The sequence below is a fragment of the Thioalkalivibrio sp. ALJ12 genome, assembly GCF_000378305.1.
GTDB lineage: Bacteria > Pseudomonadota > Gammaproteobacteria > Ectothiorhodospirales > Ectothiorhodospiraceae > Thioalkalivibrio.
The window spans coordinates 61611-117886 of record NZ_KB899540.1 but is presented as its reverse complement, the minus strand read 5'-3'; the positions used below and the strand labels follow the sequence as shown (position 1 = coordinate 117886).

General features: G+C 67.0%; 52 protein-coding genes, 1 pseudogene and 2 riboswitches (1 of these 55 only partly in view). Of the genes and pseudogenes, 34 read left to right on the top strand and 19 right to left on the bottom strand.

What is annotated here, in order from left to right; translation table 11 throughout:
• The first annotated feature begins 36 nt into the window (after positions 1-36).
• The 4 genes from F467_RS0110740 (at position 37) to F467_RS0110725 (ending at position 3765) form a co-directional block, all read left to right on the top strand.
• Positions 37-426 (top strand): hypothetical protein, encoded by a 390-nt coding sequence (locus F467_RS0110740; protein WP_017925307.1) that lies wholly within the window; start codon positions 37-39, stop codon positions 424-426.
• 129 nt (positions 427-555) lie between these two features.
• Complete coding sequence (locus F467_RS0110735) at positions 556-1458, top strand: LysR family transcriptional regulator (RefSeq protein ID WP_255349323.1); 903 nt, start codon at positions 556-558, stop codon at positions 1456-1458.
• Positions 1459-1547: 89 nt separating this feature from the next.
• A complete protein-coding gene (locus F467_RS0110730; RefSeq protein WP_018138417.1) occupies positions 1548-3332 on the top strand; it encodes an N-acetylglutaminylglutamine amidotransferase in 1785 nt (594 codons plus the stop codon).
• Positions 3333-3339: 7 nt separating this feature from the next.
• Positions 3340-3765, top strand: a complete 426-nt coding sequence (locus tag F467_RS0110725) for a DUF488 domain-containing protein (RefSeq protein WP_018138418.1) — start codon at positions 3340-3342, stop codon at positions 3763-3765.
• Between the two features lie 4 nt (positions 3766-3769).
• Here F467_RS0110725 and moaB read toward each other — a convergent pair whose 3' ends face one another.
• Positions 3770-4306, bottom strand: coding sequence for a molybdenum cofactor biosynthesis protein B (gene moaB, locus F467_RS0110720; RefSeq protein WP_018138419.1), 537 nt, complete (start codon positions 4304-4306; stop codon positions 3770-3772).
• A gap of 98 nt (positions 4307-4404) precedes the next feature.
• On the opposite strand from moaB, the gene rluB reads away from it, so the two are divergent.
• From rluB to F467_RS0110705, 3 genes are read left to right on the top strand one after another with little or no spacing between them, the layout of a single operon-like run.
• Positions 4405-5361, top strand: a complete 957-nt coding sequence (rluB, locus tag F467_RS0110715) for a 23S rRNA pseudouridine(2605) synthase RluB (protein ID WP_018138420.1) — start codon at positions 4405-4407, stop codon at positions 5359-5361.
• The gene (locus F467_RS0110710; RefSeq protein WP_018138421.1) at positions 5361-6011 is read left to right on the top strand and encodes an endonuclease III domain-containing protein; all 651 of its coding nucleotides are present in this window, start codon (positions 5361-5363) and stop codon (positions 6009-6011) included. Before rluB ends, F467_RS0110710 begins: the two co-directional genes overlap by 1 nt.
• 5 nt (positions 6012-6016) lie before the next feature.
• On the top strand, positions 6017-7222 hold the full coding sequence (locus tag F467_RS0110705; RefSeq protein ID WP_018138422.1) for an MFS transporter: 1206 nt from the start codon (positions 6017-6019) through the stop codon (positions 7220-7222).
• A gap of 24 nt (positions 7223-7246) precedes the next feature.
• Here F467_RS0110705 and F467_RS0110700 read toward each other — a convergent pair whose 3' ends face one another.
• The 4 genes and pseudogenes from F467_RS0110700 to F467_RS0110685 form a co-directional block, all read right to left on the bottom strand.
• Complete coding sequence (locus F467_RS0110700; protein ID WP_018138423.1) at positions 7247-9901, bottom strand: diguanylate cyclase; 2655 nt, start codon at positions 9899-9901, stop codon at positions 7247-7249.
• A 154-nt stretch (positions 9902-10055) separates the two neighbouring features.
• A pseudogene (locus F467_RS0110695) lies at positions 10056-10646 on the bottom strand (hemerythrin domain-containing protein); the annotation flags it as partial.
• A 255-nt stretch (positions 10647-10901) separates the two neighbouring features.
• Positions 10902-11042: a DUF2249 domain-containing protein gene (locus F467_RS13690; protein ID WP_018137746.1), complete on the bottom strand. Its 141-nt coding sequence runs from the start codon at positions 11040-11042 to the stop codon at positions 10902-10904.
• Positions 11035-11592: a hemerythrin domain-containing protein gene (locus F467_RS0110685; RefSeq protein ID WP_018137747.1), complete on the bottom strand. Its 558-nt coding sequence runs from the start codon at positions 11590-11592 to the stop codon at positions 11035-11037. The genes F467_RS13690 and F467_RS0110685 overlap by 8 nt, the downstream gene beginning before the upstream one ends.
• A 167-nt stretch (positions 11593-11759) precedes the next feature.
• Here F467_RS0110685 and F467_RS0110680 point away from each other — a divergent pair, with 167 nt between their 5' ends.
• The 5 genes from F467_RS0110680 to rnk all read left to right on the top strand — a co-directional run bounded on the left by F467_RS0110680 (position 11760) and on the right by rnk (position 14255).
• Positions 11760-12158 carry a hypothetical protein gene (locus F467_RS0110680; RefSeq protein WP_018137748.1) on the top strand — a complete coding sequence of 133 codons (399 nt, stop codon included), beginning with the start codon at positions 11760-11762 and terminating at the stop codon, positions 12156-12158.
• Positions 12158-12610, top strand: a complete 453-nt coding sequence (locus F467_RS0110675; protein ID WP_012983113.1) for a glycine cleavage system protein H — start codon at positions 12158-12160, stop codon at positions 12608-12610. Before F467_RS0110680 ends, F467_RS0110675 begins: the two co-directional genes overlap by 1 nt.
• A gap of 12 nt (positions 12611-12622) precedes the next feature.
• A complete protein-coding gene (locus F467_RS0110670; protein ID WP_018137749.1) occupies positions 12623-13291 on the top strand; it encodes a thioredoxin family protein in 669 nt (222 codons plus the stop codon).
• A 62-nt stretch (positions 13292-13353) separates the two neighbouring features.
• On the top strand, positions 13354-13698 hold the full coding sequence (locus tag F467_RS0110665) for a rhodanese-like domain-containing protein (RefSeq protein ID WP_018137750.1): 345 nt from the start codon (positions 13354-13356) through the stop codon (positions 13696-13698).
• Between the two features lie 146 nt (positions 13699-13844).
• Positions 13845-14255: a nucleoside diphosphate kinase regulator gene (gene rnk / locus F467_RS0110660; protein WP_018137751.1), complete on the top strand. Its 411-nt coding sequence runs from the start codon at positions 13845-13847 to the stop codon at positions 14253-14255.
• Positions 14256-14285: 30 nt separating this feature from the next.
• Here rnk and F467_RS0110655 read toward each other — a convergent pair whose 3' ends face one another.
• On the bottom strand, positions 14286-14741 hold the full coding sequence (locus F467_RS0110655) for a rhodanese-like domain-containing protein (protein ID WP_018137752.1): 456 nt from the start codon (positions 14739-14741) through the stop codon (positions 14286-14288).
• Positions 14742-14809: 68 nt separating this feature from the next.
• Entirely contained in the window at positions 14810-15316 is a 507-nt protein-coding gene (locus tag F467_RS0110650) for a heme-binding protein (protein ID WP_018137753.1), read from the bottom strand.
• Between the two features lie 124 nt (positions 15317-15440).
• Here F467_RS0110650 and aroC point away from each other — a divergent pair, with 124 nt between their 5' ends.
• Positions 15441-16547: a chorismate synthase gene (gene aroC, locus F467_RS0110645; RefSeq protein ID WP_018137754.1), complete on the top strand. Its 1107-nt coding sequence runs from the start codon at positions 15441-15443 to the stop codon at positions 16545-16547.
• 45 nt (positions 16548-16592) lie between these two features.
• On the top strand, positions 16593-17750 hold the full coding sequence (locus tag F467_RS0110640; RefSeq protein WP_018137755.1) for an MFS transporter: 1158 nt from the start codon (positions 16593-16595) through the stop codon (positions 17748-17750).
• Positions 17751-17768: 18 nt separating this feature from the next.
• On the opposite strand, the gene F467_RS0110635 is transcribed toward F467_RS0110640, so the two are convergent.
• Positions 17769-18203: an SRPBCC family protein gene (locus F467_RS0110635; RefSeq protein ID WP_018137756.1), complete on the bottom strand. Its 435-nt coding sequence runs from the start codon at positions 18201-18203 to the stop codon at positions 17769-17771.
• A gap of 122 nt (positions 18204-18325) precedes the next feature.
• Here F467_RS0110635 and F467_RS0110630 point away from each other — a divergent pair, with 122 nt between their 5' ends.
• Genes F467_RS0110630 through F467_RS0110620 form a run of 3 tightly spaced genes read left to right on the top strand, consistent with a single transcriptional unit; the run spans position 18326 to position 23073 of the window.
• Complete coding sequence (locus F467_RS0110630) at positions 18326-18778, top strand: hypothetical protein (RefSeq protein WP_018137757.1); 453 nt, start codon at positions 18326-18328, stop codon at positions 18776-18778.
• Positions 18779-18808: 30 nt separating this feature from the next.
• Entirely contained in the window at positions 18809-19936 is a 1128-nt protein-coding gene (locus F467_RS0110625; protein ID WP_018137758.1) for an efflux RND transporter periplasmic adaptor subunit, read from the top strand.
• Positions 19933-23073, top strand: a complete 3141-nt coding sequence (locus F467_RS0110620) for an efflux RND transporter permease subunit (RefSeq protein ID WP_018137759.1) — start codon at positions 19933-19935, stop codon at positions 23071-23073. The genes F467_RS0110625 and F467_RS0110620 overlap by 4 nt, the downstream gene beginning before the upstream one ends.
• 1 nt (position 23074) lies before the next feature.
• Here the strand turns inward: F467_RS0110620 and F467_RS0110615 are convergent, their stop codons facing one another.
• The 5 genes from F467_RS0110615 to F467_RS0110595 all read right to left on the bottom strand — a co-directional run bounded on the left by F467_RS0110615 (position 23075) and on the right by F467_RS0110595 (position 29279).
• On the bottom strand, positions 23075-23500 hold the full coding sequence (locus F467_RS0110615; RefSeq protein WP_018137760.1) for a DUF1841 family protein: 426 nt from the start codon (positions 23498-23500) through the stop codon (positions 23075-23077).
• Between the two features lie 28 nt (positions 23501-23528).
• A complete protein-coding gene (gene nth / locus F467_RS0110610; RefSeq protein WP_012983102.1) occupies positions 23529-24176 on the bottom strand; it encodes an endonuclease III in 648 nt (215 codons plus the stop codon).
• Between the two features lie 67 nt (positions 24177-24243).
• Entirely contained in the window at positions 24244-24681 is a 438-nt protein-coding gene (locus tag F467_RS0110605) for a hypothetical protein (protein WP_012983101.1), read from the bottom strand.
• Positions 24682-24772: 91 nt separating this feature from the next.
• Complete coding sequence (locus tag F467_RS0110600; RefSeq protein WP_018137761.1) at positions 24773-27967, bottom strand: efflux RND transporter permease subunit; 3195 nt, start codon at positions 27965-27967, stop codon at positions 24773-24775.
• The gene (locus tag F467_RS0110595; RefSeq protein ID WP_018137762.1) at positions 27960-29279 is read right to left on the bottom strand and encodes an efflux RND transporter periplasmic adaptor subunit; all 1320 of its coding nucleotides are present in this window, start codon (positions 29277-29279) and stop codon (positions 27960-27962) included. Before F467_RS0110595 ends, F467_RS0110600 begins: the two co-directional genes overlap by 8 nt.
• A 167-nt stretch (positions 29280-29446) precedes the next feature.
• Here F467_RS0110595 and F467_RS0110590 point away from each other — a divergent pair, with 167 nt between their 5' ends.
• The gene (locus F467_RS0110590; protein WP_012983098.1) at positions 29447-29995 is read left to right on the top strand and encodes a copper chaperone PCu(A)C; all 549 of its coding nucleotides are present in this window, start codon (positions 29447-29449) and stop codon (positions 29993-29995) included.
• A gap of 23 nt (positions 29996-30018) precedes the next feature.
• On the opposite strand, the gene F467_RS0110585 is transcribed toward F467_RS0110590, so the two are convergent.
• Together F467_RS0110585 and F467_RS0110580 are read right to left on the bottom strand one after the other, a co-directional pair.
• Positions 30019-30888: a peptidylprolyl isomerase gene (locus tag F467_RS0110585; protein WP_012983097.1), complete on the bottom strand. Its 870-nt coding sequence runs from the start codon at positions 30886-30888 to the stop codon at positions 30019-30021.
• Between the two features lie 2 nt (positions 30889-30890).
• Entirely contained in the window at positions 30891-31187 is a 297-nt protein-coding gene (locus F467_RS0110580; RefSeq protein ID WP_012983096.1) for a YciI family protein, read from the bottom strand.
• Between the two features lie 111 nt (positions 31188-31298).
• On the opposite strand from F467_RS0110580, the gene F467_RS0110575 reads away from it, so the two are divergent.
• Genes F467_RS0110575 through scpB form a run of 5 tightly spaced genes read left to right on the top strand, consistent with a single transcriptional unit; the run spans position 31299 to position 36143 of the window.
• The gene (locus tag F467_RS0110575) at positions 31299-31913 is read left to right on the top strand and encodes an L-threonylcarbamoyladenylate synthase (RefSeq protein ID WP_012983095.1); all 615 of its coding nucleotides are present in this window, start codon (positions 31299-31301) and stop codon (positions 31911-31913) included.
• A 30-nt stretch (positions 31914-31943) separates the two neighbouring features.
• Entirely contained in the window at positions 31944-33305 is a 1362-nt protein-coding gene (locus tag F467_RS0110570; RefSeq protein WP_018137764.1) for a DUF945 family protein, read from the top strand.
• A gap of 44 nt (positions 33306-33349) precedes the next feature.
• On the top strand, positions 33350-34570 hold the full coding sequence (locus tag F467_RS0110565; protein ID WP_018137765.1) for a tryptophan--tRNA ligase: 1221 nt from the start codon (positions 33350-33352) through the stop codon (positions 34568-34570).
• 32 nt (positions 34571-34602) lie between these two features.
• Positions 34603-35460 (top strand): ScpA family protein, encoded by an 858-nt coding sequence (locus F467_RS0110560; protein WP_018137766.1) that lies wholly within the window; start codon positions 34603-34605, stop codon positions 35458-35460.
• Positions 35457-36143, top strand: a complete 687-nt coding sequence (scpB, locus tag F467_RS0110555; RefSeq protein ID WP_018137767.1) for an SMC-Scp complex subunit ScpB — start codon at positions 35457-35459, stop codon at positions 36141-36143. The genes F467_RS0110560 and scpB overlap by 4 nt, the downstream gene beginning before the upstream one ends.
• Before the next feature lie 982 nt (positions 36144-37125).
• Here scpB and nadC read toward each other — a convergent pair.
• Together nadC and F467_RS0110545 are read right to left on the bottom strand one after the other, a co-directional pair.
• The gene (gene nadC, locus F467_RS0110550) at positions 37126-38034 is read right to left on the bottom strand and encodes a carboxylating nicotinate-nucleotide diphosphorylase (protein ID WP_018137945.1); all 909 of its coding nucleotides are present in this window, start codon (positions 38032-38034) and stop codon (positions 37126-37128) included.
• A complete protein-coding gene (locus tag F467_RS0110545; protein WP_018137944.1) occupies positions 38024-39415 on the bottom strand; it encodes a sodium:alanine symporter family protein in 1392 nt (463 codons plus the stop codon). Before F467_RS0110545 ends, nadC begins: the two co-directional genes overlap by 11 nt.
• A 167-nt stretch (positions 39416-39582) precedes the next feature.
• Here F467_RS0110545 and F467_RS0110540 point away from each other — a divergent pair, with 167 nt between their 5' ends.
• From F467_RS0110540 to F467_RS0110505, 8 genes are all read left to right on the top strand, one after another.
• Positions 39583-40512, top strand: coding sequence for a ZIP family metal transporter (locus F467_RS0110540; protein WP_018137943.1), 930 nt, complete (start codon positions 39583-39585; stop codon positions 40510-40512).
• A gap of 172 nt (positions 40513-40684) precedes the next feature.
• Positions 40685-40786, top strand: a riboswitch (glycine riboswitch).
• A gap of 1 nt (position 40787) precedes the next feature.
• Positions 40788-40897, top strand: a riboswitch (glycine riboswitch).
• Between the two features lie 110 nt (positions 40898-41007).
• On the top strand, positions 41008-42105 hold the full coding sequence (gene gcvT, locus F467_RS0110535) for a glycine cleavage system aminomethyltransferase GcvT (protein WP_018137942.1): 1098 nt from the start codon (positions 41008-41010) through the stop codon (positions 42103-42105).
• A gap of 74 nt (positions 42106-42179) precedes the next feature.
• The gene (gcvH, locus tag F467_RS0110530) at positions 42180-42572 is read left to right on the top strand and encodes a glycine cleavage system protein GcvH (protein ID WP_018137941.1); all 393 of its coding nucleotides are present in this window, start codon (positions 42180-42182) and stop codon (positions 42570-42572) included.
• Between the two features lie 118 nt (positions 42573-42690).
• The gene (gene gcvPA / locus F467_RS0110525) at positions 42691-44049 is read left to right on the top strand and encodes an aminomethyl-transferring glycine dehydrogenase subunit GcvPA (RefSeq protein ID WP_026182177.1); all 1359 of its coding nucleotides are present in this window, start codon (positions 42691-42693) and stop codon (positions 44047-44049) included.
• Positions 44050-44099: 50 nt separating this feature from the next.
• Positions 44100-44627, top strand: coding sequence for a thiol peroxidase (gene tpx, locus F467_RS0110520; RefSeq protein WP_018137939.1), 528 nt, complete (start codon positions 44100-44102; stop codon positions 44625-44627).
• A 71-nt stretch (positions 44628-44698) separates the two neighbouring features.
• Positions 44699-46210 (top strand): aminomethyl-transferring glycine dehydrogenase subunit GcvPB, encoded by a 1512-nt coding sequence (gene gcvPB / locus F467_RS0110515; protein WP_018137938.1) that lies wholly within the window; start codon positions 44699-44701, stop codon positions 46208-46210.
• A gap of 216 nt (positions 46211-46426) precedes the next feature.
• On the top strand, positions 46427-48802 hold the full coding sequence (locus tag F467_RS0110510; protein ID WP_018137937.1) for a PAS domain S-box protein: 2376 nt from the start codon (positions 46427-46429) through the stop codon (positions 48800-48802).
• A 40-nt stretch (positions 48803-48842) separates the two neighbouring features.
• Positions 48843-52388 carry a PAS domain S-box protein gene (locus tag F467_RS0110505; protein ID WP_018137936.1) on the top strand — a complete coding sequence of 1182 codons (3546 nt, stop codon included), beginning with the start codon at positions 48843-48845 and terminating at the stop codon, positions 52386-52388.
• Positions 52389-52461: 73 nt separating this feature from the next.
• Here F467_RS0110505 and F467_RS0110500 read toward each other — a convergent pair whose 3' ends face one another.
• Positions 52462-53571, bottom strand: a complete 1110-nt coding sequence (locus F467_RS0110500; protein WP_018137935.1) for a zinc ABC transporter substrate-binding protein ZnuA — start codon at positions 53569-53571, stop codon at positions 52462-52464.
• A 78-nt stretch (positions 53572-53649) separates the two neighbouring features.
• On the opposite strand from F467_RS0110500, the gene znuC reads away from it, so the two are divergent.
• A complete protein-coding gene (gene znuC / locus F467_RS0110495; protein WP_012983079.1) occupies positions 53650-54480 on the top strand; it encodes a zinc ABC transporter ATP-binding protein ZnuC in 831 nt (276 codons plus the stop codon).
• Positions 54477-55298 (top strand): zinc ABC transporter permease subunit ZnuB, encoded by an 822-nt coding sequence (znuB, locus tag F467_RS0110490; RefSeq protein ID WP_012983078.1) that lies wholly within the window; start codon positions 54477-54479, stop codon positions 55296-55298. Before znuC ends, znuB begins: the two co-directional genes overlap by 4 nt.
• Before the next feature lie 52 nt (positions 55299-55350).
• Here the strand turns inward: znuB and F467_RS0110485 are convergent, their stop codons facing one another.
• The gene (locus F467_RS0110485; protein WP_018137934.1) at positions 55351-55842 is read right to left on the bottom strand and encodes an Lrp/AsnC family transcriptional regulator; all 492 of its coding nucleotides are present in this window, start codon (positions 55840-55842) and stop codon (positions 55351-55353) included.
• A gap of 162 nt (positions 55843-56004) precedes the next feature.
• On the opposite strand from F467_RS0110485, the gene F467_RS0110480 reads away from it, so the two are divergent.
• Positions 56005-56276 carry the beginning of a 2-isopropylmalate synthase gene (locus F467_RS0110480; RefSeq protein ID WP_018137933.1) on the top strand. 1414 nt of this gene lie beyond the right edge of the window, so the window shows 272 of its 1686 coding nt (coding positions 1-272); it begins with the start codon at positions 56005-56007; its stop codon lies beyond the right edge, outside the window.

Genomic DNA, 56276 nt, shown 5'->3' with positions numbered 1-56276 from the left:
TCCGTCGGCCGGCTTTCGGCATGCCATAATGCCAGCATGAGGATCGAAAGCGACGAAGACCCCCGTAGTGCAGGACTGTTTCCCGGGCGTGAGGGTTCCGCCAGCGCGACCCCGCCGGAACCGATTATTCATGCGGGGTACGCCACCCTGAGCCTGCGTCAGATCGACGAATGGAACGGAGTGCCCAAGGGCACGGCCTTTCGCCTGTTCAAGGCGCAAAAGGACCAGCTGCGCGAGGGACAGGACTTTTTCTACATTCCCGAGGGCAAGGACCCGGAGCTGACCGAGACCCTGCGCATGGATGGCCGGATCTACCCCTCCACGGTCCATCTGCTGCTGATGACCACGACCGCCTGCGCGCGGATGCGCGAGGAATGGCATCGGCGTATCCACAAGACCGGCTGCGGGTGCCCCGAGGAACACTAAGATGAATCGGGCGGCGTTTGGTTCGATGCTGTGTGCTGAGAAGCCGCGGCAGTGGCGGTGCAGCCTGTCACCAGAACGGGGCCGCCGCGTCCTGGCGTGGACTCCTGGATGCCGACGTAGGCGGGTCCATTGATCCGCGTCTCCCTGGAGCAATGGCGCATGTTGCAGGCGGTGGTGGCCGCCGGCGGTTTTGCTCGTGCCGCGGAACAAGTTCACAAGAGCCCCTCCAGTGTGAATCATGCGGTGCAGAAGCTGGAAGAGCGCCTGGGCGTCGAGGTCTTCGAAGTCCAGGGCCGCAAGGCGGTGCTGACCCCGGCGGGCGAGGCGCTGCTGCGCCGTGCCGAGCACCTGCTGGAGGAGGCCGCCGAGATCGAGGCCCTGGCCGGTGCGCTCGCCGCCGGTGTGGAGTCCGAGGTGCGGCTGGCGGTGGACCAGATCTTGCCGCGGGGCCCGGTGATCCAGGCGCTGGAGCGCTTTTCCCGTGCCTATCCGGCCACGCGTGTCCAGCTGGAGGAGGTCGTCCTGAGCGGCGGCCCGGAACTCCTGCGCGAAGGCCGGGTGGATATCCTGATCGCGCCGGAGCTGCCGGGCGGTTATCTGGGTGTCTGGCTGGCGGATCAGGTCATGGTCTGCGTGGCACACCCGGGACATCCGCTGGCCGACGGCCAGCGGCTGACACGGCGGGACCTGCAGGCGCAGCGCCAGATCGTGGTTCGTGATTCCGGCGAGCAGCAGGCCGGGGAGGGTGGCTGGCTCGAGGCCGACCAGCGCTGGACGGTCTCGCACATGAGTACCGCGCGCGCGATCCTGCGCTCCGGGATCGGCTTCGCCTGGCTGCCGCTGGATCGTATCGCGGAGGATCTTGAGCAGGGGTGTCTGGTCGAATTGAACCTGGAGGCAGGCACGCGCCACGAGGTGCCGTTCTACATGGCGCACGCGGATCGCGACCGCGCCGGGGCCGCCAGCCAGGCCCTGATGGAGGCCCTGGAGGCCGCCTTCGGCGGAAGCTCGTCAGAGCCCCCTGAACGGTAGGAGCCTGCCTGCAGGCGAAGCCCTGCCTGCGCCGGAGAGGAACAAGCCGGCTCCAAAACCAAGCCACCCAACCAGCAAGGAAAGAATCGATGTGCGGGATCGCGGGAGAATTCGTCTGGGGTGAACGGCGCGCCAGTGGCGAGGCCGTGGCGCGCATGCTGCCCTGCCTGGAACGGCGCGGGCCGGATGCCGACGGGCTGTGGGCCTCCGGGCGGGTGGCCCTGGGGCACCGGCGCCTGTCGATCCTGGACCTGTCGCAGCGCGCGCACCAGCCGATGTTCGACCCGGAGACCGGGCTCGCGCTGGTGTTCAACGGCGCGATCTACAACTTCCGTGCCCTGCGCAGCGAGCTGGAGGGCCGCGGCCATCGCTTCTTCTCCACCGGCGATACCGAGGTCATCCTGCGCGGCTATGCCGAGTGGGGCGAGGGCATCGTCGCCCGGCTGCACGGCATGTTTGCCTTTGCGCTGTATGACGGCCACGCCCAGCGCTTGCTGCTGGCGCGCGACCGCATGGGCATCAAGCCGCTGTATCTGGCGCGCGGTGGCGACGGCATCCGCTTCGCCTCCAACACCCAGGCGCTGCTGGCGGCGGGCGACGTGGACACCGAGCTGGATGCCGAGGCGTTGCACATGCTGTTCTCGCTGCACGCGGTGGTGCCCGCGCCGCGTACCGTGCTGCGCGGTATCCGCAAGCTGGAGCCGGGGCATTACCTCAGTATCGATGCGCGTGGGCAGGAGCGACTGCAACGTTACTGGACGCTGTATGCCCACCGCCCGGCCGAGGCCGTGTCCGACGCCGAATGGCAGGAGCGTATCGAGCACAGTCTGCGCAGCGCCGTGCGCAAGCGCCTGGAGGTGGCCGACGTGCCGGTGGGCGTGTTGCTCTCCGGAGGACTGGATTCCTCTCTGCTGGTCGCGCTGGCGATGGAGGAGGGGGCGCAGGACCTGCGTACCTTCACCGTCGGCTTCGAGGACCAGCCGGAGGAGAAGGGATCGGAGTTCGAGTACTCCGATCCGGTCGCCGAGCGCTACGCCACCGACCATCAGGCCACGCTGATCCCCAACGACCAGGTGCTGGCCCGCCTGCCGGAGGCGGTGGGGGCGATGGCCGAGCCGATGTTCGGCCAGGATGCGGTGGCCTTCTACCTGCTCTCGGAACAGGTCTCGCAGCATGTGAAAGTGGTGCAGTCCGGCCAGGGCGCGGACGAGGTCTTCGGCGGCTACTTCTGGTACCCGCAGATGGCCGAGGACCGCCACGGCGACTGGGTGGAACGCTTCCGCCGCCACTACTTCGACCGCGACCACCCCGAGATGGCCGAGATGCTGCGCCACCCGCCGGCGAACGACGTGACCGGCGACTGGCTGCGCGAGCAGTTCGCCGAACTCGAGACCGACCGCGCGGATTCCTTCATCGACGCGGTGCTGGCGCTGGATGTGACCACGCTGATCGTGGACGACCCGGTCAAGCGCGTGGACAACATGACCATGGCCTTCGGCCTGGAGGCGCGGGTCCCGTTCCTGGATCACGAGCTGGTGGAGACCGCCGCCGCGATGCCGCCGCACCTGAAGCTGGGCGACGGCGGCAAGGACGTGCTGCGCCGCATCGCCCGCGGGCGCCTGCCGGACGCGGTGCTGGACCGGCCCAAGGGCTACTTCCCGGTGCCGGCACTCAAATACGTGCGCGGCGACTTCCTCGAGTTCATGCGCGACATCCTGACCTCGCGCGCCTCGCGCGAGCGCGGGCTGTACCAGCCGGCCTACATCGACAAGCTGCTGGACGCCCCGGATCAGTACTTCACCCGCATCCAGGGTTCCAAGCTGTGGCATGCGGCCCTGCTCGAATACTGGCTGCAGACCCACGTGGATCGGTAAGCGCCGCATGGAACGGGTGCGGATCCGGCGCGTCTACGATCCGGTCGGGCCCGACGACGGGTGTCGTGTGCTGGTTGATCGCCTCTGGCCGCGGGGGATAAAGAAATCCACACTCGCACTGGATGCCTGGGAAAAGGCCATCGCGCCGTCCCTGGAGCTGCGCCGCTGGTTCGGTCATGACCCGGGGCGCTGGCGCGATTTCTGCCGCCGTTACCAAGCGGAACTGGGGGCGGCCCCCGAGGCCTGGGGCCGGCTACTGGGGTACGCCGGCCGTGGCCGCCTGACCCTGCTGACGGCCACGCGGGACGTGGAGCACAGCCACGCGGCGGTGTTGCGAGATCTCCTCAATGCCGAGAGGGCCGAGGAGGAGCACACCGGCGAACGTGTTTCGCCGGTGTGCTTCGCGCCTGACGAGCCCGGGACGGGGGGGTAATCGCTCAGGACTCCTTCAGGCGCGGCATCAGCATGGTCAGGTTGCAGGGCATGGTGCGGTCGTCCAGCTGGGCCTGGATGATGCGGTCCCAGGCGGTGCGGCAGGCGCCGGTGGAGCCCGGCAGCACGAAGACGTAGGTGCCGTTGGCCACGCCCGACAGCGCGCGGGATTGCAGGCTGGAGGTGCCGATCTCCTCAAAGGAGAGCATGCGGAACAGCTCGCCGAAGCCCTCGATGGTCTTGTCCAGTAGCACCGAGGCGGCCTCCGGGGTGCCGTCGCGGCCCGTGATGCCGGTGCCGCCGGTGGTTAGCACCGCGTCGATCTCCGGATCCGCAATCCAGCGCGAGAGTTCGGCACGGATCGCATAGATGTCGTCCCGGACCACGCGGCGCTCGGCCAGCCGGTGCCCTGCGCCCTCCAGCCGCTCCACCAGGGCATCGCCGGAGCGGTCCTCGGCCAGGGTTCGGCTGTCGGATACCGTGAGGACGGCGATGTTCAGCGGGGTCTGGACGGGGGTGGTTTCCGGGGTCTTCGCGCTCATGGGCAACGTCCTGTTGGTGTATCGTGAGCGCCCATCATAATGAATGCGGGTCCGGTCGCGGCAATGCGGCCGGATCGAGACGTCTGGAGTCAGCAGGAATGTCGGAGCGGGTACAAAAGGTCCTGGCGGCGCGCGGCCTCGGTTCGCGGCGCGAGATCGAGGGCTGGATCGAGCGCGGCGAGGTGAAGGTCAACCAGCGCACGGCGAAGCTGGGCGATCAGGTCGGGCCGAATGACGTGATCCGCGTGCGCGGCCGCGTGATCCACATGGCGGAGCATGCGCATCGCTGGCTCGTGTATCACAAGCCGGTCGGCGAGATCTGCAGTCGCAGCGACCCCGAGGGCCGCAAGCCGGTGTTCGCCAGCCTGCCGCGCCTGAAGGGGCAGCGCTGGGTCGCGGTCGGGCGTCTCGACCTGAATACCTCGGGACTGCTGCTGTTCACCACCGATGGCGAACTGGCGAACCGCCTGATGCACCCCAGTCATTCGCTGGAGCGCGAGTATGCGGTGCGGGTGCTGGGCGAGGTCCCCGACGATACGCGGCGCATGCTGCTGGAAGGGGTCGAGCTGGAGGATGGTCCCGCGCGCTTCGATGTCCTGGAAGAGCGTGGCGGCGACGGCGCCAACCACTGGTTTCATGTCGTGGTCAGCGAGGGCCGCAACCGTCTGGTGCGCCGCCTGTGGGACGCCGTAGGTGTGACCGTGAGCCGGCTGATCCGGGTGCGCTACGGACCGGTGGTGCTCGGGCGCGGTCTGAAGACGGGCGCTTCGCGCGATCTGGAGGTGCGCGAGGTCGAGGCCCTGTACGAGGCAGTCGAGCTGCCCGTGCCGGAGTCCATTCGCGAGCGGGGTCGGCGCCGCGGGCCGGGCCGCAACACCCGGCCCGCGCGCGGCAAGCGGGGCAAGTCGGGCGGGCGCGTACGCGAAGCGGATCGCTGGAGCTCCACCAAGCCGGGGAGCGGCCCCGGCAAGGGCGGCAAGACCGGGCGTTCGGGGCCAGGAGGTTCCGGGCGCAAGGGTGGGCCGCGCAAGCCGGGTGGTCGGGCGCGTTCCTGATGTCGTTGCGGGTGGCCGAAGTGCGGCAGCGCCTGCAGGGCGCCTACGGCGACCTGCAGTGGTGGCCGGCGGAGTCGGCGTTCGAGGTCATGGTGGGCGCGGTGCTCACGCAGAACACCAGCTGGACCAATGTCGAACGCGCAATCGCGAATCTGCGCGAGGCCGATGTGCTGGACCCGGAAGCCCTGCTGGAGCTCCCGCACGAGACCCTGGCCGAACACATCCGCCCGAGCGGCTACTTCAACGTGAAGGCCGACCGTCTGCGGCACCTGCTGCGCTTTCTGGAACAGCACGGCGGGGTGGAAGCCCTGGCCCGCATGGAGACCGAGGCCCTGCGCTCGGCCCTTCTGGGCGTCAAGGGCGTGGGGCCGGAGACGGCGGACGACATCGTGCTGTACGCCTTCGAACGGCCGGTGTTCGTGGTCGATGCCTACACCCGGCGACTGTTCGAACGGCTGGACCTGCCGCATGCGCGCGGCGCCTACGACGACCTGCGGGCCTGGGTGGAGTCGGAGCTGGGGCCGGATGCGCAGGCCTTCAATGATCTGCATGCCTTGATTGTGGAACACGGCAAGCAGCGCTGCCGTCCGAAACCGCTTTGTCAGGGATGCCCCCTGAGCGACGCCTGTCCCGGCCGCGTGGTGGATTAGAACTCGTGCAGGCAGGCCGCTTCGCGGGGCTGCTGCACCGCCATCCCCTGGCGGTGATCGTGATCGCTCAGCTCTTTGCGACCTCGCTGTGGTTCAGCGTGAACGGGGTCGGGCTGTCCCTGCAGCAGGAACTGGGCTGGACGGCGACCGAGATCGGCTGGCTGACGATGGCGACGCAGCTGGGGTTCATCATCGGCACCCTGGTGGCGGCCGCGACCGGCCTGGCCGACCGGGTGCGTGCCAGTCGCCTGTTCATGGTGTCCGCGCTATTGGGGGCGCTGGTCAATGCCGGGTTTATCCTGTTGGCCGGCGTCTGGGAGATGGCGCTGGTGGTGCGCTTTGTCGTCGGGCTGTGTCTGGCCGGGGTGTATCCGCTGGGCATGAAGCTGGTGATCAGCTGGACGCCGCAGCACAAGGGCTGGGCCCTGTCCTGGCTGCTCGGGATGCTCACGCTGGGAACGGCGCTTCCTCATCTCCTGCGGGGCGTGACCCTCGATCTGGTCTGGCCGGTGCCGATGATGCTGGCCTCCGTGCTGGCGGTGGCGGCCGCCTGGATGATCGCGCGCCTGGGCGACGGCCCGCATCTGCCGCCGCCGGGGCGCACACCGGGGCTGGGCAAGGGCTTTCGTGCATTGGGCGGGCGTGATTTTCGTGCGGTGGCCGGCGGTTACTTCGGCCATTGCTGGGAGCTGTATGCCTTCTGGACCCTGGTCCCTCTGCTGGTGGCGCATGAGCTGACCCGTCTGGATGCCCCCGCCGGGCTGGTACCCTGGCTGGCCTTCGCGGTGATCGGGCTGGGCGCGGTGGGCTGTGTCTGGGGTGGCCGGCTGAGCCGCCGACTGGGGAGCCTGCGTGTCGCGCGGGTGGCGCTCGCCACATCCGGGCTGGTGTGCCTGTTGTATCCGTTGCTGGCGGGGCTGGCGCCGTGGCTGCTTCTGGGTCTGTTGGCCCTCTGGGGGCTGACGGTGATCGCGGATTCGCCCCAGTTCTCCGCGCTGGCCGCGGAGAGTGCGCCACAGGATGCGGTGGGTTCCGCCCTGAGCGTGATGAATGCCATCGGCTTTGCGCTCACCCTGCCTTCGATCCTGGTGACCGCCTGGCTGTGGGATGACCTGGGGCTGTGGGTGGTGTGGCTGTTGTTGCCCGGCCCCGCGCTCGGCTTGTGGGCGCTCAGCCGGCTGTCGGGCCCACGGGGCGCCGGGAGAGGCTGACGCTTTCAGCCCCGCCCGGATGGGTTATGTGTCCCCGGCCACAAGCCGGTCGCGCCCCTGGGCCTTCGCGCGATACAGGCGATCATCGGCCCGATCGATCAGGGCTTCGGGCGTGAGGTGCTCCGGGGCACACTCGTCGGACCAGGCCAGGCCGGCGCTGACCGTGAAGGCCAGCGATTCGCCCTCGAACCGTGTGTCGAGTTCGCGGGTGGCCTGCAGCAGGCGCTCGATCGCGGTAATGGCGGCCTCGTGATCGACATGGCTGAGCACCACGATGAATTCCTCGCCGCCAAAACGAGCGACAATGTCGAAGACCCGGTGCTGGCGCCGCAGCAGATCACCGAAGTTGCGCAGCACCTCGTCGCCGGCCAGGTGCCCATGGGTGTCATTGAGGGCCTTGAAATGGTCCAGATCCAGGATCGCCAGGGCAAAGTGTTCGCCGTGGCGGCGCCAGGCCTCGATCTGTTCGCGCAGGCGCTCCATCAGGTAGCGGCGGTTGTACAGGCCGGTCAACGGGTCGGTGATCCCCAGATCGCGTAGCTGGATCTCCAGGTGGTTGCGCTGCAGTGCCTCCGAGATCAGGTTGCCGAGCACCAGCAGCAGTTCATCCTGATCCTTGCGCCAGGTGCGTGGGCGCAGCATGTCCATCCCGACGAAGCCGGTGACCTGCTGCCCAGTCAGGATGGGTACGCAGATCAGGGTCTTGACCCCTTGTTGCCGGAACAGCCCGCGCTCGGTGGCCGCTTCCTTCGGGAGGTCGTCCACAGAGGGGATGACCACGGGTGTGCGCTGTTCGAGCATCTCCAGCATGCGTGCACGCCACCAGGGCAGTTCCTTGAGGTCTACATCCCGCAGCTGATCCATTACGGAGAACACGCCGGGGGCACACCATTCGTGGGTGTTGTCCATATTCTCGCCATCCGCCGACAACTCGAACAGATAACAGCGGTCGCCCGCGAAAAAGCGCCCGATATCGGCCAGCGCGGCATCCAGGCGCTCGTCCATCAAGTCGGCGCTGGCGGTTACAAAGTCCGAGGACAGGTGTGCCAGCATCGCATTGAAACGCGCCTGATACTGAAGCTCGTCGTGCATGCGGCGGCGATCGGTAATGTCTCGGGCGACACCCACATAGCCCGTGATCTCGCCCGTCGCGCTGCGGATCGGGGCGCCGCTCGAGACGTGCCAGCGCCATTCCCCTTCTTGATGCCGGATGCGGTACTCGATTTCCTGCTCGTTTTTCTCGGAGCGGATGGTGCGCTGGAGGAAGCGGCCGAATTCCTCGCGGTCGTCCCGATGGACGTAGTCGGTGATGGGGGTTCCGGTCGCCTCTTCGGCGGCATAACCCAGCACTCGTGTCCATTGCGGCGAGACATAGGTGATGACGCCGGCCGGCGTGAGGGTGTAGATGATGTCGCCGATGTTCTCGACCAGCTGGCGGTACTGGGCCTCGCTGGTGCGCAGTTGATCCTCCAGCAGTCGCCGTTCGGTGATGTCGTATATCGTGCCAATGCTGGCCGGGCCGCTTTGCAGCTCCACGCGGCCGGCGGTCAGGTCGACCCAGCGGGTCTCGCCCTCGCCGGTGATGACCTTCATCTCGTAGTGATCCGGCACCTTTTTGCCCGCGATCCGGTCGCGGGCCCGCTGGGTCACGGCCTCGCGCTGTTCCGGGTGGATGATCTCGTAGAAGGGCTGGTTCAGCAGCCAGGATTCGGGGCGCTGAAGGATACGGGAAAGGGCCGGATTGACGGTCTGGAAATGGTCGTCCTGGAGGATGAATACCCCGGCCGCGGCGTGTTCGGTCAGGGTACGGAACAGCTCGCGCTCGTCCTCGAGTTCGGCAGTGCGCTGGCGAACGCGTGTCTCGAGCGCGCGCCGCTGGCGAAGCAGTAATGCGGCATACAGCAACACCGCCAGCAGGCCCAGGCCAATGACGGTTGGGAGCAGCCAGGTGGGGATCACCTCGACCGTATCCGAGTGGATCCAGCGCTGCGTGATCTGGCGCAGCAGTTCGTCATCCAGCTGGGCGATGGCCGTGTTGATTTCGTCCAGCAGTTCCTCGTTACCGTGAGTCACCGCTGCGCGCAGGGGCTGCTCGTAGAGCAGCTCCAGGGGGTGAAACATGCCCGGCTCGCCATGACGGTCCAGCAGATACATCGCGACCGGGTAGTCGCCCACGAAGACATCGATCGTGCCTTCCACCGCGGCGCGCACCATTTGCTCGTTGTTGTCGAAGACCTGCAGCGGGTGTTCGGGGCGTTCGCGCCGCATGAACTCGAGTTCGAAGCTGCCCGACACCACGCCCGCCGGCTTGTGCGCGAGTTCGTCCAGTCGGGCCACGGGCGCGCCGGTGCGGACAAAGGCGAAGGTGCGCAGGGGGAACAGCACGTCGCTGAAGGCCAGTGTTTCTTCGCGTTCGGGAGACCGGATGAGCCCGCCGTGGACATTGGCCTCGCCGTCGCGGACAAGATCCAGGGTGCGCGGCCAGTCGACCAGCCGGAACTCCACCGGGCGGTCGAGCTCGTTTGCGAGTTCCTGCCACAGATCGACCAGCAAACCCCGTGGCTCGCCGCCGTTGTCCGCGAAGGCGAAGGGTGGCCAGGCATGGTCCTGGGAGACGATCAGCGGTTGTGTCGGTTCGTCGGCCTGAACGCTGGCGCCGCAAAGGAGCAGGAGGCCCATTGCCAGAACACTGGCGGGCGATGCGACGAGCCGGCGGCACTCGCGAAGCCATTGGAAAAGGCGGGGGAAGCCGGTAGCGGGGTGGAGTGGTGTCACGTCGTTTCGGGCCGTGTCGATGAGCTATCGTGACACAGTCCTTGCGTATTGCCGACCCCTATCGATTGGGCGTCATGGCGTCATCCCCCAGGTGCTGACGGGCCTTCTCCAGGAGTTCGGCCGCCAGGTCGGGTTCGTGGCGCAGGCGGCGTCCCCAGTTCGGGAAGACGTTTTGCTCCTCGCGACTTTCGTGCTTGGCGAGGGCCCCGGAGATCAGGGCGAAGAAGGGGGCTACCATCCAGGCCTCCTCGACGCCTTCCTGGAACTCGTGTTCCAGCAGCGCGGTTTGTTCCAGGATCTCGTCATGTTCGCGCAGCATGATCGTGACCGGGTCCTGGCTGCCGGCCCCGCGCGAAATTTCCAGTGTCGGGACGATCAGTTCGTTCTCCACATGAACGTGCCGGCGCAGGCCTCCCACGTAGGCCTGGAAGTCGGGTGCTGCACCCTCGAGATCGCCGGCATTGACCTTGTGCAGGGCGCTGGCGAACAGCCGGTCGATGCGCAGGTGGTCGCGCTGCAGCAGATCGACAAGGTCCACGGGCGCGACGTCCTCGCGCCGCTGGACGCGCAGCTTCCACAGGGGCGGGCCGTTCTCCTGCACCTGCCAGTGGATGGCGTGGCGCAACTGCAGGCTGACCGCATCCATTAAGGAAACACTGATCAATGTACACGCTCGCGCTCGAGTCGCTTTTGCGTGCGAACAAGGCGCGGTGACTGCCGTGCAGTCATTCTGCACAAGGGAGCCGCAACGCCGTGCGCGCGCAAAAGCGGCCGAGCCCCTTCGGGGTTGGCACCCCAGGTTCCCCGATCCTGCGTTGCGCCGCTTGCGGGTAGAACCACTACCCGCTGCCCGACGCGCCTTGTCTCGGAAAACCTGGGGTACCAACGCGAGTGTGTACATTGATCAGTGTTTCCTTAACAACTGTGGCTCCTGATCCAGCCAGACGTTGAAGACCTGACCCGGTTGCAGTTCGCGCAGCGTGTAGTAGGCGCGGGTGTGCGCGTGGTCGGCCAGCCCCCGCAGGTCCAGCAGGAAGTCACTCATCGGCGGGTTCCGTGTACGCATCCGGGATGCCGCGCCGGTGCGCCATGGAGCGTCCGATACGGGCGCGTTCCTCGGCGTTGAGCAGGTGTTCAGCCAGCGGCAGTACGGCTTGTTCCTCCAGCTCGAGGTGGGCCCGGTAGCGCTGGATCCAGTCAGTCGCGCCTTCCAGCGGATCTGCGTGCCCGGCCGCAATGTTTTGCAGCGCAGGCTCCAGGGCGTCCCAGCCAGCCTCTAGCTGGGGGTGCTCCGCGCTCAGGCGATCCATCCACTCACCCAGTTGTGGATGGGCCTCGGGGTGGTCGCGGTACGCCTGCAGGATCGGGAACAGATCCTGGTCCTCGTCGGCGTGATGTTGCGGGGCGGCCTGCTCGAAATAGGCCAGCACACGGCGAGCCGCGGATTGGGCCTCCGCGTCGGCCCCGTGCTGCTCGATGTGTCCCGACAGCCGCTCCATTGTGTCGAGGCAGTTCGTGATCCGCCGATGACAGGCTCGCAGGAGCTCGATCGGGCGGTGGAAGCCGGGCGCGGGTTCTTGGAGGTGCAGTTTCATCAATAGGCTCGGATGGCGGGGCAATCGGCGTGTGCTCAGCGCACATGTGGGGCGTACTGTCACTGAATGCGCAAGCGTCCGTGTTGATCTCGATCAATGCATTTACGATGTATCTTATCGTAGTCTAGCCTCGCTGCAGAACAAACAAAAAAGGGAGCAAACGCGACATGCATCCACGCAACCGGATGTTCATCCTGGCCGCGCTGGCCTATGCGCTGCTGGGTGGACTCATCGGCATCGTCTGGCTGGCCCATCCGGGGCTGATCCCCGGCAATGTGCCACGCATCCATGGTCACCTGATGCTGCTCGGCTTTGTCACCATGATGATCTACGGCGTAGGGCTCCACGTACTACCGCGCTTCTCCGGGCGTTCGCTGTTCTCGGAACGGCTGGGGCATGCGCAGTTCGTGCTGGCCAATCTCGGTCTCTGGGTGATGATCGCCGGCTGGATGATGTTCCATAACCCGACTGTTGCGGTCGGCGGGGCGATGGCCTGGGGGGCGATGATCCTGTTCGCGCTGAATATCGCACTCACCGTGCGCCACTACGGCCCGAAGGGGGCGTGATGAGCCATACCGAATACAACGGCTGCGAGTTGCCGGACGACCTGTTCTACGACCTCGACTATGTCTGGGTCCGCCCGGAGGACGACGGGACCTTCACCCTGGGGATCACCGATCCCGCCCAGACCATGGCGGGCCGCGTACAGTACTTCCGCTTTCGCAAGCCCGGTTCGCATCGGGCCGCGGGCAAGCCGGTCGCGCGGCTGGAGTCCGGCAAGTGGGCGGGGGGCATCCCCACGCCCTTCGACGGCACCATTGAGCGCATCAACCCGGCCGTGGAGGCCGACCCCGGGCTGGTGAATGTGGCCCCCTATACCGATGCCTGGGTGGTGGTGATGCGCCCGGACGACCCGCAAAAGGCGCTGGAGCGGCTGCATACAGGGCCCGAAGCCGTCGACGGGCTCAAGCAGTGGATCGACCGCTACGACATCCACTGCATGCGCTGCGCGGACTGAGGGGACGGACTCATGAAGGTGGAACTGCTGGTGTCCGAATGGTGTGCCTCCTGTCACGATGCCGAGCGCATCTGGCGCGAGGTGGCCCAGAAGAAACAGATCGATTTCGCAGTCGTCGACATGGGGCAGCCGGAGGGGCGTCAACTGGCGACCCGGTTGCGCATACGTTCCATCCCGGCCGTGGTCGTGGACGGCGAACTCAAGCACATCGGGCTGCTGGACCGCACGGCCGCGACCGCGCTGGTCGCCGAGGCGCCGGAGCGCACGCAGAAGACTGCACGTCATGTCGGGCTGGGGCTTTCGGCCTCCAGCCGTGCCTCGGTACTGGGCGCCATGATCTGGCTGCTGATCGCGGGTGCCGCCTTGCCGCTGGGCGGCTTCTTCCTGGATGGCGCCGCGCGCCCGGCCGCGCTGCATGGCTTTACGCTCGGGTTCCTTCTGCTCCTGATCATGGGCCTCGGCGAGCACATGCTGCCGCGCTTTACTGGGCACCCGATCGCGGGTGGCTGGCTGTGGGCCTGGACGCCGCAGGTGCTCGTGCATGTCTCGGTGCTGGGCATGGGCTTCGGCTGGCTGCTGGGCGTGCCGATGCTGACCGCCGTCGGTGCGGTGGCCGCGTTTGTCGGGCTTGCGCTGTTTACGCTGCGCATCGCGCCGCTCCTGCTGCGCGCGTCCCTGTGAGGGTCCTGCTTCTGCCGAGGCGGTAGAATGTTGCGCATGGGCCTTCAACGGAGCCGCTGACAGTGAGTCTTTTCGACAAACGCATCGCGGAGCTGGAAGAAAAGCTGCCGCATCTGGACCCCGCGGAACTGGTCGACTGGCGCCAAACTGGGCGGTCCTTTCTGCTGGTGGATGTGCGCCAGCCGGAGGAGGCGGCCGAAGGCAGTATTGAAGGCGCGGTGAATATCCCCCGGCCCAAGCTGGAGGCCAGCATCGAATCCCACATGCAGGACCCCCAGCAGCCCGTCGTGGTGTTTTGCGGGGGCCGTGGCCGGTCCCAGCTGGTGGCGGACAGTCTGCGCGCGATGGGAATGGATGCCCGGGTCCTGCGTGGTGGCTACTCGGCGTGGCGTGACACGCAGACTTGATCGCAGGAATGCCAGTCGCGGCTGATATGGCTTTTTGGCCGGGGCTTGGCTACTCTCGGGTCTGATTCTCCGATTTGGGATTTGTCCCCGTTTTATTCAGCGCGCCTCCGGTGGGGGCGCGTTCTGCTTTATTGGAGTGTGTAAAGGTGAGTAATCCGAAGATCGTCGTCTCCAACACGGACATGGAGCGCCTGGACAAGCTGCTGGAATCGCTGCCGGACGACAGCTTTCCCGGCAAGGCCGACCTGGAGGCCGAGTTGGACCGCGCGGATGTCGTCGATTCGCGCGAGATCCCGGGTTCGGTGGTCACGATGAATTCCAGGGTCCGTTTCCGGGTGATCGAGTCCGGCGAGGAGTTCTCGCTGACGCTGGTCTATCCGCGTGACGTGGACGAGAGCGGCGGCACGTTGTCGATTCTGGCGCCGGTGGGCAGTGCGCTGCTGGGGCTGTCCGAGGGGGACGAGATCGAATGGCCGCGCCCGGGTGGCGGGAAGATGCATGTGCGCATCGAGGCCGTCGAGTACCAGCCGGAGCGCGCCGGCGAGTATCACCGCTAGCGAGTTCAGTTGCGTCAGGCGCTGACTCGCTCAGCACTGTTCCCAGGGCAGCCCGTGGTAGCGCCAGCCGCCGCGGGTGGAACGCTGGTGGTGTTCGTCCAGCGGTCCTTCAAAACCTTCTTCCACCGAGTACACGTTCTCGATACCGGCATCGACCAGGGCCTGGCCAGCGGCCAGCGTGCGCTTGCCGCTGCGGCAGATCAGGTAGAGCGCGGGGGCATCCTCGCTGTGATCCTCGGCCCCGCCCAGCAGCAGCTTGCGTACCTGGGGCACGAAGTGAGGATTCACGGTCCAGTCCGGTTCGTCGATCCACGGGATATGGATGGCGCCCTGCGGGTGCCCGACGAACAGGAATTCCATCGTGGAGCGGATGTCGATCAGCAGGTCGCGCGGGCGCTCCTGCAGCCGCTGATGCGCCTCCTGCGGGCGGATCCGGCGTACGCCGGGCGCGGGAACCGTCTTCTGATTGGCGAGAGGGTCTTCCATTCAAGCTCCGGACGCGGGTGGGCGGCCATCCCTGGCCGCGCGCCCCGATCCCTGGGGTTGCAATGGCATTACATCGCGAAGTCGAGTCGTTCCTGGACCGAGTCTAGCGCGGCCTGGGCACATTCTTCATCCAGATCACCACCGGGAGCACCGGACACGCCCACCGCGCCGATCATGCTGCCGGCCACCTCGATCGGCAGCCCGCCGGCCAGCATGATGATGCCGTCTACGTGGTTCATCTCCATGCGGATTTCTTCGCGGTTGTCGCGGAAGCTGCCGGAACTGGTGCCGGACATGACTGTGGCGCGGGCCTTGTCGCCGGCAATCTGGATAGTCTGCACGGCCGCCAGATTGTCGCGCATTACGGAGCGATCGTTCCCGGCGCGGTCAACGACCACGGCGCTGGTCTGGTGTCCCTTCTCGCGGCAGGCCAGCACCGCCGCCTCGGCGATGTCGTTGGCCAGTTCCATGCTCATCATGCGCTGGTTGAACACGTCGGCCTGGGCCACGCTGGCCAGTCCCAGACAGGCCGCGGCGGCGGTACCGGCGGCCAGACGCTTGATCGAACGCGACATATCCATCTCCTGTCTTTTGTTATGGGTGCTGCGCTGCCGATCATGGCAGAAACATCTTGGTTTTGCTGCTCGGTCGGGCTCGCGACAGGCGACAGCACCGCGCGGCGCGGATACACTATCGCGCATGTCGGGAAACAGCTTTGGGCGACTGTTCGTCGTCAGTACCTTTGGTGAGAGTCACGGGCCGGCCCTGGGCGCGGTGGTGGACGGCTGTCCGCCTGGTCTGGAGCTTTGCGAGGCGGACCTGCAGTTTGATCTGGATCGCCGCCGGCCGGGACAGTCGCGCCACACCACCCAGCGCCGCGAGCCGGACCAGGTGCGCATTCTGTCCGGGGTGTTCGAGGGCCGAACGACCGGCACCCCGATCGGCCTGCTGATCGAGAACGTCGATCAGCGCTCCAAGGACTACAGCGAGATCATGGATCGCTTCCGCCCGGGGCATGCGGACTACACCTATCACCGCAAATACGGCTCGCGCGATTACCGCGGCGGCGGGCGCAGCTCCGCGCGCGAGACCGCGCTGCGTGTCGCGGCGGGTGGCATCGCGCGGCGCTACCTCCAGCAGCGCTACGGGATCGAGATCCGTGGCTGGCTGTCACAGCTGGGCCCGATCGAGCTGGAGGCGAAGCAGCCGGAGATCGTCAACGACAATCCGTTCTTCTGCCCCGACCCGGACAAGGTCGCGGAGCTGGAGGAATACATGGATGCCCTGCGCAAGTCCGGCGATTCGATTGGCGCGCGGGTGACCGTCGAGGCTGTCGGTGTGCCGGCAGGCTGGGGCGAGCCGGTGTTCGATCGCCTGGATGCGGAACTGGCGCATGCGCTGATGAGCATCAATGCGGTCAAGGGTGTGGAGATCGGGGCCGGCTTCGAGTCGGTGACCCAGCGGGGTACCGAGCACCGTGACGAAATCACCCCCGACGGCTTCCTGTCGAACCACGCCGGCGGCGTGCTGGGCGGGATCAGCACCGGCCAGGCCGTGCGTGCGAGCATCGCGCTCAAGCCGACCTCGAGCATCCGTCTGCCCGGACGCAGCATCAACACCGCCGGCGAACCGGTGGAGGTGGTCACCAAGGGCCGCCATGACCCCTGCGTAGGCATCCGCGCGACCCCGATCGCGGAGGCAATGATGGCACTCGTGCTGATGGACCATGCCCTGCGCCATCGCGGACAAAACGCCGACGTCGGTGACACCGGTCTGCCGGAACTGCGCGACCTGCCGCACGACTGATATGGGCGCGCTCCGTCGTGCCCGCATCGCCGGGGGTCCGCTCCGGTGATCCCCAGCGCACGCCTGTCCACGGTCTACTTCTTCTATTTCGCGAGCCTCGGCGCGTTCATGCCGTTCTGGGGCCCGTATCTGTCCGAGGCCGGCTTTAGCGGATCGCAGATCGGCGAGTTGATGGCGATCGTGCTCGCCACCAAGATCATTGCACCCAACGTCTGGGGCTGGCTCGCGGATCGCGCCGGCGCGCACATGCCGATCACCCGCTGGGGGGCCTTTGGCGGTGTGGTCGCCTTTGCCGGGGTGCTGCTGTACACCGGCTACTGGTGGCTGGCCGTGGTAATGGCCGCCTTCAGTTTTTTCTGGAATGCGATCCTCCCGCAGTTCGAGGCGACCACCATGCGTACGCTGGGTCGCGATGCCCATCGCTACGCGCTGGTCCGGTTGTGGGGGTCGGTCGGGTTTATCGTGGCGGTCGCGCTGCTGGGCTGGGCGTTCGACCAGATCGACATCGCCTGGCTGCCCTGGATCGTCCTCGGGATCTTCGCCACCCTCTGGCTGACGACCCTCTGGGTGCGCGAGCCGGTGCGCGACCTGGATCAGGACAACAACGTCCCGGCGCTGGTGGCAGTACTCAAGCGGCCCGAGGTGATCGCGCTGTTTGTGGCCTGTTTTTTCATGCAGGCGAGCCACGGCCCGTACTACGCGTTCTTCACGCTGTATCTGGAGGAGGCCGGGTTTTCGCGCGCGGTGGCCGGGCAGCTGTGGGCCCTTGGGGTCGCGGCGGAGGTGGTCCTGTTCCTGCTGATGCCGAGGCTGATCCTGCGCTTTGGCGCCTGGTTCCTGGTGTCGGCGGCACTGGTGCTGACCACCCTGCGGTGGGGGCTTCTGGCCGCCATACCCGACTCGCTGCCCATGCTGCTGTTTATCCAGGCCCTGCATGCGGCGAGCTACGGCGTCTATCACGCGGCCGCCATCTCGCTGATCCATTATTTCTTCCCCGGGCGGCTACAAGGGCGCGGGCAGGCCCTGTACTCCTCCCTGGCATTCGGGATGGGCGGTGCCAGCGGAAGTCTGGTCGCGGGCTACCTCTGGGATGGCATCAGCCCCGCCTCGGTCTATGTGTTCGCGGCGTTTCTGGCGGCGGCTGGCGTGCTGGCCTCGGTATACGGGGAGTGGCGACACAAGACGCCAGTACGCACGCCATAGGCCGCGCCGCTTGAAGCGTCAGGCGCGCCCGTTCTCGGCATCGAGCCGGCGTTGCACACGGGTCATCAACTGACCGGAGACGCGTTCGACCAGCGAGTTCGCGGCACGGCGCACCGCGGCCTCCAGCAGCGGGCTGCCCAGGCGGTATTGCAGCTCGAACTCCACCTGCGTGTGGCCGGGTTCGCCCGGACTCAGCCGGTAGCTGCCCCGATTCTGGATACCGCGGATCGAGCGCCAGGCAAAATACTCCGGGCGCGCCGCCTCGCAGACCTCCACATCGAAGTGCAGCTTCATCCCCGCCGCGCGGATGGTCCAGCGGTAGCGCGCGCCCCCCAGCGGCTCGATATGCTCGACGTTGTCGCACAGATCGACAAAGTTGGGCACATGGCTCAACAGGTCGAAGACCTGCTCCGGTTCCGCGTGGAGAGAGGTGTTGTGGGTGAGCTGACGCATCGTCCGGCTGCCGGGAAGGTTGAGCGGTACTTGCTGATCAGAGGCTCGCGCAGGCCGTGGGTTCCATGCAAGCGAGTCTGCGGCGGGCTACGATGACGGTTCACCCCCCACCGGTTACCGCGATGTCCGCCCCGTCCGCCGAACCCGAGTTTCTCAAGCGCTTCCAGGCGGGCAGCACCGGCGTGCTGCACTGGACTGACCTGGAAGCCTTGTGGGCGCGGCTGCGCGAACGGGCGGACGACCACTGGTTTATCTATGCCGTGGGCGATGCAGTGCCCCAGGCGCCAGTGCCGGCGGATGATTTCCGGCGCTTCCTGGAGGAGGTCGATCACTTGCTGCGGCAGGACCACGACGAAGATTACTGCGGCATCGTCTATGTCGACGATCGTGATGCCCCAAGCTTCGTGAAGATCTTCGACCCGAACCACTTGGGGGCCAGTTGCGGGTCCTCGGGGCTGAGGATACTGCCCGGCTGGGTACTCTCGCGGGTCCCGCCCGTGGATCTGCAGGCAGCGATGCCGCCGACCGGCAGCCGCCGGCGCTGGTGGCAGCGCCTGTTCGGTGGGGCCAAATGAGTACAGCCGGCACACAGGGGAGACGGGGCGATGGCTGATTCCTGGTGGCAGCGCCTGCGCGGGCAGGCGCGCGTGCTGTTCGCGCTGGGCATCCTGCTGCTGGTGATCGTCTGGATCGCCTCCGGGATGTTCGGGCGCGAGGCCGACGAGGCGCCACGGGCGGCCGAGCCGCAGCCGATGGCGGTGGCCGTGACCACGCTGGAGGCGGAGCCGGTGGAGCGCCTGCTGGTGCTGCAGGGGCGAGTGGAGCCGGATTTGCGCGTGATGGTGCGCGCCGAGACCGCCGGCCAGGTGGCCGAGTGGGAGGTGGCCCGCGGGGCACGCGTGGCCGCCGACGTACCCCTGGCGCGACTGCGCATGGACGACCGCGAGGCGCGCCGGCGCCAGGCGATCGCGCGGCTGCGCGGGGCCGAGAGCGAATACGAGGCCGCCCAGCGGCTGCACGATCAGGGCCATGTGTCGCGCACCCAGCTGGAGGCCCGCGAGGCCGAGCGCGAGGCCGCCCGGGCGGAGCTGGAGGCGATCGAGCTGGATATCCGTAACACGCGCATTATCGCCCCGGTGGACGGGGTGGTGAATCAGCGCCTGGCGGAGCGGGGCGACTTCGTGGCACGTGGCGACCCGGTGGCGGAGATCGTGGACAACGACCCGCTGCTGGCGGTGGTGCATGTGCCGCAGCACCAGATCGGGCGCGTGGAGCCGGGCCAGGCGGCGCGCATCCGCTTCCTGGACGGGCGCCGCGCCGAGGGCGAGGTCCGGTTCGTCTCGCGGGTGGCCGAGGTCGGCACCCAGACCTTCCGCGTGGAGGTCGAGGTCCCGAATGCCGACGAGGCGCTGCCCTCCGGGATCAGCGCCGGGGTCGAGATCCCGACCGAGACGGTCGCGGCGCACAAGCTCTCGCCGGCCTGGATGGGACTGGACGACAACGGCCGGGTCGGGGTGAAGACAGTGGATGACGACGACCGGGTGGTCTTCCACGCAGTCGAGGTGATCCGCGCCGCCACCGATGGCGTCTGGGTCACCGGGTTGCCGGAGCGCGCACGGGTGATCACCATCGGCCATGGCTTCGTGACCCCGGGCGAGACCGTCCGGCCCCGGTCCACCGAGGCATCGACGGGCGCGGCCGGGCCGGAACCGGTGGGCGGGGCCCTGCGGTGAAGGCCCTGATCGCCTGGGCGGTAGAACACGCCCGGACGGTGCTGCTGTTCCTGCTGCTGATCCTGGTACTGGGCGCGACCGCCTACCAGGTGGTGCCCAAGGAGGCGGCCCCCGAGATCGACATCCCCATCTTCTTCGTGTCCGTGCCGTATCCGGGGGTCAGTCCGGAGGATGCCGAGCGCCTGATGCTGCGCCCGCTGGAGCGCGAACTGCAGACCCTGCCCGGGGTGGACGAGATGCAGTCCTGGGCCGGCGAGGGCTTTGCCCTGGTGCGGCTGGACTTCGAGCCCGGCTGGGACAACCGCCGGGCCCTGTCGGACCTGCGCGAGGAGGTCGACCAGGTGCGCCCGGAACTGCCCGCCGGGGCCGAGGACCCGAGCGTCTCCGAGGTCGACCTGTCGCTGTTCCCGGTGCTCACGCTGAACCTGTCCGGGCCGCTGGACGAACGCACGCTGGTGCGTCTGGCGCGCGACCTGCGCGACCGCGTGGAGGCGATCCCCGGGGTGCTGGAGGCGGATGTCGGCGGCGATCGCGAGGAGCAGATGGAGGTGCTGGTCGATCCGCTGGTGCTGGAGACCTTCGAGCTGTCGTTCGACGAGCTGACCCGGGCGATCGAACGCAATAACCGTCTGGTCGCGGCTGGGGCGCTGGACACCGGGGCCGGGCGCATCCCGCTGCGGGTGCCGGGCACCATCGACGATGTCGACGACGTGCTGGATACTGCGATCCGGGTGGAGGGCGACGCGGTGGTGCGGGTGCGCGATGTCGCCGAGGTCCGCCAGAGCTATCTGGACCCGGAAGGCTTCACCCGCATCGACGGCCAGCCCTCGGTGTCGCTGGAGATCCGCAAGGCCTCGGAGGCCAACATCCTGGAGGTGGTGGCGGCTGCGCGCGCGACCATCGAGGCGGCGCGTGCCGACTGGCCGGAGACGGTCGAGGTCACCTACCTGCAGGACATGGCGCGCGATGTCGACGACTTGCTGGGCGATCTCGAGAACAGCGTGATCGCTGCGGTGCTGATCGTGGCGCTGGTGATCCTGGCGATGATGGGCGCGCGCGCGGCGCTGCTGGTGGGGGTGGCGATCCCCGGGGCCTTCCTCGGTGGCATCCTGGCGATCTATCTGATGGGCTTCACGCTCAATGTGGTGGTGCTGTTCGGGCTGATCCTGGTGGTCGGCATGCTGGTGGACGGTGCGGTCGTGGTGGTGGAGCTGGCTGACCGCTATGTGGCCGAAGGCATGCCGCGGCGGGAGGCCTTCCGCGCCGCGGCGCAGCGCATGTCCTGGCCGATCACCACCGCGATCGGGACTACGCTGGCGGTGTTCGCGCCGATGCTGCTGTGGCCCGGCATGGTCGGCGAGTTCATCGTCTACCTGCCAGCCACGGTGATCGTGACCCTGATCGCCTCGCTGGCGATGGCGCTGGTGTTTATCCCGGCGCTGGGGGCCGTGATCGGCCAGAGCCGGCCGATCAACGCGGCCCAGACGCGCTACGTGCGCGCGGCCGAGGACGGCCGCTATGACGAACTGCAGGGCCTGACCCGCGCCTACATCCGCCTGCTGCAGCCGCTGGTGCGCCGCCCCGTCTGGACGCTCGCGGCCACGCTGGCGCTGGTGGCCGCCACCTATGCGCTGTACGCCCAGCAGGGGCGCGGGGTGGAGTTCTTCCCGCAGGTGGAACCGGACTTCGTGCAGGTGCAGGTACAGGCGCGCGGCGACCTGTCGGTGTGGGAGGCGGACGCCCTGGTGCGGAAGGTGGAGGGGCGCCTGCAGGGGGTGCCGCAGATCCAGCATGTCTATGCGCGGACCATCGGTACCCAGCTCGGGCGGCTGCAGGGCGACTACCCGGAAGACCTGGTCGGGCTGATCCAGCTGGAATTGATCTCCTGGCGCGAGCGCCCGCCGGCGGCCGCGATCATCGAGGAGCTGCGCCAGCGTACCGCCGACCTGCCGGGCATCCGCCTGCAGTTTCGTGCCCAGGAACGAGGGCCGCGAGAGGGTCGGCCGATCGTGGTCGAGGCCTCCAGTCGCCACGCCGATCGCATTGCGCCGGTGATCCGCGAGATCCGCAGTGCGATGGACGAGCTGGGCGGCTTCGAGGACGTGACCGACGACCTGCCGCTGCCCGGGGTGGAACTGGAGGTGCGCTTCGATCGCACGCAGGCGGCGCGCTTCGGCGTGGACGTGCCGTTGCTGGGCGAGGGCGTGCAGTTGCTGACCCGCGGCATCCAGCTCGGCAGCTACCGCCCGGACTACAGCGACGAGGAGGTCGATATCCGCCTGCGCCTGCCGGCGGAGCAGCGCCACCTGCAACAGCTGGCCACCCTGAACCTTCCCGGCGCGACCGGGCTGGTGCCGCTGGCGCATTTCGCGGAACTGGTGCCGGTTCCGGCCACCGGCCTGATCAAGCGGCGCGATGGCGATCGCGCCTACACCCTGGAGGCGGATGCGGCCAGCGGCTACCTGGTAGACGAGCGCCAGCGCGCGCTGGAGGCGCGCATCGCCGGCATGGACCTGGACCCGGAGGTGCAGCTGCGGTTTCGCGGCCAGGCGGAAGAACAGGCAGAGGCGGCGCGCTTCCTGCTCGCGGCCTTCGCGCTGTCGCTGTTCCTGATGCTCGCGATGATGGTCACCCAGTTCAACCGTTTCTCGCAGGCGCTGCTGGTGATGTCGGCGATCGTGTTCTCCACCGCCGGGGTGTTGCTGGCCCTGCTGCTGCGCGACGAGCCATTCGGCATCGTGATGAGCGGGATCGGGGTGCTGGCGCTGGCCGGGATCGTGGTGAACAACAACATCGTGCTGATCGACACCTACAACGAGCAGCGTCGACGCGGGCTGGATGCCCTGGAGGCGGCCCTGCGCGCGGCGGCCCAGCGCATGCGGCCGGTGCTGCTGACCGCGATCACCACCATCCTCGGCCTGATGCCGATGGTGCTGGCCTGGACCGTGGATTTCGCCGGCAGGGATTTCTACGTCGGGGCGCCGGTGACCGGCTTCTGGGTGCAGCTCGCGACCGCGATCGCCGGTGGCCTGTTTGTCGCCACGCCGCTGACGTTGCTGTTCACGCCTGCGATGCTGGTGCTGCTGGATCGGCTGGGACTGGATCGCCAGCCCGCGCCGGAACCGCAGCGCGCCTGAGTCAGCGCCCGGCGAGCTGGCGCAGGCACTCCATGTAGGCGTTCTGGTCTGGCGCCGCGTTGTTGCGCTGCGCCTCCCACAGGGCCTGGCCCAGGCACTCCATCATCCGGTGCTCGGCGTCCATCACCCCGAAGCGGGCGCACAGGCCCTGGTGCAGGGCGTGGATACCCTCTGGGCGGTCGGTGCGGGCCTGGTCGCGCAGGCTCAGGTGCATCGCCATGTGCAGGAACGGGTTGGAGGTGCCCAGCTCCGGCGGGAATTCGCCAGTCAGCGCGGTCTCGCGGTCCTTGATGAATTCGTGGTACTCGGGGTGTTCCGAGATCACGTCCACCAGCTGCTGTTCCAGGTCGGTCAGCGTCTCGCCGGCCTGCGCCTTGTGCCAGGCGTCGACGAACTGGGTGCGGATCTGGTCGCGGTTGCCGTACATGGGGTGTTCCTCGAAGGTATGGGGGTGGTCAGGCGCCGATGGGTGGCGGCGTCTTCGCCTTGTATTCGCACAGGTCCTCGATCGGACAGCGCCAGCATTCGGGCTTGCGCGCCTTGCAGACATAGCGTCCGTGCAGGATCAGCCAGTGGTGGGCGTCCTGCAAATAGGGCTTTGGCGTCAGCCGCATCAGCCGCTTCTCGACCTCCAGCACGTTCTTGCCGGGCGCCAGTCCGGTGCGGTTGGCGACCCGGAAGATGTGGGTGTCCACCGCGATGGTGGGTACGCCGAAGGCGGTATTCAGGACGACGTTCGCGGTCTTGCGGCCCACCCCCGGCAGGGCCTCCAGCGACTTGCGGTCGCGCGGAACCTCGCCGCCGTGCTGGTCGACCAGGATGCGGCAGGTCTTGATCACGTTCTCGGCCTTGGCGTTGTACAGGCCGATGGTCTTGATGTGTTCCTTTAACCCGTCCAGCCCCAGCGCGAGGATCGCCTCGGGCGTGTTGGCGGCGGGGTAGAGGCGGCGGGTGGCCTTGTTCACGCCGACATCCGTGGCCTGGGCCGACAGGATGACTGCGATCAAAAGTTCGAAGGGCGTGTTGTATTCGAGCTCGGTGGTCGGCTCGGGGTTCGCCGCCTTCAGGCGTTCGAAGATGGCTTCACGCTTCGCGGCGTTCATTAATCAGTGTTTCCCTAAACAAACCGGCCCCGCAGGGCGGGGCCGGATGCTGCGGCAAGACTGCCGATCAGACGTGGCGGAACAGACCGACGTCCGGGGCCGCTTCGCGCGGGTTGGACTCGGCTTCCTTCTCCAGGTCCTTGATCATTTTGGCGTGCTTCTCTTCGAGATCGTGCATCGCCTTTTCGTCCATCTTCGGGAAGATGACGTCGCGAATGAACGAGCCCAGCTCGTCCAGGCAGCTCGGCCAGTACTTGCCGTTCAGATGGAACGAGTGGTGGGCATGGGTGCCCATCGGATAGCTGTCGAACTTGGTGATCATGGTGTAGGAGAGATCGGCGTCCTTCTCGACGAAGTCCTTGGCCCAGTCGTACCACCACTTGTAGTACTTCTCCTGCAGGTCCTCGTTGAACCCGTGGTTTTCGAAAAAGGCGGCGATGGTGCCGCGCGGGGCGAGGCCGTAGCGCGTGCCGCGCTTACCAGCAAACGGGAAATGTCCAGCCATGCCTATCTCCTGGGACGTTTGGATTGCCGGGGCCAGGCCCCGGTGAAACGGAATTCGTGGCGCCGGAAGTTTACTCGCTGGCGAGCGAGAATCAAGAAACGCGTGCCTCGGTGGCCTCCGCGCGTCCGAAGCGCCCCTCGTACAGGCGCAGCAGGGCGGGGATCACGAACAGCACCAGCAGGGTCGCGAAGGCCAGTCCGAACACGATCGAGATCGCCATCGGGATCAGGAACTGGGCCTGCACCGAGCGCTCGAACAGCAGGGGTGTAAGCCCGGCGATGGTGGTGACCGAGGTCAGGATGACCGCACGCAGGCGCTGACAGGCGGCCTCTACGATCGCCTCGCGCAGAGCGAGTCCGGTCTCCCGCAGCCCCTGGTAGAAGCTGACCAGGATGATCGAGTTGTTGACCACGATCCCGGTCAGTCCGAACAGGCCGAACAGTGACAGGATGGTGAGCTCCACACCCATCACCCAGTGCCCGAACAGTGCGCCGAGAATCCCGAACGGGATGATTGCCATCACGATCAGCGGCCAGCCCCAGGAGGCGAACACCCAGGCCAGCACGATGTACATCAGCCCCAGCGCCAGCAGCAGGCCCATCCGCATGTCGGCAAAGGTCTCTTCCTGGTCGGCCGCGCGCCCTTCGAAGGAGTACTCGACGCCATAGCGGACAGCCAGCTCGTCCAGCGGCCCGTCCTCGAGGGCCGCCCGGATACGGGCGGCGTTGTTCACCGCCCGATCCACCTCGGTCGAGACCTGAATGGCCAGCCGCGTATCGGCGTGGCGCAGGGTCTCGAACCCCTGGCGTGAACGCAGTTCCACGACGTCGTCCAGTGGCACGAAGGCCCCGTCCGGCAGGCGCAGGTTCAGCCGCTCCAGACTCTCGCTGCGGTGGCGCTCGCCATCCGGCAGTCGTACGCGCACCTCCACTTCCTCCAGCCCGTCCTGATAGAGCTGGGCGAGGTAGCCATCAAAGGCGTTGCGCAGCTGCAACCCGACCGATTCGGTCGTCAGCCCGACCGCGCGGCCCTCGGGCTTCAGCTGAAATACGAACTGCTCGCGCCCGAACGGGGTGTCGTCGCTGGTGGCGAAGGTCCCGGGGAAGTCGTCCAGCATGTCGGCCAGTTCCAGCGCCGCCTCCTTCAGTACATGCGGGTCGTCCCCGGTCAGGCGGATATCGAGGTCACGCCCGGGCGGACCGGTCTGGCGCTCGTCGATGGAGAAGTTCTCGATTCCAGGGGCCTGGCGGATGCGGTCCTCCCATTCGCGGATGAACTCGCGATTGCGCACGGTCCGTTCTTCCGGCGAGACCAGTTCCACCTGGATGTTGCCGAACTGCTCCCCCTTGGGCGCATTGCCATCGCCCGGGTCGATCCCCTTGCCGAGGCGGGTCACGGAGGTGCGCACGAGGTTGCCGCCCAATGCCTCCTCGGTCTCCTCAAGAGCGCGCTCGGCGTGGATCAGGAACGACTCCACCCGCTCCGGCGGGGTGCCGGCGACGAAGTTCACCCCGGCGTTGACGATGGTGCCCTCGGGCGAGGGGAAGAAGGTGAAGCCGATGCGGCCACTGGCGGCCAGACCAATGGCCAGGATCAGCGCGCCCACGGCCAGTGCCAGGGTGACGCCCGCGTGGTCCACCGAGTGCGTAACAGCGCGGCGGAACGGGCCATTTCTCAGCCGTTCGAAGCCGGCGTCGAAGCGCGCCCGCAGGCTGTTCGGGGCGGGCTCCTTGAGCCGATGCATCACACCCTTCAGGTGGGCCGGCAGGATCAGGAACGCAATCAGCAGGGTCGCCACGATCACGCAGATCACCACCAGCGGGATGTCGAACAGGATGTTTCCGATCACCCCGCCGATCAGCATCAGCGGCATGAAGGCGGCGACCGTGGTCAGCGAGGCTGCGATCACCGGACCGACCATGCGCCGGGCGCCGTCGCGCGCGGCCCGGCCCGCGTCCAGCCCGCGCTGGTGCAGGCTGTAGGCATGCTCCGAGACCACGATCGCGTTGTCGACGATGATCCCCAGCGACATGATGAAGCCGAACAGCGAGATCATGTTGATCGAGCCGCCCACCAGCCACAGCACGACAAACGCGGCGGTGAACGCGATGGGGATGCCCAGCGCCACGCGTAGCGCGACATGCCGGTTGAGGAACAAAAACAGAATCCCCAGCACCAGCATCAGGCCGCCGAGGCCGTTTTTCAGCAGCAGGTTGATGCGCTCGGCCAGCAGTTCCCAGAAGGCATCCATCACCTGGAGATCCACGCCCGGGGGCAGGGCGGGTTTGGTCTCCTCCAGCCAGTCTTCGAGGACGCGCGCGGCCTCCAGCGAGTCACCCGTCTCCGAGCGTAGCAGCTGCATCTCGATAGCGGGCTTGCCGTTGGCACGGGTGCGTACCTCGCCATCGCGCGGGCGCAGTTCGATGTCGGCGATATCGCCCAGCCTGATCCGCCCCAGATCGGTGTCGCCGCGCAGGATCAGCCGCTCGAAGCCGACAACATCGCGGGCCTGCTCCAGGCTGCGAATCTGGCGCGCGGTATCGTCGCGCCCGACCGAGCCGGCGGGGAAGTCCTGCGCCATCTCGCGGATCTGCGCACCGATCTGGTCCAGCGTCATGTCCAGTCGATAGAGCTCGCGCGCCGGCACCTGGATGGCCATCTCGTCTTCAGTCAGCCCGGTGAACTCGATCTGGGCGATCCCGGCATCCAGCAGTTCACGTTCGAACTGCCGGGCCAGCCGGCGCAGCTGCTGCGGGTCTTCCGGGCCGGTGATCAGCAGCCGCGCCACGGGCTCGTAGCGGATGATCCGTTTGACCACCGGGGTTTCCGCGTCTTCCGGCAGATTGCGCTGCTGGTCGACGCGGTCGTTGACCTGCTCGGCGGCCCGCGTCATGTCGGTGCCCGCCTCGAACTCCAGCGTGACCACGCCAACGCCCAGCGCAGAGGTCGAGGTCATGTTGCGCAGGCCGTCCACGGTGCGCAGGTCCTGCTCCAGGGGATCGATGATCGCCTGTTCCACGTCCTCCGCGCTGGCGCCGCTCCAGACCACTTCCACGACCATGAAGTCCAGTTCGAAGTTCGGGAAGAACTGGGTGTTCAGCTTGGTCAGTGCGAACGCCCCGGCCAGCAGCATCAGCGCAATCAGCAGATTCGCGGCCAGGCGGTGTTCCAGGAACAGCTGAATCGGACCACGCGGTGGCTGGCCGTTGTCGCGCGATCCCCCGCCGGGCATCGGGCGCTCGTTCGGGCCGTCGCCGGCGCGCTGGCCGGGATCGGCGTCAGTCATCGTTCGGGTCCTGTTCCCCGTTGCTGTCGGAGGCGCGCGGGATCGCGGCATCGCGGTCCGGGCGTTCGCCGGGCTCCTCGACCTCGACCTTCAGCCCGTCCACGGCATTTGGCAGGCGGGTGGCGACCAGGATGTCGCCCGTCTCCAGATCCGGGTGACGGATTAGCGCCCGGACGTCCCCGGCGTCGGTCACGAACTCGCCGAGGCGCTCGATCCGCAACGACTGCATGCGGCCATCGACGACGCGGAAGACCTGGTCTCGGCCATACAGGGCCTCGTAGGGCACGGCCACGCTGTCGGCCTCGGCCGGTAGCCGCAGCGTCAGCTCGACGAAGCGGTTTAGGTTCAGCGCCGAATGACCCTCGCGTACCTCGAAGACGCCGCGCGTCCCGGCTTCGCCCGCGCGCGTCTCGCCTTCCAGGCGTGCCAGTTCCGTGCGCACCGTGCGCCCGCCCACCCGGGCATGGGCAGTCAGCTCCTCGCCCGCGTCCAGCAGTTCCTCGATGCGCGGCAGGATGTAGGCCGGGATGCTGGCGCGAATCTCCAGGTCGTCGAGCGCGAACAGGCGCACCAGCGGGTCGCCCGGGCGTGCACGCTCGCCGACGGCCACCTCGACTTCGACTATCCGGGCATCGAAGGGTGCGGTGATCGTGGTGCGCTCGAGATCGATGCGCGCCTGATCCTCGGCAGCCCGCGCGCGCTCCAGGCGGGCCTCTGCCTGGGCCATGCGCATCGGGGCATCGGCCATCGCCTGCTCGCGGTTGTCCAACGTCAGGCTGGCCTGTTCCAGGGCCTCCCGGGCTGTGTCCACGTCGGTCTCGGAGCCGAGATCGCGTTCGCGCAGGTTCTGCGCCCGGCGCAGCCCACGCTCGGCGATCTCCAGGAGTTCGCGTTCGCGCACCAGGGCCTCGCGATCGAAGCGGGCGCGGATCTCCTCGCTCTCTTTTGCGCCCTCGAGCTCACGGCGTTCGGCCGTGCGCTGGACGAGCAGCAGTTCCGCCTCGCGCGGGTCGATGCGCAACAGGGTTTCGCCAGCCTCCATGCGCGCCCCGATCCGGGCTGGGACGGCTTCGATCTCGCCCTCCACGGCTGCGCGCAGGGTGGCCGTCTGGGCCGACGCGCTGCGCCCGTTCAGCAGGATGCCTGGGTGGTGTTCGCCCAACTCGGCCACCAGCCCCTGCACCGGCCAGGTCCGCTCGGTGGCCTCCGGCGCAGGCGCCTCGGGGCCCGTCGCACGCAATACGAGGAAGCCCACGATCGCAGCGGCGAGGATCAGCAAGGGGGGCAGGGCACGTCGAAGAAGGCGCGGCATGGTGTTCTCGGTCGGATGGGGCAGGGCCGGTCGGTTGGAGGCACTAAAGGGTCGGAGGGTTCCTTCCCGGCGCGTTATTCTAAGCGAATTGTCTGTGTGCGCGACCCCGCCTCCTCGATGATCCTCGCTGGGTTAGTATGCGGCCAGCCACAAATCTGGAGAGCGCGATGATGAAACTCGGCGTATTACGAAATCTCGGGGCCGTCGCCCTGGTCCTTGGCCTCGGTGTGGGCGGTGGTACCACGATGGCCGAGGAGGCCCCGGAGGCGTGCGAATGCCTGGAAGGGCTGGAGATGGAAGGCACGCCATGGGTGCGCCTGGTACCGGGGGATACCACCGCCGGCTACCTGGAGCTGCGCAATACCGGCGGGTCCGATCGCCGCATCGTGGCCGCCGAGTCGCCGATCGCCGAGACTACCGAATTGCACGAGCACACCCACGAGGATGGCGTGATGCGCATGCGCGAGGTCGAACACCTGGATCTGCCCGCGGGCGAGGCCCTGGTGCTGGAGCCGGGCGGCCTGCACCTGATGTTCATCGGTCTGCACGAGCCGCTGACGGCCGGTGACTGGGTCGCCGTACGTGTGACCTTCGAGGACGGCGAGACCATGGATCTGCACATGCAGGTCCGCCGCGGCGAGGCCGAGGAGGGTGCCGGGCACGATCACATGGAACACGATGACGCGGGTCACGGGCACGGCGGTCACGGGCACTGACGCGCCCGCCCGAACGGGCCGAATCAGTTCTCCGGCCGGTTCGGGATCTCGATCGTCGCCTCGGCGCGCAGGGCCTCCAGCTTTTCCTGAATGGCGCGGCTTTCCAGGATCTCGATGATCTCGGCGCGCACCTCGTCCAGCGGCGGGACTTCCACCTCGCGGGTGTCGTCCAGACGGATCAGGTGCCAGCCGAACTGTGACTGCACGGGCGCGTCGGTGGTCTCGCCGGGTTCCAGGGCCTCGGTGGCGGCGGCGAATTCCGGCACCATGCCATCGGGCGTGAACCAGCCCAGGTCCCCGCCCCGGGCGGCGGATCCCGGGTCGATGGAGTGCTCCTCGGCCAGCTCCGCAAAATCGGCCCCGTCGTCCAGTTGTGCCAGCAGCTCGCGCGCGCTGTCTTCGTCCTCGACCAGGATGTGACGCGCGCGGTACTCCGTGCCGCGCAGGTATTCGACCTGGCGCTCGTATTCCGCTTCCACGTCCTCTTCGCTGATCTCGAGCTCCTCGGCGATGCGCTCCATCAGCATCGAAGCCAGCAGATTGGTCTCGACCATCTTCAGGATGCGCTGGATCTCGGGGTCGTCGCCCAGCCCGCGCTTCAACGCCTCCTGGCGTAGCAGCTCCAGGCTGATGACCTCGTCCAGCACGCCTTCGCCCTGCGTGGCCAACCCCGGATCCTCGTCCATGCCGGCATAGGTGAACAGGTCGGCGCGGGTGATCGCGCGATCGTTAACGATGGCGACCGTGTCCTCGTCATCGGTATCGGTGATGACCGTGTCGAGCTCGCTAGCCTCTTCGTCGGGCAGCGGCAGACCCTCGTCGCCATTCCCGCAGGCGGCCAGAAGGCCCGCGAGGGCGAGAGTGGCAACGAGCGCGGCGGGACGGGTACGCATGATCAAAACACCTGCTTGAAAGGACGAACGTCCACCGAGGTATAGACCCCCGCGGCGACATAGGGGTCGGCGTCGGCCCAGTCGTGGGCGGCCTCCAGCGACGGAAACTCGGCCACGATCAGGCTGCCGGTGAACCCGGCGGGGCCCGGGTCGTTGCTGTCAATCGCCGGCAGCGGACCGGCCAGGACCAGGCGACCGGCGTCGTGCAGCGCCTGCAGGCGGGCGACGTGTTCCGGCCGCGCGGCGAGGCGGGCATCCAGCGAGTCGGGCGCGTCCTGGCCCTGGATCATGTAGAGCATTGATCGGCGTCTCCGTGGGTTGGGACGTAAATTCTAACGCAGCCAGACCGCCTTATAAGCGGCGCCCACCATGCGCTACACTGCGCGCCTTGTCATCAGTGGCCCGACTTCATGATCGCGATACACCCCGAAAACCCGCAGCCCCGGTTGGTCCGGCAGGTCCTGGATCGGCTGCACGAGGGCACCGTGATCGCGATCCCGACCGATGCCTGCTATGCCCTGGCCTGTTTGCCGGGCGACAAGGCCGGCGCCGACCGTATCCGCCGCATTCGCCAGGTCGACGAGACCCATCACCTCACGCTGCTGTGCCGGGATCTCTCGGAGCTTGGCGTCTATGCCAAGGTCGACAACACGGCCTTTCGCCTGATGAAAGGCCTGACGCCCGGGCCCTATACCTTCATCCTGCCGGCCACGCGCGAGGTGCCGCGCCGCCTGCAGCACCCCAAGCGGCGCACCATTGGCCTGCGCGTTCCGGACAGCCGCATCGTCTCGGCGCTGCTGGAGGAACTGGGATCGCCGCTGATGACCGCGACGCTGCAACTGCCGGGCGAGGATCTGCCGCTGAGCGAGCCCTGGGTGATCGACGAGCGGCTGTCAAAGGTCGTGGACGAAGTCGTCGATGGCGGGGCCGGCACCCTGGAGCCGACGAGCGTGATCGACCTGACCGGTGACGTACCGGAGATCATCCGTCACGGTGTCGGCGACGTGGCGTTTCTTGAGGAATAGCAGGGGCATGGAGGCCCGGGGAGATGCGTGATGCGTAAATGGATCGTGCTGCTACTGGTGTTGCTGATCGTGGTCGCCGCCTGGCCGGTGTTTGTCGGTGGGCAGGTCGAGCGCAACGTGACCGAGGCCCAGCAGGCACGCATCGGCGAGGTGGATCTGCGCCACGAGATGGTCGAATACCGGCGCAGCTATCGCACCGCGACCGCTCGAAGCGAGCTGACGCTCAACGACGGCGAGACCGAACTGGTCATTCCGCTGGAACATCGGGTACGCCACGGCGTGCTCGGCGCCCGCGGCGAATCGAACGTGGACCTGGGTGCCCTCGAGGCCCCGGAGGGCTCGCTCGCGGCCCATCTGCTGCACGAGCTCGATCTGGTCGTGCAGACGCACGCCGGCATGGGGGGTCGTCTGACCACGCGTGTGCAGTTCGAGCCCCTGACGCTGGACCTGATGGAGGTCCCGGATGTGGCCGACCGTGTTGATGGCGAAGGGCCGTTGTGGCTCGAGCTGGATGCGGGCCAGGGGCGCTTTGCCTGGTCGGCGGAGCAGCTGCTGCTGAGCCTGGACCTGCCCGCACTGCGTCTGCATGACGACGAGGCGGAGCTGCGAGTGGAGCAGGGCCGTTTTGCGACCGTGTTCGAACCAGACGAGGATGGTATCTACGGCCGCCTGCCCGATTACGAGGGCGGCCTGGCGGCCGCGCAGCTGCGCTTTCGCGACGAGCAGGGCGAGATGGAGCTGACCCGGCCGCGGGTGAATGCCTTCCAGAAGACCAATAACGATCGCCTGGACAGCCGCCTGCGCCTGGAGATCGACGAGGTCCGCCTGCGCGAGGCGGACGCCGACGTGCTGGAACTCGAGACTGTCGATCTCCAGTTTGCGATGCTGCGCTGGGATCGCCCGGCACTGCTGCAGATGATCCAGGACCTGGAGGTGTTGCAGGAGCGTGACCTCGAACGCGGGCAGCGTCTGGCGCTCGGCGGGTCGGTGATCACCGATGCGATCGAACGCATGATCGAGCATCGGCCGGCGGTCGAGCTGAAGGCCTCGTTCAACAAATCCCCCGCGCATCAGGTGGCCCTGGAGACCGAACTGGGCCTGCGCGGTGATGCGCGCGGCTTCCGCACCCGGCCACTGGAGACCCTGGTACTGGACAGCGAGCTGCGGCTCGGGCTGGAATGGGTCCGCGAGTTCGACGCGGCCTATCCCGACGCGGAGCTGGACGAGCGTCTCCATGCCCTGGCGGCGCAGGGCTGGCTGCAGCGCGACGCCGATGCCGAGCTCTGGCGCGGGCACCTGAATATGGAAGACGGTCGGGTGTACGTGAACGAACGCGATCGTACGGCGGCCCTGTTGGGCATGCTGTTTGCCTTGTCGGGCGGTATGTTCTGAATCGTGCCCAACGAACCCCACGAATAACGGAGAAGGAACCACTCGTGACCAGCAACCAGGGAACGAACCAGCGCGTGATCTCGGGCATGCGCCCGACCGGGCACCTGCATCTGGGCCATTATCACGGCGTCCTGAAAAACTGGATCGAGCTGCAGCACAACTACGAGTGCTTCTTCTTCGTCGCCGACTGGCACGCGCTGACCACGCACTACGAAGACCCGGGTGATCTGCAACAGCATGTCACCGAGATGGTGATCGACTGGCTGGCGGCCGGGGTGAGTCCCGGCTCCGCCACGCTGTTCGTGCAGTCGCGCGTGCCGGAGCATGCGGAGCTGCACCTGCTGCTGTCGATGATTACCCCGCTCGGCTGGCTGGAGCGCGTGCCCACGTACAAGGACCAGCAGGAACAGCTGCGCGAGAAGGATCTGGCGACCTACGGCTTTCTGGGGTACCCCGTGCTGCAGAGCGCGGATGTGCTCGCCTACCGCGCCGGCATGGTCCCGGTTGGCGAGGATCAGGTATCGCATCTGGAAGTCACGCGCGAGATCGCGCGCCGCTTCAACCATCTCTATGGCCGCGAGCCGGGGTTTGCGGAGAAGGCCGAGGCCGCGGTCGACAAGATGGGCAAAAAGGCCGCCAAGCGTTACCGCGACCTGCGCAAGCGTTTCCAGGAGCACGGCGAGGACGAGGCGCTGGAAGTGGCCCGGGCCATGCTCGAGTCGCAGCAGAACATCTCGCTGGGGGATCGTGAACGCCTGTTCGGCTACCTTGAAGGTGGTGGCAAGATCATCCTGCCGGAGCCCCAGGCCAAGCTCACGCCCACTGCGAAGATGCCGGGGCTGGACGGGCGCAAGATGTCCAAGAGCTATGGCAACACCATCAGCCTGCGCACCGAGCCGGCCGAGGTGGAAAAACTGATCCGCACCATGCCGACCGACCCGGCGCGCGTGCGCCGTACTGATCCCGGCACGCCGGAGAAGTGTCCGGTCTGGGACCTGCACCTGGTCTATACCGACGAGGCCAGGCGTGCCGAGCTGCACGAGGGCTGCACCTCGGCCGGGATTGGGTGCATCGACTGCAAGCGCCCGCTGATCGAAGAGGTGCAGGCGGAACTGGAGCCGATCCAGCAGCGCGCCAAGGAGTATGCCGAGGACCCGGCCCTGGTGCGCTCGATCATCGTCGAGGGCTCCGAGGCCGCGCGCGAAGAGGCGCGCGAGACCCTGGAAGAGGTACGCCGCGTGATGGGCCTGGATTACCTGCGATGACCCCATTCGGGAAGCTCCCACCGAGATGAGCCATGGACCCGCGCGATGAGCTGACGGACCTGGAGAACTCCGCGACGGTCGAGACCGGAGCGGAAGGCGAGTTTGTCTATCGCGTGCATGGCGAGCCGGTGGCCGAGCTGCCGGCCGATCTGTATATCCCCCCGGATGCACTGGAGGTCTTCCTCGAATCGTTCGAGGGCCCGTTGGACCTGTTGCTGTACCTGATCCGCCGGCAGAACCTCGACATCCTCGCCATCCCGATCGCCGAGATCACCCGTCAGTACATGGCGTATATCGAGGTCATGCGCGCGCTGCGCCTGGAGCTGGCCGGCGAGTATCTGGTGATGGCGGCGCTGCTTGCCGAGATCAAGTCGCGCATGCTGCTCCCGCGCCCGGTGCAGGCTGACGCGGACGAGGACACGGATCCGCGCATGGCGCTGATCCGGCAGCTGCAGGAATACGAACAGTTCAAGACCGCGGCCGAACGGCTGGACGAGATCCCGCGCATGGACCGCGACGTGTACGCCGCCGCTGCCAGCGTCGAGGCACTGGAGGGGCCGCCACCCCCGGCCCCCACGATGGACGAGTTGATGGAGGCCCTGGCCGCCGTGATGCATCGGGCCAGCCTCTCCGCACACCATCACATCTCCACCGAGCAGTTGTCGGTGCGCGAGCGCATGAGCAGTATCCTCGAGGTCCTGCACCCGGAGCGCTTTACCGACTTCGTCACGCTCCTGCTCGCCTCTGAAGGGCGCCAGGGCGTGGTGGTTTCGTTTCTCGCCGTGCTGGAGCTGACCAAGTCCGGCCTGGTGGAGTGGGGCCAGAGCGAACCCTACAGCCCGATTCGCCTGCGCCGTCGGGGTGGCCGGCCGGACCCGGAGGATGCATGAACGACGTCACCAGCCCTGAGGCCCCGCAAGCCGCCACCGAGATCGACACCGACACGCTCGGTGCCATCGAACTCGCGATCGAGGCGGTCCTCTTTGCCGCCGCCGAGCCGGTCGCGCCGCGCGACCTGAAGGCCGCCTGCGAGGACCTTGGCGAGATCGATCAGCCGACCCTGGACCAGGCGATTGGCCGGCTGCAGGAGCGCTATTCGGATCGCGCCATCGAGCTGGTGCGCACCGCTGGCGGCTACCGCTTCCGGGTGCGGGCCCGCTTCTCGGCCACGGTCCAGGCGGCGCAGCCCGAACGCCCCGCGCGGCTGTCCCGCGCGCTGCTGGAGACGCTCGCGATCATTGCCTATCGCCAGCCGGTGACGCGCGCCGAGATCGAGGCGGTACGCGGCGTGGCGGTTAGTTCCGGGATCATGCGTACCTTGCAGGAGCGCGAATGGGTGCGGGTGGTGGGGCACAAGGAGGTGCCCGGTCGGCCTGCGCTGTATGCGACGACGCGGACGTTCCTCGACGACCTGGGCCTGAAGCGGCTGGAGGAGCTGCCGCCGCTGGATGCGATCCGCGACCTGGCGGACGTCGCCTCCGACGCGGGCTTCACCCTGGCACCGCCCGAGGACGACGCCAATGGCCAGCTCCGCCTCGAGCCCGCCCCCGACTCCGACGACGACACCCGCTAGCCCACGCTCGTTCTGTCGGACCCTGGTCTTGATGTGCCGTGCTCGACTAGCTGCGGTCGTTGAGGCTGGGCCTGGTTCGGCATCCGGTGTTTACGGTGGCTTCGTCTTGCCGCCTGCCATGCGCTGTTTCGCCAGCGCGCCGCGCCCGTTGTTGATCAAAAACGGACTTCTTTGCTCGTGCAAAGAAGTAACCAAGAAACACGCCCGGGATTCGCCCAGGAACCTTGCTCCGGGCGCGCCAGGCCGGCGGCGCTGAAACTCGCTACGCTGTCGCTTCGCTCAAACAGTCAGCGCCTTTTCTCCGGCCTGTCACGCCCTCCACAAGGGGCTCATATCGGGAGGGAAGGTCAAAACCAGTCGTGTTCCAGCGCTTCTGGCTATCCCTTACGCCGTAGGGTGCGTTGAGCGCAGCGAAACGCACCATCCCAACGCCGGGGCAGCCCTGATGCGATTCGCTGCGCTCATCCGCATCCTACGATGGGCTCCGGCGCCCGCTGGCGGGCGCGGCACGCCATGGCCGCAGGCCGAGCGTGCCCAAGATGTCGGGACACCTTGCCTCCATCCATTGGCACGAACGTCAGGCCAGCCGTTGTCTTGACCTTATCCCCCCGTATGAAGCCCCTTGCGGAAGGGTCCTCGGGACGGAAGAGAGGCGCTGACTGTCTGAGCGAAGCCGAAGGCGCAGCGAGTTTCAGCGCCGCCGGCCCGAGGGCCCTGGAGCAAGGTCCCCGGGCGGAATCCGGGTGCCCTTCTTTGGGTACTTTCTTGGGCAAGCAAGAAAGTACCTCGGGGCGCGCTGCCGAGACAGCGCCTGGCAGTATGCGGACCGAAGGCACGTAAACACCGACGACGAACCAGGGCCAGCCTCAACAAGGCAGGCGGCCGGACAAAACCCCCGTAAACACTCGAAGACGAACCAGGGCCAGCCACAACGGCGTATGCGGCTGGATATCGGCTCGCAGCGAGGCTTAACGCGAAGCGGTTACGAGTCGAGGCGCAGGGAGAAGTCGATAGCGCGGACGTGCTTGGTCAGCGCGCCAACCGAGATGTAGTCGACACCGGTGGCCGCGATCTCGGCGAGGCTGTCCGGCGTGACTCCGCCCGAGGCCTCGGAGATGGCCCGCCCCCGGATGCGCCGCACAGCGGTGGCGAGGTCGCCCCGCGAGAGTTCGTCCAGCATGATCACGTCGGCGCCCGCGGCCAAGGCCTGGTCGACTTCGTCCAGGTTCTCGGTTTCCACTTCCACCCAGCGCCCGGCTCCGAGCGCGCGGGCGCGCTCCACGGCGGCCGCGATCGAGCCACAAGCGGCGATGTGGTTCTCCTTGATCAATACGGCATCCCACAGCCCCAGGCGATGGTTGTAGCCGCCGCCGATGCGCACGGCGTATTTCTGCCCGTGACGCAGGCCCGGCAGTGTCTTGCGGGTGTCGAGGATGCGGCTGTGGGCATCGCCCAGGCGGGCGACCCAACGGGCGGTCTCGGTGGCGGTCCCGGACAGCGTCTGCAGCAGGTTGAGCGCGGCGCGCTCGGCGGCCAGTACGGCGCGGGCTGGGCCCTCGAGCGTGGCGACGGGCTGCGCTCCGTCCGGTTCAAGGGCAGTGCCCTCGGCGACGAGCCAGTCGATACGGATCTCGGGTGCGAGGCTCGCAAACACGCGGTCGAACCACGCCTGGCCACACAGCACGCCGGGCTCTTTCAGCAGCAGGGTGGCGCGCGCGACGCGTTCCTCCGGTACCAGTGCCGCGGTGATGTCGCCGGTCAGGGCGTTGGGGCCCAGGTCCTCGGCCAGCGCCATCTCGACCTCGCGCACCAGCATGGCCGCGTCCGGCCGTGCCGGGCCCTGGGCGAACGGGTCATGCGGCGCATGCTGGTGCTCGTGCTCAGCCGTCATGGCGATCGGGCATTGGGCGGCCGGCCACATAGTCGTCGCGCAGCTTCTTCACCAGCCCGGCCAGCAGGATCAGCGCGATCAGGTTGGGCGCGGCCATCAGGATGTTGGCGATGTCGGAGAAGTTCCAGACCATGCCCAGCGGGATGGTGGCCCCGATCACGATCAGGATCACGAACGCGATTCGATAGGGCATCACCGCGCGGTCGCCGAACAGGAAGTAGGCCGAGCGGTCGCCATAGTAGGACCAGGCGATCATCGTCGAGAAGGCAAACAGCATCAGGCTGAAGCCGACGACCATCGCGCCGAACGGACCGAGCGCGCTGCTGAAGGCGGTGGCGGTCAGCGAGGCGCCGACCACGTCGTCGGCGCGGTCGATGTAGGCGCCGGTGACCACGATCGCCAGGCCGGTCAAGGTGCAGACCACGATGGTGTCGATGAACGGCTCGAGCATGGCCACCGAGCCTTCGCGGGGCGGATCGCCGTTCTTGGCCGCGGCGTGGGCCATGGCCGAGGAGCCCAGGCCCGCTTCGTTCGAGAACATGCCGCGTGCCACGCCGTACTGGATGGCCAGCCCGATCGCGCCGCCGCCGGCTGCCCAGGGGTTCAGCGCGAGGTTCAGGATGGTGGCCACTGCGGCCGGCACGGCCTCGATGTTGGCGACGATCACGATGAACGCACCGATCATGTACACCACGGCCATGAACGGCACGATGGCGGACGCGATCATCGCAATGCGCTTGACCCCGCCAATGATCACCAGCGCAACGAGCACGGCCATCGTCAGGCCGATGATCAGGGCCATCCAGCCCATGATGTCGTCATCCGCCCGCAGGTTCGGGACCATGAACGTCAGACCGTCGACCACCGAGTTCGCCTGCACCATGTTGCCGATGCCGAACGAGGCGATCAGGGTGAAGGCGGCGAACAGGATCGCCATCTTCTTCATGTTCAGGCCGTGCAGCAGGGTGAACATCGGGCCGCCGGCGATGGTGCCGTCCGGCCCCACCTCGCGGTAGCGCACGGCGAGCGTGGTCTCGGCGAACTTGGTCGCCATGCCGAAGAACGCAGTCACCCACATCCAGAAGAGTGCCCCGGGGCCACCGAGGGCAATGGCCGTGGCGACGCCGGCGATGTTCCCGGTTCCGATGGTGCCGGACAGGGCTGTGGACAGGGCCTGGAATGGCGAGATCTGGCCAGCGCCACCGGCACGCCCGTCGGTTCCGCGCAGCGCTCGCCAACCCTGGCGGAAGGCGACGACCTGCACCAGTCCCAGACGGATGGTCAGGTAGAGTCCTGTGCCCAGCAGCAGGATCAGCGTGATCGGGTTGCCCCACAGGAGGCTGGCGGTATCACCGAGGAACTGGTCGAGGGTATCGAGCATCGCGAAGGTCCTTTTGCCGGGCATGCAGGGGGCGCTCCGGGCGAATGTACCGCGCCTTTTCCGCGTTGACGATAGGCAATCTCGAACACCGCAATAGAAAACAGGCGGGAACCGGGTTGAAATCGCGCCTTCTCAACAGCGAAGGGAATGGGTCTCAGGGAATGACTATGACGCAGGATCGACAGGAGCAGATTGACCAGAACACCGAGGATTCGGCCAAGCCCGTTCCGCGGATTTTTCTGGTCGGATCACTGATCGTACTGGCGGCGTTCATCTGGCTGGTCAGCGTGATCTGGCCGACCCTGGAAGGGCGTATCGCGGACATGAGCACCCTGCAGATCGGTCTGCTGGCGAGCTTTGTTGCCGGTCTGATGACGGCTGTGGGCGCGATTCCGATCTTTTTCCTGCGCCGGATCAGCCAGTCGGTCGAGGACGCGATGATGGGCTTCGGGGCCGGGGTCATGCTCTCGGCCACTGCCTTCGAACTGGTGCTGCCTTCGGTGGAACATGCGGAGGTTCAGTACGGTGGTGTCGGCATGGCGATCCTGGTGCTGTCGGTGGGTATGGCCCTCGGCGGCGGGGCGTTGCTGGCGCTGCACAAGCTGGTCCCGCACGAGCACTTCCATATTGGTCCGCAAAGCGGGGCCGACCCCGCGAAGATCCGGCGAGTCTGGCTGTTTATCTTCGCGATCGCGCTGCACAACCTGCCGGAGGGTCTGGCCGTCGGGGTCGGCTTCGGCGGCGACGATGTCAGTGACGGCATCACCCTGGCGATTGCGATCGGTCTGCAGAACATCCCGGAAGGGCTGGTGGTGGCGATTGCGCTCCTCTCGCTGGGCTACAGCAAGTGGGCCGCGTTCGGCGTGACCCTGCTGACCGGGCTGGTGCAGCCGATCGGCGGGCTGATCGGGGCCGGCGCGATCACGCTGATGGAATTCTTGCTGCCCTGGGGGCTGGCCTTCGCGGCGGGGGCAATGCTGTTCGTGATCAGCCACGAGATAATCCCCGAATCGCACCGCAAGGGGCACGAGGCCCAGGCGACTGTCGGCGTGCTGGTCGGCTTCGTCGCGCTCCTGGCGATCGACCTGGCGCTGTAGCGCTGGCGCGGGCTCCAGCACTGTCCTTGCGAGGTTTGCGGTGGCAGTGCCCCTGAGGTTCAGGTGGGTCACAAGCCCGCCGCCGAAAAGTCGCCGCCACCCGTCCGGGCTTTCGCGAAGGAGGTATTTGGGTGTACAATTAGTTTCGTCTGCGGGTGCCCGACAATGCCCGCACACCGTTCTGGAAGAGATCTGCGATCGCAAGTCGATTGGCAGACGCCGAAGGCGCAACATCCGCCCGGAATCGCTCAGGCTACCGGACCGGAACGGTGCAGAAGACACACTCTGGAGAGCGGCCGGCAACGGTCCACCGAAGGGGGCGGCCCTGCAGCGAGCAATCGCTGGCACGGCGCAAACTCTCAGGTTTCAGGACAGAGGGGCGGCTGGCAGGTAGACCCTGCTGGCCGCCCTTTTTTTATGCCCCGCGTATACGTAGGGGACGCATCGGGCCGGCAGACGGTCCGTCTCATGAATATGGATGCAAGGCGACAAACGATGAGTCTGAAGAAAACGCCGCTTCACGCCGCGCACCAGCGCGCCGGGGCCAAGCTGGTCGATTTCGCCGGCTGGGAGATGCCGCTGCACTACGGCTCCCAGATGGAGGAGCACAAGATGGTGCGCGCCGGGGCCGGCATGTTCGACGTCTCGCACATGCAGGTCGTCGACATCCACGGCCCGCAGGCGCAGGCCTTCCTGCGCTACCTGCTGGCCAATGACGTCGCCAAGCTGAAGACCGAGGGCCGCGCCCTGTACAGCTGCATGCTGAACGAGTCCGGCGGCGTGATCGACGACCTGATCATCTACTGGACCGGGGGCACCAGCTACCGCGCCGTGGTCAATGCCGCGACCGCCGAGGGTGATATCGCCCACATGCAGCAGGTGGCGAAGGGCTTCGACGTGAACGTCGAGCCGCGCCCGGAGTTCGCGCTGATCGCGATCCAGGGCCCGCAGGCCGTGCAGAAGACGCTGCCGCTGCTGCCGGAGGACCTGCGCAAGGCCGGCGATCTCAAGCCCTTCTCCGCCGTCTGGAACGATTCCTGGTTTGTCGCCCGAACCGGCTACACCGGCGAGGACGGCTTCGAGGTGATTCTGCCGGCGGAGCAGGCCGAAGGCTTCTGGGAGCAGTTGAAGGACGCCGGCGTGAACCCGATCGGCCTGGGCGCGCGGGACACGCTGCGCCTGGAGGCCGGCATGAACCTCTACGGCACGGACATGGACGACCAGACCAATCCGCTGACCGCGAACCTCGGCTGGACCATCGCCCTGAAGGACGCCGAGCGCGACTTCATCGGCCGCAAGGCCATCGAACAGTGGAAGGCCGAGGGTGTGCCGGAGCGCATGGTCGGGCTGGTGCTCGAGGGTCGCGGCGTGCTGCGCGGCGGCACCCGTATCGAGACCGCGGCCGGCGACGGCGTGGTGACCTCCGGCAGCTTCTCGCCGAGCCTGGGCGTGTCGGTTGCGTTTGCGCGCATCCCGGCCGCGGTGGACGCCGAGGAACTGCAGGCCGACATCCGCGGGCGCATGCTGCCGGTGCGGGTGGTCAAGCCCGTATTCGTGCGTAACGGCGAGCCACAGATCGAACTGAATCGCTAGCGATTTTATTGCCTCATGCCGCTTGCCACAGACTACACTGCGCAGGCGGGATCCAAACGAAAAAGGAAGACGTCATGAGCGAAGCACCGAAGGATCTGAAGTACACCAAGAGCCACGAGTGGGTGCGCCAGGAGGCCGACGGCAGCGTGACCATCGGCATTACCGATCACGCGCAGGAACTGCTGGGCGATCTGGTGTTCGTGGAGGCCCCGGAGGCGGGCGCCTCGGTGGAGGCCGGTTCCGCCTGCGCGACGGTCGAGTCGGTCAAAGCCGCCTCGGACGTGTACGCCCCGCTGTCTGGCGAGGTGACCGAGGCCAACGAAGAGCTGGCCGACAGCCCCGAGAAGGTCAACGAGTCGCCGTTCGACGAGGGCTGGCTGTTCAAGATGAAGCCCTCCGACGCGAGCCAGCTCGACGCCCTGATGGACGCCGACGCCTACGCGGCGCACGTCGAGGCCGAATCCTGATTCGACGTTCCCGGTGGGGCGGTTCCTGACGGAGCCGGCCTGGCTGGAGCGAGAAGGCGCCCCGGGCATCCGGCCCGGGGCCCGATCCGAACTTCGCAGTAGCGAAAGCGAGTACGACATGCCCTTTATCCCGCATACCGAAGAAGACATCCGCTCGATGCTCGACCGCATCGGCGCCGATTCCATCGAGGATCTGTTCGACGAGATCCCGAAAGAACTGCGCGCGCCGGCGCTCGAAAAGGTCCCCGAGGGACTGAACGAGATGGCGATCTCGCGTCTGATGCAGGAGCGTGCGGCGCGGGACGGCATGGCGTCCAATTTCATCGGCGCCGGGGCCTACGAGCACCATATCCCGGCGGCCGTATGGCAGATCGCCACGCGTGGCGAGTTCTACAGTGCCTACACGCCGTACCAGGCGGAGGCCAGCCAGGGCACGCTGCAGCTGATCTACGAGTACCAGACGATGATCAGCCGCCTGACCGGTATGGAGGCCTCCAACGCCTCGCTGTACGACGGCGCCTCCGCACTGGCCGAGGCCGTGCTGATGGCGGTGCGCGTGAACCGCCGCTCGAAGAGCAAGAAGATCCTCGTGCCAGGCGCGCTGCATCCGGATTATCGCCGCGTGATCCACACCCTGATCGGTAACCAGGGCATCGAGCTGGTCGAGATTCCGTTCGACGAGACCTCCGGCCAGACGCCGGTCGAGGCGCTGGCGCCGTTCGCGGACGACGACGTGACCGCGATGATCATCAGCCAGCCGAACTTCTTCGGCATCCTGGAAGATGTCGACGCGCTCACCGGCTGGGCCGAGCAGCGCGAGGTCCCGGTGATCGCTGTGGTAAACCCGGTCTCGCTGGCACTGCTGAAGCCGCCGGGTGAGTGGGGCGAGAACGGCGTCGATATCGTGGTGGGCGAGGGCCAGCCGCTGGGGGCCCCGCTGTCCTCCGGCGGGCCGTACTTCGGCTTCATGACTACGCGCAAGAAGCACATCCGGCAGATGCCGGGGCGTATCGTCGGCCGCGCCGAGGATGCCGACGGCAAGCCGGGCTACGTGCTGACACTGCAGGCCCGCGAGCAGCACATCCGCCGCTCCAAGGCCACTTCGAACATCTGCACCAACCAGGGCCTGGTGGTCACCGCCGCGACGATCCACATGTCCATGCTGGGTGACGAGGGCCTGACCCGCGTGGCCGAGGCCTGCTACGCCAACACCCACGCGCTGGTGGAGAAGCTCGCGGCCAAGGGCATCAAGCCGCGCTTTACCGGCGAGTACTTCCACGAGGTCGCCCTGGACTTCGGCGGAAACGCGGCGGACCGCGTGCAGGCGATGGCCGACGCCGGCGTGCTGGCCGGATACCAGCTGGGCCGCGACTACGCCCAGCTCGACGGCTGCGTACTGGCCTGCGCGACCGAGACCAAGACGGATGCCGATCTCGAGCAGTATGTGACGACCTGCGAGCAGGCGAAGGCCGCCTGACGCAGGCCGCACCCGACGCGCCATACACCACAAGCCTGAGGAGGCACGCCATGGCCGAAGTCAAACTGAAGGGTAATCCGATCCATACCAACGGCGACCTGCCGCACGTCGGCTCGCCGGCCCCGGATTTCAAGCTGACGACCAAGGACCTCGAGGACGTCTCGCTCGCCCACTTTGGCGACAAGCGCAAGCTGATCTCGATCGTGCCCAGTCTGGACACCCCGGTCTGTGCCGAGTCCACCAAGAAGTTCGAGGACATGGTCAAGCAGCGCCCGGATCTGGAGATCCTGGTGGTCTCCGCCGACCTGCCGTTCGCGATGGGCCGCTTCTGCGCCGCCGAGAACCTCGAGCGTGTGACCGTGCTGTCGATGATGCGCGATCGAAATTTCGCCAAGGACTACGGCGTGCTGATCCAGGACGGCCCGCTGGAGGGCATCACCGCCCGCGGCGTTGTGCTGCTGGACACCGACAATCTGGTGATGCACGCGGAGCTCGTTTCCGAGATCGGCGACGAGCCGGACTACGACGCCATCTTCAAGGGCCTGGATGACCGGGCCGATCTGAGCCCGACGCAATAAAACACGGGCCATTGGCGGCCGGGCCTCCTGGCCCGGCCGCCTCCAACGAATTCCTGAAGCGAGAAACCGCTATGAACACCACGGAAAACCATCTGATCTTCGAACGTTCGCGTGCCGGTCGCTCGGCCGTGGCGCAGGCGCCTCGTGCGCATGCCACGACTGCCATCCCCGCGAACCTGCAGCGCAAATCGGCCCCCGGCCTGCCTGCGGCCTCGGAGCTGGATGTGGTGCGTCACTACACGCGGTTGTCGCAAAAGAACTTCTCCATAGACACCGAGTTCTACCCGCTGGGCTCGTGCACGATGAAGTACAACCCGCGCGCCTGTAACAGCCTGGCCATGCTGCCCGGCTTCCTGAACCGGCACCCGCATGCCCCGGCCAGCCACAGCCAGGGCTTCCTGCACACCATGTTCGAGCTGCAGGAGATGCTGAAGGACGTGACCGGCATGAAGGCCGTTTCGCTGGCCCCGATGGCCGGCGCGCAGGGCGAGTTCACCGGCGTGGCGATGATCCGCGCCTATCACGATGCGCGCGGCGACAGCGACCGCCGCGAGATCATCGTTCCGGATGCCGCACACGGCACCAATCCGGCCACGGCGATCATGTGCGGCTACGAGGTGCGCGAGATCCCGACGGACGCCATGGGAGACGTCGACCTGGAGGCACTGAAAGAGGCCGTGGGCCCGCAGACCGCCGGGATCATGCTGACCAACCCGTCTACCGTGGGCGTGTTCGAGCGCCGCATCTCCGAGATCGCGAAGATCGTGCACGACGCCGGCGGCCTGCTGTACTACGACGGCGCCAACCTGAACGCGATCCTAGGCAAGGTGCGTCCGGGCGACATGGGCTTCGACGTGATCCACATGAACCTGCACAAGACTTTCTCCACGCCGCACGGCGGGGGTGGCCCGGGTTCCGGTGCTGTGGGCGTTGGCGAGCGCCTGCTGCCGTACATGCCGGTGCCGCACGTGGTCGAGGACGGCGAGGGCGGTTACCGTTTCGCCACAGAGACGGACTACCCCGAGACCATCGGCCGGCTGTCCGCGTTTGCCGGCAACGCCGGCGTGCTGCTGCGCGCCTATGTCTACATGCGCATGCTGGGCCGCGAGGGCATGCAGCGCGTGTCCGAGTTCGCCACGCTGAACGCCAACTACCTGGCGCGCGAACTGGAAAGCGCCGGCTTCGACCTGGCCTATCCCGAGCGCCGTGCGACGCACGAGTTCATCGTCACGCTGAAGAAGCAGGCGAAGGAACTGGGCCTGACGGCCGGCGACGTCGCCAAGCGCCTGCTGGACCACGGCTACCACGCGCCGACCACCTACTTCCCGCTGCTGGTGCCGGAGTGCCTGCTGGTCGAGCCGACCGAGACCGAGTCGAAGGAGACGCTGGACGGCTTCGTCGAGGCGATGGTTGCGATCCTGGAAGAGGCCGGTCGCGACATCGACACCATCAAGGCGTCGCCGCACAACCTGCCCAACCGCCGCTTCAACGAGGTGGCCGCGGCCAAGGCGCTGGACGTGGTGTACCAGGAGCCGAGTACGGATGAAGGCGAGCCGGCCCCGCGTACGGGAACCAGCGGTTAATCCGGTCACGTTCGGTTGTGCTGTCAGGGCCCCCGGTTTCCCGGGGGCTTTTTTTTGCGTGCTGTACTTCTCGATTCTTGCGGGGGTATACGAAAAATTCCGACCCCTGTGGTAGGGTTTAGACCGACTATAAGGATTCATTAACGGGTCCGTGGATACTCCCGCCAGGGGGAGGAAAGGCCAGGCAGGCCTTTTCGAGACGGGCAAGGACTAGGAATGACGGAGATTTGTGCGGCCCACGGCTACGCCGCGCTGTTCGAGCATGCCCCGGTTGGGCTGGCCGAGATGGACACGGAGGGGCGCATCCTGCGCGCGAACCCGCGTCTGGGGGAGATGCTGGCCTGCGACCCTGGGGATCTGGTCGGGGGATGGTTGCGCGAGCGCCTGCTCCCCGAGGATGTCGAGCCCTGCGAGGCGCGACGCCGCGGTCTGCTTGACGGTGGCTGCCCCAACTGCCAGGTCGAGGTTCGCCTGGTGGACGCCACAGGCCTTGCCCGCTGGGTCGAGATCAGTATCAGCCGTATCCCCGCGACGATTGATAGCCCGGAGGCGCTACTGGCGGCTGTTGCCGATATCGATACGCGCAAGCAGGCCGAGCAGCGCATGGACAGCCTGTTGCATGCCAGCCCCGCGGTGATCTACACCATGGATCCGCACAACCTCGGCACCATGACCTGGCTCAGCCGCAACTCGGTCTCGGTGACCGGTTGGGCCCCGGAGCAGATCAGCTCGAACCCGGACTGGCTGACAACCCACATCGCCCCGGAGGACTATGGCCGCTGCGTCAGTCAGGTGCGGCGCTGGCTGTCCGACGGGGCCCAAGGGTTCTGCCGCCTGAACTACCGCCAGCGGATGCCCAACGGCCACTGGCAGTGGCTGGAGGACCAGATCACCGCCATTCGTGATGCAACCGGTGCGGTGACCGAACTGGTGGGTGCTTTTCAGGATATCGGCGCGCGCGTCGAGACCGAGCGACACCTGGAAAAGATCGCCCGCAACCTGCCCGGCGTGATTTACCAGTACCGCCAGCACCCCGACGGGCGTGGCTGCTACCCATACGCTAGCGAGGGGATGACCGATATATTCGGGATTGCACCCGAGGAGGCGATGCGCGATGCCGAGGCGGTGTTCCGCGTGATCCACCCGGAGGACGTGGAACGCATCCGCGCGAGCATCGAAGCGTCGATGCGATCGCTGGAACCCTGGTTGCAGCGCTATCGCGTGATGAGTCCCGAACGCGGCGAGACCTGGCTGGAGGGCCACGCGAGTCCGGAGGCTCTGGACGACGGGAGTGTGCTCTGGCACGGCGTGATCCTGGACATCACGCAGCGGGTGCGCGCCGAGCATGCTCTGCACCGAAGTGAGCAGGAACTGGCCCTGGCACAAAGCATCGCGCATGTCGGCAACTGGATCAGTGATTTCCAGAAGCACGAGATTCGCTGGTCGGACGAGGTCTATCGCATCTTCGGGATGGAACGATCCCGCTGGGAGGGCACGCATGGGGCGTTCATGCAGGCGGTCCACCCGGGGGACCGTGAACGCGTACAGGCGGCGGTAGACCGAGCCCTGGCTGGTCTGGAGCAGTTCGATGTGACCCACCGCATCCTGCGGCCGGACGGTACAGAGCGCGTGGTGCGCGAGCTAGCCTCCGTGGAGCTCAGCCCCTGCGGCACGCCCGCGCGCATGGTCGGCACGGTGCAGGATATTACCGAGCAGTATCACCTCGAACAGGAGCAGCGCCTGCTGGCCGCGACCTTCGAGTCCAGCCAGGCCATCTTCATCACGGACGTTGAGGGCACCATCCAGCGTGTGAACGCAACGTTCACGCAGCTCACGGGATATACCGAAGAGGAGGCCGTGGGGGCAAATCCGCGCATCCTGAATTCCGGGCGCCAGGATCGCGACTTCTACCAGGAGATGTTCCGCACGGTGCGCGAGACGGGCCACTGGCAGGGCGAGATCTGGAATCGCCGCAAGAATGGCGAGATCTTCCCCCTGCACGAGGTCGTTACCGCGATCCACGACGATCAGGGCGAGATCGAGTACTACATCGCGATGTTCCACGACATCACGCGGCAGAAAGAACTCGAGGCCGCCCTGGAGCACCAGGCTTTCTACGACCCGCTGACCGATGCCGCCAACCGTGGCTACTTCGAGACGCTCCTGGATCAGGAGGCGCGCCGTGCGCAGCGTTACGCGCATCCCTGCTCGCTACTGCTGCTGGATATCGACCACTTCAAGCGTATCAACGATACGTTCGGCCACGAGGTGGGCGACGAGGTCCTGCGCTTCCTGGTGCATGCCCTGAAGGGTCGTCTGCGCGAGGCGGATGTACTGGGACGCTGGGGGGGCGAGGAGTTTGTGGTCCTGCTGCCCGGAACGGACGCGGAGCGTGGCCAGCATGTGGCCGAACAGCTGCGCGAGCAGGTCACTGCTACGGCATTCCCCTGTGTGGGCCTTGTGACGATTAGTCTGGGGGTTGCGGAGTGCCGCCCCGGTGAGTCGATCAGGGACTGGGTGAAGCGAGCGGACGAGGCCATGTACGTGGCCAAGAAGGGCGGGCGCAATCGGGTCGTGCGGCTGGATGATTGACTACTTCATTGGACCCCGGGCTCCGGGCAGAGTGAGCTGAATGGCGAGCACCGAAGGCGCCGACCCCATTCAATGCGAGCACATTGCAGTAGGCCTGGCCCGCCTCGACGCAGCCGGTGCCATCTGCACGGTCAATGCCCGCCTGGCTGAGTGGCTCGAGTGCTCGCCGGCTGATCTGCAGGGCAGTGCACTGGTGGACTGCATCGCGCCCGAACAGCGGCCATCGCTGGCGGACGCGTTGCAGCGTTCGGCCACATCCGAGGTGACCCTGAGCGTGGACATGCTCGCGCCGGCTGCACCGGAAGGGGCCTCGCTCTCCTGTACGTTGACGCTGGTGCCGGATGACGATGGGCGCGTCGTGACCGTTCAGCGCAGGCCCGGGGGCGATTCTGCAGCCCAGGTCTACGAGCAGACGTTTACCGCCAATACCGCACCGAAGCTGCTGATCAACCCGGCGGATGGCCGGATTGTCGATGCCAACCCCGCCGCGGTGAGCTTCTACGGCTATTCGGCCGACACCCTCAAGGGCATGTATATCCACGACATCAACACGCTGTCGGCGGAAGACGTGCGGGTCGAGATGCAACGAGCGAAGAACGAGGAACGCCGTTTCTTCCGGTTTCGCCACCGTATCCACGGCGGCGAGATTCGGGAGGTGGAGGTGTACTCCGGCCCGGTGGTCCTGGATGGAACCACGTACCTGTACTCGATTATTCACGATGTATCCGAGGCCCGGCGCTACGAGCGCGAACTCGAGTTTTATGGGGGCGTGTTCCGACGCCTTCCGGTGGGGGTCTATCGCAACACGCCCGGGCCGGAAGGCCGCTTTGTCTGGCTCAATCCGGCGATGGTGGCGCTGTTTGAGGCCGAGTCCGAGGCGCAGCTGCGCGCAACCCCGGTGCAAGACCTGTATCGCGATCCGGGCGCGCGCGAGGCATTCAGCCGCGATCTGGAGATGCACGGTCGCGTGGTCGGGCGCGAACTGGACCTGCAGACACTGCGTGGTCGGGCCTTTCGGGCGCGCGTGACCGCGTATCGCAGCCATGACGAGGACGGCGAGCCCGTGTTCGATGGCGTGATCGAGGACGTCACCGAGGTGCGCGCGGCCGAGGCTTTTCAGAACCACCTTCTGGCGAGTCTGGCGGAAGGCGTATTCGGCCTGGATCGTTACGGCCGCTACACCTTTCTCAACCCGGCCGCCTGCCGCCTGCTGGGGTTCAAGAACGAGGCCGAGGCACTCGGGCGCGATGCGCATTCGACCAACCATCACTCGTTGGTGGGCGGGGAGCCCTATCCCAAAGAAGCCTGCCCGATCCTGCGGGTCCTGGAGGCGGGCCAGTCGGATGAACCCTGGGACGACTATTTTGTGCGGACCGATGGCTCCCATTTTCCGGTGAGCGTCTTTGCGGCGCCGACGTTTGATGCGGCCGGTCGGGTCGATGGTGTGGTGGTGTCGTTCCAGGACCAGACCGCCCGGACGGAAAGGGAGGTTCAACTGACCAAGGCCACCGCCCATCTGCCCGGGGCGATCTACCAGTACCACCTGTATCCGGATGGGCGGCACGCGTTTCCGTTCGTCAGTGATGGGATACGGCGCGTGTTCGGGCTCAGCCCGGGGCTGGTTCAGGACAGCGCGGACGCGGCCTTTGCAACGGTACACGCGGATGACCTGCCTCGCATCCAGGCCAGCATCGAGGAATCGGCGCGGTCCATGGAACCCTGGCGGGTTCGCTTCCGCGTTCGCCACCCGCTGCGCGGGACGATCTGGGTCGAGGGTCGTGCGACGCCCGAGGCACGTGCCGATGGAGGCATCGTCTGGCACGGTGTGATGATCGACATTACCGAGCAGGTGGCGATGGAAGATGCCCTGCGCGAGCGGGGCCGGGAACTGGCCGCTGCGCAGCGCATCGCGCACGTGGGCAGCTGGGTCTGGGAGATCCACGAGGACCGCACCCGCTGGTCGGACGAGGTCTATCGCATCTTCGGCCTCAGGCGGGGTGAGCAGGAAGCCAACTACGTGGGGTTTCTGCATGCCGTGCATCCCGAGGACCGGCGCGATGTGGCAAAGACAGTAGGGGCAGCACTGGAAAGCGGCGATTACGATATTCATTTTCGGATCCTGCGCCCCGATGGGCAGGAACGAGTGGTCCATGCGCGCGGTACGGTCGAGGGCGATGACAACGGCAAGCCACGTCGTCTGATGGGAACTGTGCAGGACGTGACCGAGCGGCGCGCCCTGGAGGAAAACCAGCGCCGTCTGGTCGGGATCCTGGAACATACGCCCGACGTGGTCGCTATGCATGGGCCCGCTGGCGACATGCAGTACCTGAACGCCGCCGGTCGCCGCCTGTTTGGTCTGCCGCCCATGACGGGCGAACCGTGGACCCCCGAGAACGGCTGGAATACCTGGGGGCTGCCGCCCGAAACCCGCTCGGTCGAGAGTGCCGTCCAGCGGTTCCATCCACCTTGGGCGGCCGAGCGCATCGTGAACGAGGCCGCTCCGATTGCGATGCGCGACGGGGTCTGGGAAGGCGAGACGGCGATACTGGACGGACAGGGCAGGGAGATCCCGGCTTCACAGGTGATTATTGTTCGCCGCGACGACCAGGGCGAGATCCGGCAGGTGTCGACCATCCTGCGCGACCTCTCGCAGCGCAAGGCAGTAGAAGAAGCCCTGCGCGAGAGCGAGGCGCGCTTCCGCCAGCTGGCGGGCAGCGTGAACGAGGTGTTCTGGCTACAGGACGAAGACGGGATCTTGTACGTGAATCCGGCCTTCGAGCGGATCTGGGGGCAGAGCCGTGACCGCCTCTACCGCGATCCGCGTTCGATGCTGGAAGCCGTGCACCCGGAAGACCGCGAGCGCGTGGAGCGTCAGTTCCTGAACGATCCCATGAAGGGGGCTCATGTCGAGGATACCTTCCGCTTGCGCCGATCGGATGGTGCTGAACGCTGGATACATGTACACCGTTACCAGGTGCTGGACGCGGACGGCCGAGTGACCCGAGTGGCTGGGACTGCGGTGGATATCACCGACCTCAAGCAGGTGGAGCTGGAACTGCAGCGCGCCAATGCGGAGCTGAAGCGTCAGGCCTATTACGATCGCCTGACCGGTGTGGCCAACCGCCACTACTTCGAAACGTTGCTCAATCGCGAGTTGGCGCGTGCCGAGCGCTACGGGGCGCCTTTTGCCCTGGTGATGTTCGATCTCGATCACTTCAAGCGGGTCAACGACACCTTTGGCCATGCGGCGGGGGATGTCGTGCTGCAGGAGGTGACCCGCGTGATCGCGGAACGTCTGCGCGATGCCGACGTTCTCGGGCGCTGGGGCGGCGAGGAGTTCATGGTCCTGCTGCCGGGTACTCAAGAGGCGGATGCCGCGCGGGTCGCGGAGACCATGCGGGCGCGGGTGGAGGGGCATGATTTCCCGGAGGCCGGCCGGGTCACGATCAGCCTCGGTGTGGCGGCCTTCTGCCCGGGCGAGCCACGTACAGGGTTGTTGCGTCGGGTCGACGAGGCGCTTTATCGCGCCAAGGGCGAGGGCCGCAACCGTGTAGCCGTGGCCGCCTCGGCCGAAGCGATTGGATGAGCCCCGGCGTTTAACCAACCGCGTAGGGTGCGTTGAGCGCAGCGAAACGCACCGCCTTGGCTTGTCCCTCGGGCTATTCCTTACCCAGGCAGCCGGCAAAGCCGTCCGCCATGTTCTGCATCAACTCGAACCAGGCATCCGGCCCGGGCTCCAGCTCGGCACCGACCGGATCCAGCACGCCGAGCCGTGTATCGGTTCCCTCGGCCACGGTCTCGGCCAGGGCCGGACGGAATTGCGGCTCGGTGAACAGGCAGACCACGTCGCCGTCGGCGACACGCTCGCGCAATTCGCTGATGCGCCGCGGCCCCGGGCTGCGCGAGGGATCGATGCTGATCGAGCCGGCGGCGTTCAGGCCGTAGTGCTGCTCGAAGTACTGGTAGGCGTCGTGGAACACGATAAAGGCCTGGTCCCGTACCGGCTCGAGCTGTTCCGCCAGGCGTCCGTCCAGATCGTTGATCCGTTCGAGCAGGGCGTCACGGTTGGCCTCCACGATTTCGGCGCGTTCCGGGTCCCATTGCATCAGCTTGTCGGCGAGCTGTTCGGTGATCGCGCGCACCACCGCTGGCGAGAGCCAGATGTGGGCATCGTAGTCGCCGTGATGGTGATCATGGTCGTGTCCATGGGCCTCGTCGTGGTGGCCGTGATCATGGTTGTGGTCATGGCCGTTGTGGCCATGGCCGTTGTGGCTGTGATTGTCGTCGGAGTGCCCGTCGTCGTGGCTGTGGCCATGGCCGTTGTGATCGTGGTCATGGTCGCCGTGGCCGTGATCATCGTCCCCGTGGTCGTGGTGATGCTCCCAGACGCCCCCTTCGCGCGTGGGCTTCAGGTCCAGGTGGAGGTCGTCCATCAGGCTGATAATCTCGCGGTCGCCGGCACGGCGGAGCGGGCGCTCCAGAAAGGTCTCGAGATCCGGGCCGACCCAGACCACCATGTCCGCGTTCTGCAGACGGCGCGCCTCGGATGGCCGCATGGAATATCCGTGCGGCGAAGCCGTGGCGGGGACCAGCAGTTCCACGTCGAAGGCGTCCTCGCCCAGGGCGGCGACGATGCTGTGAATCGGTAGAATGGTCGCGACGATGCGCGGCTTGTCGGCGGCGGCCATGCCCGGGAGCAGGAGGCCCAGGATGGCCAGCAGGCTGACCGTCAGCGAAATCCCGAAGGGGTGGCGCGGGCGCGAGTGCATGGCAGGGTCTCCAGGGTGTCGGATCGGAATTAGAGAACGTTATAGTATATCAACATGAACAAGGGAAGCCCTGCCACCATGTCCGCACCGGAATCGGACCACAGCCCACTGCTGGACGCCCGTGATATTTCCCTGGAGCGGGGGGGCAAGCTGATTCTCGACCGGGTCTCGGTGCAGATCCCGCCGGCCGAAGTCGCGGTGGTGATTGGCCCCAACGGCGCGGGCAAGACGTCCCTGCTGCGGGTCCTGCTGGGCCTGTGGCAGCCGACGCGGGGGCAGGTGAAGCGCCGGCGCGGGCTGCGCATCGGCTACATGCCGCAGCGCCTGCAGATCGAACCGGTGCTGCCGTTGTCGGTGCGGCGGTTTCTGACGCTGCGCCAGCGCGCGCCGAGGGCCGAGCTGCTGGCGCACCTGGAAAGGGTGGGTGTCCCGCACCTGCTGGACAAGCCGGTGCAATCCCTGTCCGGGGGCGAGATGCAGCGGGTGCTGCTGGCGCGGGCGCTGCTCAACCGGCCCAATCTGCTGGTGCTGGACGAGCCGGCGCAGGGCGTGGATATCGTCGGGCAGGGCGAGGTCTTTCGCTTGATCGATGACATTCGGCGCGAGACCGGCTGCGGGGTGCTGATGGTCTCGCATGACCTGCATCTGGTCATGGCGGGGGCGGATGCCGTGATCTGCCTGAACCAGCATGTCTGCTGCACCGGCCGGCCGGAGGAGGTCTCGCGCCACCCGGAGTACCAGCGCCTGTTCCCCACCGCCGATGTGCAAGGCATCGGTATCTACAAACATGACCACAACCATGTCCACGACCTGCACGGCGAGGTGCATGATCTGGATGACAACGGAACGGGCGGGTCGCACGGCTGTGGCCACGCCCACCATCACGGACAGGGAACGCCGAAACGATGATCGAAGCCTGGCTGGATGACTTCCTGTTCCGCGCGGTGCTGGCAGGGCTGATGGTGGCGGCCGTGGCCGGGCCGCTGGGTGCCTTCGTGGTCTGGCGGCGTATGGCCTATTTCGGCGACACGATCTCGCATTCCGCCCTGCTGGGGGTGGCGCTCGGGTTCCTGCTGGGGACGAATCTCAACCTGATGGTGACCATCGTCTGTGTCGCGATCGCCGTGCTGCTGGTGATCCTGCAGCGCCGTCAGGAGCTGGCTTCCGACACCTTGTTGGGGATCCTGGCGCACAGCGCGCTGTCGCTGGGGATCGTGGCGGTCACCTTTATTGAGGGCCTGCGGGTGGACCTGATGGCCTATCTGTTCGGCGACATCCTCGCGGTGGGGACGAATGACCTGCTGGCGATTGCCATAGGCGGCGGCATTGCGCTGTTGCTGCTGGTGCTGCTCTGGCGACCGCTGCTGGCGCTGACGGTGCACGAGGAACTGGCGCGGGTCGAGGGTGTGCCGGTGCTGGCCGTGCGCTTGGGACTGATGCTGCTGATCGCGCTGGTGATCGCGGCCGCGATGCAGGTGGTCGGCGTCTTGCTGATTACGGCGTTGATGATCATTCCGGCCGCGAGTGCCCGGCGCTTCGCGTCGACGCCGGAGCAAATGGCGTTCCTGGCCGGTGTGATCGGCATGCTGGCGGTGCTCGTCGGCGTCTGGGGTTCGTTCCAGTACGACACCCCGACCGGGCCGACGATCGTCGTCGCTGCGATGCTGGGCTTCATCCTCATTCACCTGCTGCCCGCGCGTCTGCTGCCCCAGTTCGGCGGGCGCTGAGGGAAGCGCTGAGCCATCGGAGCCGTTTCGGAGGGAGGTTCGCGGCCCGCCGTCAGTCGCGGATGTAGTCCAGCGGCAGCGAGGTGCGGTCCACCACGCGGCGCAGGACGAAGCTCGAGTGCACCGAATCCACCCCCTCCAGCCGGGTCACCCGCCGCAGCAGGAAGTCCTGATAGGCGTCCATGTCCGGCACGACGACCTGCAGCATGTAGTCCGCCGATTGCCCGGTGATCAGATACAGGTGCTGCACCTCGGGGTAGCTGGCGATCGCCTCCTCGAAGCGTGCGAAGCGCTCCGGGGTGTGGCGGTCCATGCCGATGTGGATCAGCGCGGTCAGTTCCAGCCCCAGGGCGCGCCGGTCGAGCAGGGCCACGCGCCGGATCAGGATCCCGGCCTGCTCGAGTGCCCGAACGCGCCGCAGGCAGGGCGAGGGGCTCAGCCCCACGCGCTCGGCGAGGGCCTGGTTCGACAGGCTGGCGTCCTCCTGCAGGATCTCCAGGATGTGACGGTCAAAGCGGTCGAGCTTGTGCGGTTGCGGTTCCATGGTGGAATATTGCGCCAGATAGGCTATTTAAAGCAATAAACAGCCTCTTACCTCCCGCTATATGCGAAAAAAGCAAGGTTCTGTCCGCGCAAATTCGTTAGGATAATGTGCAAGTGGACCAATCGCCGCGACGGAAAGCCGCGGCCCCAGGAGAGAATCAAGATGGCCTTCGATCACACCAAGTACGCCCCGTTCCCGCCGATCGACAAGGCGGACCGCCGCTGGCCGGCGCAGCGCACGACGGTTGCGCCGCGTTTCTGCGCGGTGGACCTGCGCGACGGCAACCAGGCGCTGGTGCACCCGATGAGCGTCGAGCAGAAGATGCGCTTCTTCGAGGTGCTGGTGGATATCGGCCTGACCGAGATCGAGATCGGCTTCCCCTCCGCCTCGCAGATCGACTACGACTTCACCCGCCGTCTGATCGAGGAGGACCG

Bases quoted from the DNA above. Each gene is read 5' to 3' on its own strand.
- F467_RS0110740 (WP_017925307.1), top strand. From the start codon at position 37: ATGAGGATCGAAAGCGACGAAGACCCCCGTAGTGCAGGACTGTTTCCC.
- F467_RS0110730 (WP_018138417.1), top strand. From the start codon at position 1,548: ATGTGCGGGATCGCGGGAGAATTCGTCTGGGGTGAACGGCGCGCCAGT.
- F467_RS0110725 (WP_018138418.1), top strand. From the start codon at position 3,340: ATGGAACGGGTGCGGATCCGGCGCGTCTACGATCCGGTCGGGCCCGAC.
- moaB (WP_018138419.1), bottom strand. From the start codon at position 4,306: ATGAGCGCGAAGACCCCGGAAACCACCCCCGTCCAGACCCCGCTGAAC.
- rluB (WP_018138420.1), top strand. From the start codon at position 4,405: ATGTCGGAGCGGGTACAAAAGGTCCTGGCGGCGCGCGGCCTCGGTTCG.
- F467_RS0110710 (WP_018138421.1), top strand. From the start codon at position 5,361: ATGTCGTTGCGGGTGGCCGAAGTGCGGCAGCGCCTGCAGGGCGCCTAC.
- F467_RS0110700 (WP_018138423.1), bottom strand. From the start codon at position 9,901: ATGGGCCTCCTGCTCCTTTGCGGCGCCAGCGTTCAGGCCGACGAACCG.
- F467_RS13690 (WP_018137746.1), bottom strand. From the start codon at position 11,042: ATGAGTGACTTCCTGCTGGACCTGCGGGGGCTGGCCGACCACGCGCAC.
- F467_RS0110685 (WP_018137747.1), bottom strand. From the start codon at position 11,592: ATGAAACTGCACCTCCAAGAACCCGCGCCCGGCTTCCACCGCCCGATC.
- F467_RS0110680 (WP_018137748.1), top strand. From the start codon at position 11,760: ATGCATCCACGCAACCGGATGTTCATCCTGGCCGCGCTGGCCTATGCG.
- F467_RS0110675 (WP_012983113.1), top strand. From the start codon at position 12,158: ATGAGCCATACCGAATACAACGGCTGCGAGTTGCCGGACGACCTGTTC.
- F467_RS0110670 (WP_018137749.1), top strand. From the start codon at position 12,623: ATGAAGGTGGAACTGCTGGTGTCCGAATGGTGTGCCTCCTGTCACGAT.
- F467_RS0110655 (WP_018137752.1), bottom strand. From the start codon at position 14,741: ATGGAAGACCCTCTCGCCAATCAGAAGACGGTTCCCGCGCCCGGCGTA.
- F467_RS0110650 (WP_018137753.1), bottom strand. From the start codon at position 15,316: ATGTCGCGTTCGATCAAGCGTCTGGCCGCCGGTACCGCCGCCGCGGCC.
- aroC (WP_018137754.1), top strand. From the start codon at position 15,441: ATGTCGGGAAACAGCTTTGGGCGACTGTTCGTCGTCAGTACCTTTGGT.
- F467_RS0110635 (WP_018137756.1), bottom strand. From the start codon at position 18,203: ATGCGTCAGCTCACCCACAACACCTCTCTCCACGCGGAACCGGAGCAG.
- F467_RS0110630 (WP_018137757.1), top strand. From the start codon at position 18,326: ATGTCCGCCCCGTCCGCCGAACCCGAGTTTCTCAAGCGCTTCCAGGCG.
- F467_RS0110625 (WP_018137758.1), top strand. From the start codon at position 18,809: ATGGCTGATTCCTGGTGGCAGCGCCTGCGCGGGCAGGCGCGCGTGCTG.
- F467_RS0110615 (WP_018137760.1), bottom strand. From the start codon at position 23,500: ATGTACGGCAACCGCGACCAGATCCGCACCCAGTTCGTCGACGCCTGG.
- nth (WP_012983102.1), bottom strand. From the start codon at position 24,176: ATGAACGCCGCGAAGCGTGAAGCCATCTTCGAACGCCTGAAGGCGGCG.
- F467_RS0110605 (WP_012983101.1), bottom strand. From the start codon at position 24,681: ATGGCTGGACATTTCCCGTTTGCTGGTAAGCGCGGCACGCGCTACGGC.
- F467_RS0110600 (WP_018137761.1), bottom strand. From the start codon at position 27,967: ATGACTGACGCCGATCCCGGCCAGCGCGCCGGCGACGGCCCGAACGAG.
- F467_RS0110595 (WP_018137762.1), bottom strand. From the start codon at position 29,279: ATGCCGCGCCTTCTTCGACGTGCCCTGCCCCCCTTGCTGATCCTCGCC.
- F467_RS0110590 (WP_012983098.1), top strand. From the start codon at position 29,447: ATGATGAAACTCGGCGTATTACGAAATCTCGGGGCCGTCGCCCTGGTC.
- F467_RS0110585 (WP_012983097.1), bottom strand. From the start codon at position 30,888: ATGCGTACCCGTCCCGCCGCGCTCGTTGCCACTCTCGCCCTCGCGGGC.
- F467_RS0110580 (WP_012983096.1), bottom strand. From the start codon at position 31,187: ATGCTCTACATGATCCAGGGCCAGGACGCGCCCGACTCGCTGGATGCC.
- F467_RS0110575 (WP_012983095.1), top strand. From the start codon at position 31,299: ATGATCGCGATACACCCCGAAAACCCGCAGCCCCGGTTGGTCCGGCAG.
- F467_RS0110570 (WP_018137764.1), top strand. From the start codon at position 31,944: ATGCGTAAATGGATCGTGCTGCTACTGGTGTTGCTGATCGTGGTCGCC.
- F467_RS0110560 (WP_018137766.1), top strand. From the start codon at position 34,603: ATGGACCCGCGCGATGAGCTGACGGACCTGGAGAACTCCGCGACGGTC.
- scpB (WP_018137767.1), top strand. From the start codon at position 35,457: ATGAACGACGTCACCAGCCCTGAGGCCCCGCAAGCCGCCACCGAGATC.
- nadC (WP_018137945.1), bottom strand. From the start codon at position 38,034: ATGACGGCTGAGCACGAGCACCAGCATGCGCCGCATGACCCGTTCGCC.
- F467_RS0110545 (WP_018137944.1), bottom strand. From the start codon at position 39,415: ATGCTCGATACCCTCGACCAGTTCCTCGGTGATACCGCCAGCCTCCTG.
- F467_RS0110540 (WP_018137943.1), top strand. From the start codon at position 39,583: ATGACGCAGGATCGACAGGAGCAGATTGACCAGAACACCGAGGATTCG.
- gcvT (WP_018137942.1), top strand. From the start codon at position 41,008: ATGAGTCTGAAGAAAACGCCGCTTCACGCCGCGCACCAGCGCGCCGGG.
- gcvH (WP_018137941.1), top strand. From the start codon at position 42,180: ATGAGCGAAGCACCGAAGGATCTGAAGTACACCAAGAGCCACGAGTGG.
- gcvPA (WP_026182177.1), top strand. From the start codon at position 42,691: ATGCCCTTTATCCCGCATACCGAAGAAGACATCCGCTCGATGCTCGAC.
- tpx (WP_018137939.1), top strand. From the start codon at position 44,100: ATGGCCGAAGTCAAACTGAAGGGTAATCCGATCCATACCAACGGCGAC.
- gcvPB (WP_018137938.1), top strand. From the start codon at position 44,699: ATGAACACCACGGAAAACCATCTGATCTTCGAACGTTCGCGTGCCGGT.
- F467_RS0110510 (WP_018137937.1), top strand. From the start codon at position 46,427: ATGACGGAGATTTGTGCGGCCCACGGCTACGCCGCGCTGTTCGAGCAT.
- F467_RS0110505 (WP_018137936.1), top strand. From the start codon at position 48,843: ATGGCGAGCACCGAAGGCGCCGACCCCATTCAATGCGAGCACATTGCA.
- F467_RS0110500 (WP_018137935.1), bottom strand. From the start codon at position 53,571: ATGCACTCGCGCCCGCGCCACCCCTTCGGGATTTCGCTGACGGTCAGC.
- znuC (WP_012983079.1), top strand. From the start codon at position 53,650: ATGTCCGCACCGGAATCGGACCACAGCCCACTGCTGGACGCCCGTGAT.
- znuB (WP_012983078.1), top strand. From the start codon at position 54,477: ATGATCGAAGCCTGGCTGGATGACTTCCTGTTCCGCGCGGTGCTGGCA.
- F467_RS0110485 (WP_018137934.1), bottom strand. From the start codon at position 55,842: ATGGAACCGCAACCGCACAAGCTCGACCGCTTTGACCGTCACATCCTG.